The 56433-nt window shown below is 55.8% G+C and carries 56 protein-coding genes and 3 tRNA genes (2 of these 59 running past the window's edge); 24 read left to right on the top strand and 35 right to left on the bottom strand.

The genetic code is table 11. The features are described from left to right. The 5 genes from ACR0B3_RS02525 to purC all read right to left on the bottom strand — a co-directional run. Positions 1-172, bottom strand: the 5' portion of a protein-coding gene (locus tag ACR0B3_RS02525; RefSeq protein WP_480808015.1) for a sensor histidine kinase. Its footprint begins 1547 nt before the window's first position; the window shows 172 of its 1719 coding nt (coding positions 1-172); the start codon lies at positions 170-172; its stop codon lies beyond the left edge, outside the window. 96 nt (positions 173-268) lie between these two features. Then, a complete protein-coding gene (purQ, locus tag ACR0B3_RS02520) occupies positions 269-937 on the bottom strand; it encodes a phosphoribosylformylglycinamidine synthase subunit PurQ (RefSeq protein WP_480807709.1) in 669 nt (222 codons plus the stop codon). 11 nt (positions 938-948) lie between these two features. Next, positions 949-1992, bottom strand: coding sequence for a zinc-dependent alcohol dehydrogenase family protein (locus ACR0B3_RS02515; RefSeq protein ID WP_480807708.1), 1044 nt, complete (start codon positions 1990-1992; stop codon positions 949-951). A 5-nt stretch (positions 1993-1997) separates the two neighbouring features. Next, positions 1998-2228: a phosphoribosylformylglycinamidine synthase subunit PurS gene (gene purS, locus ACR0B3_RS02510; RefSeq protein ID WP_170683997.1), complete on the bottom strand. Its 231-nt coding sequence runs from the start codon at positions 2226-2228 to the stop codon at positions 1998-2000. A gap of 100 nt (positions 2229-2328) precedes the next feature. After that, entirely contained in the window at positions 2329-3084 is a 756-nt protein-coding gene (gene purC, locus ACR0B3_RS02505) for a phosphoribosylaminoimidazolesuccinocarboxamide synthase (RefSeq protein WP_170683999.1), read from the bottom strand. A gap of 188 nt (positions 3085-3272) precedes the next feature. Here purC and ACR0B3_RS02500 point away from each other — a divergent pair, with 188 nt between their 5' ends. Next, positions 3273-3593: a DUF1476 domain-containing protein gene (locus tag ACR0B3_RS02500; protein ID WP_170684001.1), complete on the top strand. Its 321-nt coding sequence runs from the start codon at positions 3273-3275 to the stop codon at positions 3591-3593. 121 nt (positions 3594-3714) lie between these two features. After that, positions 3715-4725, top strand: coding sequence for a betaine--homocysteine S-methyltransferase (gene bmt, locus ACR0B3_RS02495; protein ID WP_480807707.1), 1011 nt, complete (start codon positions 3715-3717; stop codon positions 4723-4725). An 8-nt stretch (positions 4726-4733) separates the two neighbouring features. Here the strand turns inward: bmt and ACR0B3_RS02490 are convergent, their stop codons facing one another. From ACR0B3_RS02490 to ACR0B3_RS02445, 10 genes are all read right to left on the bottom strand, one after another. Beyond that, positions 4734-5510, bottom strand: coding sequence for an enoyl-CoA hydratase-related protein (locus ACR0B3_RS02490; protein ID WP_480807706.1), 777 nt, complete (start codon positions 5508-5510; stop codon positions 4734-4736). Between the two features lie 73 nt (positions 5511-5583). Next, positions 5584-6039, bottom strand: a complete 456-nt coding sequence (locus tag ACR0B3_RS02485; RefSeq protein WP_170684006.1) for a cytochrome c-type biogenesis protein — start codon at positions 6037-6039, stop codon at positions 5584-5586. Further along, on the bottom strand, positions 6036-8000 hold the full coding sequence (locus tag ACR0B3_RS02480; protein ID WP_480808014.1) for a heme lyase CcmF/NrfE family subunit: 1965 nt from the start codon (positions 7998-8000) through the stop codon (positions 6036-6038). The genes ACR0B3_RS02485 and ACR0B3_RS02480 overlap by 4 nt, the downstream gene beginning before the upstream one ends. A 74-nt stretch (positions 8001-8074) precedes the next feature. Then, positions 8075-8653, bottom strand: coding sequence for a holin family protein (locus ACR0B3_RS02475; RefSeq protein ID WP_480807705.1), 579 nt, complete (start codon positions 8651-8653; stop codon positions 8075-8077). Further along, positions 8644-9255 (bottom strand): holin-associated N-acetylmuramidase, encoded by a 612-nt coding sequence (locus ACR0B3_RS02470; RefSeq protein WP_480807704.1) that lies wholly within the window; start codon positions 9253-9255, stop codon positions 8644-8646. The genes ACR0B3_RS02475 and ACR0B3_RS02470 overlap by 10 nt, the downstream gene beginning before the upstream one ends. A gap of 124 nt (positions 9256-9379) precedes the next feature. Continuing rightward, positions 9380-9826, bottom strand: coding sequence for a cytochrome c maturation protein CcmE (gene ccmE / locus ACR0B3_RS02465; protein ID WP_480807703.1), 447 nt, complete (start codon positions 9824-9826; stop codon positions 9380-9382). Positions 9827-9833: 7 nt separating this feature from the next. Then, positions 9834-10862 (bottom strand): N-acetyl-gamma-glutamyl-phosphate reductase, encoded by a 1029-nt coding sequence (argC, locus tag ACR0B3_RS02460; RefSeq protein WP_480807702.1) that lies wholly within the window; start codon positions 10860-10862, stop codon positions 9834-9836. Positions 10863-10955: 93 nt separating this feature from the next. Further along, on the bottom strand, positions 10956-11765 hold the full coding sequence (locus ACR0B3_RS02455; protein WP_480807701.1) for a glutamate racemase: 810 nt from the start codon (positions 11763-11765) through the stop codon (positions 10956-10958). An 8-nt stretch (positions 11766-11773) separates the two neighbouring features. Beyond that, the gene (locus ACR0B3_RS02450) at positions 11774-12652 is read right to left on the bottom strand and encodes a lysophospholipid acyltransferase family protein (protein WP_170684021.1); all 879 of its coding nucleotides are present in this window, start codon (positions 12650-12652) and stop codon (positions 11774-11776) included. Positions 12653-12730: 78 nt separating this feature from the next. Then, positions 12731-16150 (bottom strand): indolepyruvate ferredoxin oxidoreductase family protein, encoded by a 3420-nt coding sequence (locus ACR0B3_RS02445; protein ID WP_480807700.1) that lies wholly within the window; start codon positions 16148-16150, stop codon positions 12731-12733. A 169-nt stretch (positions 16151-16319) separates the two neighbouring features. Between ACR0B3_RS02445 and ACR0B3_RS02440 the strand changes: the two genes are divergently transcribed. The 5 genes from ACR0B3_RS02440 (at position 16320) to grxD (ending at position 23015) form a co-directional block, all read left to right on the top strand. After that, positions 16320-17228 (top strand): LysR family transcriptional regulator, encoded by a 909-nt coding sequence (locus ACR0B3_RS02440; RefSeq protein ID WP_170684024.1) that lies wholly within the window; start codon positions 16320-16322, stop codon positions 17226-17228. A gap of 267 nt (positions 17229-17495) precedes the next feature. Further along, entirely contained in the window at positions 17496-19742 is a 2247-nt protein-coding gene (locus ACR0B3_RS02435; protein ID WP_480807699.1) for a mechanosensitive ion channel family protein, read from the top strand. Positions 19743-19931: 189 nt separating this feature from the next. After that, entirely contained in the window at positions 19932-22091 is a 2160-nt protein-coding gene (gene purL / locus ACR0B3_RS02430; RefSeq protein WP_480807698.1) for a phosphoribosylformylglycinamidine synthase subunit PurL, read from the top strand. A 142-nt stretch (positions 22092-22233) separates the two neighbouring features. Beyond that, positions 22234-22470, top strand: a complete 237-nt coding sequence (locus ACR0B3_RS02425) for a BolA/IbaG family iron-sulfur metabolism protein (RefSeq protein ID WP_039530494.1) — start codon at positions 22234-22236, stop codon at positions 22468-22470. A 182-nt stretch (positions 22471-22652) separates the two neighbouring features. Further along, entirely contained in the window at positions 22653-23015 is a 363-nt protein-coding gene (grxD, locus tag ACR0B3_RS02420) for a Grx4 family monothiol glutaredoxin (protein ID WP_170684030.1), read from the top strand. 1 nt (position 23016) lies between these two features. Here grxD and ACR0B3_RS02415 read toward each other — a convergent pair whose 3' ends face one another. From ACR0B3_RS02415 to ACR0B3_RS02405, 3 genes are read right to left on the bottom strand one after another with little or no spacing between them, the layout of a single operon-like run. Beyond that, on the bottom strand, positions 23017-23370 hold the full coding sequence (locus tag ACR0B3_RS02415; protein ID WP_480807697.1) for an MliC family protein: 354 nt from the start codon (positions 23368-23370) through the stop codon (positions 23017-23019). Then, positions 23370-23762, bottom strand: coding sequence for a cell division protein ZapA (locus ACR0B3_RS02410; RefSeq protein ID WP_170719222.1), 393 nt, complete (start codon positions 23760-23762; stop codon positions 23370-23372). The genes ACR0B3_RS02415 and ACR0B3_RS02410 overlap by 1 nt, the downstream gene beginning before the upstream one ends. Next, positions 23762-24595: a hypothetical protein gene (locus ACR0B3_RS02405; RefSeq protein ID WP_480807696.1), complete on the bottom strand. Its 834-nt coding sequence runs from the start codon at positions 24593-24595 to the stop codon at positions 23762-23764. The genes ACR0B3_RS02410 and ACR0B3_RS02405 overlap by 1 nt, the downstream gene beginning before the upstream one ends. Positions 24596-24829: 234 nt before the next feature. Between ACR0B3_RS02405 and tkt the strand changes: the two genes are divergently transcribed. Then, the gene (gene tkt, locus ACR0B3_RS02400) at positions 24830-26851 is read left to right on the top strand and encodes a transketolase (RefSeq protein ID WP_480807695.1); all 2022 of its coding nucleotides are present in this window, start codon (positions 24830-24832) and stop codon (positions 26849-26851) included. 51 nt (positions 26852-26902) lie between these two features. On the opposite strand, the gene ACR0B3_RS02395 is transcribed toward tkt, so the two are convergent. Then, positions 26903-27703: an acyl-CoA thioesterase gene (locus tag ACR0B3_RS02395; protein ID WP_480807694.1), complete on the bottom strand. Its 801-nt coding sequence runs from the start codon at positions 27701-27703 to the stop codon at positions 26903-26905. Positions 27704-27790: 87 nt separating this feature from the next. Continuing rightward, the gene (locus tag ACR0B3_RS02390; protein WP_480807693.1) at positions 27791-28762 is read right to left on the bottom strand and encodes a DUF808 domain-containing protein; all 972 of its coding nucleotides are present in this window, start codon (positions 28760-28762) and stop codon (positions 27791-27793) included. 182 nt (positions 28763-28944) lie between these two features. Here ACR0B3_RS02390 and gap (ACR0B3_RS02385) point away from each other — a divergent pair, with 182 nt between their 5' ends. From gap (ACR0B3_RS02385) to gap (ACR0B3_RS02375), 3 genes are all read left to right on the top strand, one after another. Continuing rightward, positions 28945-29946, top strand: a complete 1002-nt coding sequence (gene gap / locus ACR0B3_RS02385; RefSeq protein WP_480807692.1) for a type I glyceraldehyde-3-phosphate dehydrogenase — start codon at positions 28945-28947, stop codon at positions 29944-29946. 73 nt (positions 29947-30019) lie between these two features. Next, the gene (locus ACR0B3_RS02380; protein ID WP_480807691.1) at positions 30020-30163 is read left to right on the top strand and encodes a hypothetical protein; all 144 of its coding nucleotides are present in this window, start codon (positions 30020-30022) and stop codon (positions 30161-30163) included. Positions 30164-30244: 81 nt separating this feature from the next. After that, on the top strand, positions 30245-31249 hold the full coding sequence (gene gap / locus ACR0B3_RS02375; protein WP_480807690.1) for a type I glyceraldehyde-3-phosphate dehydrogenase: 1005 nt from the start codon (positions 30245-30247) through the stop codon (positions 31247-31249). On the opposite strand, the gene coaD is transcribed toward gap (ACR0B3_RS02375), so the two are convergent. From coaD to ACR0B3_RS02360, 3 genes are all read right to left on the bottom strand, one after another. After that, a complete protein-coding gene (gene coaD, locus ACR0B3_RS02370) occupies positions 31241-31732 on the bottom strand; it encodes a pantetheine-phosphate adenylyltransferase (RefSeq protein ID WP_480807689.1) in 492 nt (163 codons plus the stop codon). The genes gap (ACR0B3_RS02375) and coaD overlap by 9 nt on opposite strands. A gap of 82 nt (positions 31733-31814) precedes the next feature. Then, the gene (locus ACR0B3_RS02365) at positions 31815-32252 is read right to left on the bottom strand and encodes a CBS domain-containing protein (RefSeq protein WP_480807688.1); all 438 of its coding nucleotides are present in this window, start codon (positions 32250-32252) and stop codon (positions 31815-31817) included. A gap of 61 nt (positions 32253-32313) precedes the next feature. Beyond that, entirely contained in the window at positions 32314-33216 is a 903-nt protein-coding gene (locus ACR0B3_RS02360; protein ID WP_480807687.1) for a LysR family transcriptional regulator, read from the bottom strand. A 104-nt stretch (positions 33217-33320) separates the two neighbouring features. On the opposite strand from ACR0B3_RS02360, the gene ACR0B3_RS02355 reads away from it, so the two are divergent. Together ACR0B3_RS02355 and ACR0B3_RS02350 are read left to right on the top strand one after the other, a co-directional pair. Further along, positions 33321-34820: a CoA-acylating methylmalonate-semialdehyde dehydrogenase gene (locus ACR0B3_RS02355; RefSeq protein WP_480807686.1), complete on the top strand. Its 1500-nt coding sequence runs from the start codon at positions 33321-33323 to the stop codon at positions 34818-34820. A 187-nt stretch (positions 34821-35007) separates the two neighbouring features. Continuing rightward, complete coding sequence (locus ACR0B3_RS02350) at positions 35008-35607, top strand: L,D-transpeptidase (RefSeq protein ID WP_170684058.1); 600 nt, start codon at positions 35008-35010, stop codon at positions 35605-35607. 68 nt (positions 35608-35675) lie between these two features. Here ACR0B3_RS02350 and ACR0B3_RS02345 read toward each other — a convergent pair whose 3' ends face one another. Both ACR0B3_RS02345 and ACR0B3_RS02340 read right to left on the bottom strand, forming a co-directional pair. After that, positions 35676-36152 (bottom strand): fasciclin domain-containing protein, encoded by a 477-nt coding sequence (locus tag ACR0B3_RS02345; protein WP_480807685.1) that lies wholly within the window; start codon positions 36150-36152, stop codon positions 35676-35678. A gap of 71 nt (positions 36153-36223) precedes the next feature. Next, positions 36224-37081 carry a class I SAM-dependent methyltransferase gene (locus tag ACR0B3_RS02340; RefSeq protein WP_480807684.1) on the bottom strand — a complete coding sequence of 286 codons (858 nt, stop codon included), beginning with the start codon at positions 37079-37081 and terminating at the stop codon, positions 36224-36226. Between the two features lie 129 nt (positions 37082-37210). Here ACR0B3_RS02340 and ACR0B3_RS02335 point away from each other — a divergent pair, with 129 nt between their 5' ends. Beyond that, complete coding sequence (locus ACR0B3_RS02335) at positions 37211-38326, top strand: carboxylate-amine ligase (RefSeq protein WP_170684064.1); 1116 nt, start codon at positions 37211-37213, stop codon at positions 38324-38326. Between the two features lie 2 nt (positions 38327-38328). Here the strand turns inward: ACR0B3_RS02335 and ACR0B3_RS02330 are convergent, their stop codons facing one another. Then, positions 38329-39189 (bottom strand): hypothetical protein, encoded by an 861-nt coding sequence (locus ACR0B3_RS02330; protein ID WP_480807683.1) that lies wholly within the window; start codon positions 39187-39189, stop codon positions 38329-38331. Between the two features lie 158 nt (positions 39190-39347). Between ACR0B3_RS02330 and ACR0B3_RS02325 the strand changes: the two genes are divergently transcribed. The 4 genes from ACR0B3_RS02325 (at position 39348) to ACR0B3_RS02310 (ending at position 42911) form a co-directional block, all read left to right on the top strand. Beyond that, positions 39348-40490: an acyl-CoA dehydrogenase family protein gene (locus ACR0B3_RS02325; RefSeq protein ID WP_480807682.1), complete on the top strand. Its 1143-nt coding sequence runs from the start codon at positions 39348-39350 to the stop codon at positions 40488-40490. A gap of 8 nt (positions 40491-40498) precedes the next feature. Continuing rightward, positions 40499-41539: an enoyl-CoA hydratase/isomerase family protein gene (locus ACR0B3_RS02320; RefSeq protein WP_480807681.1), complete on the top strand. Its 1041-nt coding sequence runs from the start codon at positions 40499-40501 to the stop codon at positions 41537-41539. 3 nt (positions 41540-41542) lie between these two features. Next, complete coding sequence (gene mmsB, locus ACR0B3_RS02315; RefSeq protein ID WP_480807680.1) at positions 41543-42415, top strand: 3-hydroxyisobutyrate dehydrogenase; 873 nt, start codon at positions 41543-41545, stop codon at positions 42413-42415. Between the two features lie 103 nt (positions 42416-42518). Continuing rightward, positions 42519-42911 (top strand): hypothetical protein, encoded by a 393-nt coding sequence (locus ACR0B3_RS02310; protein WP_480807679.1) that lies wholly within the window; start codon positions 42519-42521, stop codon positions 42909-42911. 5 nt (positions 42912-42916) lie between these two features. Here the strand turns inward: ACR0B3_RS02310 and uvrA are convergent, their stop codons facing one another. The 4 genes from uvrA to ACR0B3_RS02290 form a co-directional block, all read right to left on the bottom strand. Continuing rightward, positions 42917-45775, bottom strand: coding sequence for an excinuclease ABC subunit UvrA (gene uvrA, locus ACR0B3_RS02305; RefSeq protein ID WP_480807678.1), 2859 nt, complete (start codon positions 45773-45775; stop codon positions 42917-42919). 104 nt (positions 45776-45879) lie between these two features. Beyond that, positions 45880-46446 carry a class I SAM-dependent methyltransferase gene (locus ACR0B3_RS02300; RefSeq protein ID WP_480807677.1) on the bottom strand — a complete coding sequence of 189 codons (567 nt, stop codon included), beginning with the start codon at positions 46444-46446 and terminating at the stop codon, positions 45880-45882. Between the two features lie 95 nt (positions 46447-46541). Further along, positions 46542-46618 (bottom strand) — tRNA-Asp (locus ACR0B3_RS02295). A 45-nt stretch (positions 46619-46663) separates the two neighbouring features. After that, positions 46664-46740: transfer RNA gene (locus ACR0B3_RS02290), tRNA-Asp, on the bottom strand. Between the two features lie 214 nt (positions 46741-46954). Here ACR0B3_RS02290 and ACR0B3_RS02285 point away from each other — a divergent pair. Further along, positions 46955-47029, top strand: a tRNA-Val gene (locus ACR0B3_RS02285). Between the two features lie 77 nt (positions 47030-47106). Here the strand turns inward: ACR0B3_RS02285 and ACR0B3_RS02280 are convergent. Further along, positions 47107-47334 (bottom strand): hypothetical protein, encoded by a 228-nt coding sequence (locus tag ACR0B3_RS02280; RefSeq protein ID WP_480807676.1) that lies wholly within the window; start codon positions 47332-47334, stop codon positions 47107-47109. Positions 47335-47555: 221 nt separating this feature from the next. Here ACR0B3_RS02280 and ACR0B3_RS02275 point away from each other — a divergent pair, with 221 nt between their 5' ends. Then, positions 47556-49142: an APC family permease gene (locus ACR0B3_RS02275; protein ID WP_480807675.1), complete on the top strand. Its 1587-nt coding sequence runs from the start codon at positions 47556-47558 to the stop codon at positions 49140-49142. Positions 49143-49192: 50 nt separating this feature from the next. Here the strand turns inward: ACR0B3_RS02275 and lon are convergent, their stop codons facing one another. The 4 genes from lon to ACR0B3_RS02255 form a co-directional block, all read right to left on the bottom strand. After that, a complete protein-coding gene (lon, locus tag ACR0B3_RS02270; protein WP_480807674.1) occupies positions 49193-51601 on the bottom strand; it encodes an endopeptidase La in 2409 nt (802 codons plus the stop codon). A 223-nt stretch (positions 51602-51824) separates the two neighbouring features. After that, complete coding sequence (locus ACR0B3_RS02265) at positions 51825-52235, bottom strand: DUF6636 domain-containing protein (protein WP_480807673.1); 411 nt, start codon at positions 52233-52235, stop codon at positions 51825-51827. Positions 52236-52328: 93 nt separating this feature from the next. Continuing rightward, positions 52329-53459, bottom strand: coding sequence for a tRNA guanosine(34) transglycosylase Tgt (gene tgt, locus ACR0B3_RS02260; RefSeq protein WP_480807672.1), 1131 nt, complete (start codon positions 53457-53459; stop codon positions 52329-52331). 63 nt (positions 53460-53522) lie between these two features. Beyond that, complete coding sequence (locus ACR0B3_RS02255; RefSeq protein WP_480807671.1) at positions 53523-54434, bottom strand: nucleoside hydrolase; 912 nt, start codon at positions 54432-54434, stop codon at positions 53523-53525. Positions 54435-54610: 176 nt separating this feature from the next. Between ACR0B3_RS02255 and ACR0B3_RS02250 the strand changes: the two genes are divergently transcribed. The 4 genes from ACR0B3_RS02250 to ACR0B3_RS02235 all read left to right on the top strand — a co-directional run. Beyond that, positions 54611-55501, top strand: coding sequence for an SPFH domain-containing protein (locus tag ACR0B3_RS02250; protein ID WP_170684093.1), 891 nt, complete (start codon positions 54611-54613; stop codon positions 55499-55501). After that, on the top strand, positions 55501-55779 hold the full coding sequence (locus tag ACR0B3_RS02245; RefSeq protein ID WP_170719277.1) for an NfeD family protein: 279 nt from the start codon (positions 55501-55503) through the stop codon (positions 55777-55779). The genes ACR0B3_RS02250 and ACR0B3_RS02245 overlap by 1 nt, the downstream gene beginning before the upstream one ends. Before the next feature lie 95 nt (positions 55780-55874). After that, on the top strand, positions 55875-56237 hold the full coding sequence (locus ACR0B3_RS02240; protein ID WP_170684097.1) for an SUF system Fe-S cluster assembly protein: 363 nt from the start codon (positions 55875-55877) through the stop codon (positions 56235-56237). 125 nt (positions 56238-56362) lie between these two features. After that, positions 56363-56433, top strand: the 5' portion of a protein-coding gene (locus ACR0B3_RS02235) for a glycerophosphodiester phosphodiesterase family protein (RefSeq protein WP_480807670.1). 1138 nt of this gene lie beyond the right edge of the window; the window shows 71 of its 1209 coding nt (coding positions 1-71); its start codon is at positions 56363-56365; its stop codon lies off the right edge, out of view.

The following is a 56433-nucleotide window of genomic DNA, read 5'->3' as shown; positions in this document are numbered from 1 at the left end:
CATTGCGTCGCAACTCACTCAGCAAGTTGCCGGAATACAAGGCAAGGCGCAGCTCAGCACGGTTTCTGGTGGATTCGGTAAACCGGCTGGTCAGAAGACTGTTGGTAATCCAGACAGTGGCAATCGTGGCGAGCAACAAAAGAAACACAGCAAGCCGCAGCCGCCAACCCATTGGCGAGCCGCGCAAGCGGTTCAGAAACCTGTCGCTGCCTGATTGATCTTCCGCACTCATCCTCTGACGCTACGCGTCCCGACTGATGACCTCAAGTCACGCTGGCGCTAGCACCCCGGCCAATGCGCGGAAGAGCGCCGTCCCATCGGTGCCTCCGTGGCCTGAATCCGCCGCCCTTTCAGGGTGGGGCATCATGCCTAACACGCGGCGGTTGTGCGACAAAATACCAGCGATATCGTCACGCGAACCGTTGGGATTATCAGCATAAGTAAAGGCAATGCGATCCTGATCTCTCAACTCTGCCAGCGTCTTGTCATCAGCGAAATAGTTGCCATCATGATGCGCAATCGGGATATCGATCACATCCCCGGCATTATAGCCTTCGGTAAAGGCGCTATCGCTGGTTTCAACTTTCAGGCCGACAGTTTTGCAGATGTACTTCAGACCAGCATTGCGCAGCAATGCGCCGGGCAAAATTCCAGTTTCGGTCAGAACCTGAAATCCGTTGCAGATGCCTACGGCATAGCCGCCCCGCTCGGTATGCGCGGCAAGCGCTTTGCAAATCGGGGATTGCGCCGCAATCGCACCGCAGCGCAGATAGTCACCGTACGAGAACCCACCCGGCACCCCGACGATATCGATGCCGTCGGGCAGCGCCGCGTCCTTGTGCCAGACCATATCGACGGAGAAACCAGCTTGCTCGAATGCAACGGCAAGATCACGGTCACAGTTGGAACCGGGGAAAACGATGACAGCTGCGCGCATGGCGGACCCTTCTAAGAGCTAAAGTCGGTGATAACGGCAACGCCCGGAGGCGCCGGATTGTCAAAGGCAGCAAGCTCGGAGCTTGCCTGATTCAGTGTGATTTTTCGCGTCACAAGCGGGCTTAGATCGACGCCGCCACCCGCGATCAGCGACAGCAGCGACGGATAGCGCCAACTGGGCATTCCGCGCGTGCCAAAGAGGGAAAGTTGCCCGGAATACAGCGTATCCATCGGCAACGACATCGTTATGTGATCACCCGCGGGCATCCCGATCTGAACCATCCGGCCCAGCTTGCGCAGCGATTTCATGGCAGAGACCGTCGTGGCCTCGATCCCCAGCGCCTCAATCGCGACATGTGCCCCACCGCCGGTCAGGTCACGCACGGACTGCGGCGCATCGCAGGTGGCCGCATTGATCACGGCATCGGCCCCAAGGCTTTTGGAATAGGCCAGCTTGTCATCGGCGATATCTACAACGACAACCCGCGCGCCAAGCGCCTTGCCCAGCAGCAGGGTCGAGATGCCCACACCGCCACCACCGAAAACCGCCAGCCACTCACCACCTTGCACCTGCGCACGACCGACCAGAGCCTGCCAAGCCGTCGTCACCCGGCAGCCCAGTGCTGCAGCGATTTCCGGGGCCAGAGTATCGGGCAGAGCCGTAAGATTGGCATCAGCATGAGCCACAGCGATGAATTCGGCAAAAGCACCATCGCACGTGAAACCCGGCACCACCTGATCGGCGCAAATGGTCTGATGTCCCTGAGAACAGTCCTGACAATGGCCGCAGGCCAAGATGAATGGGGCGATCACCCGGTCCCCTACCCGCCATCGTCTGACCCGATTGCCAACTGCAACTACTTCGCCGCAATACTCATGGCCGGGCGTCATGGGCAGGACCACATCCGGGTCCGAGCCGGACCACGCGTGCCAGTCTGATCGGCATACCCCACAAGCCAGAACCCGGACGACAACGCCGTCCTCTGCCGGTTCCGGATCAGGAATAGTCGTCACCTCAAGCGGCTGACGATAGGTGATCAGACGTGCAGCCCGCATCAAACTTAGACCAGTTCGATCTCGTAGCGTTCTATGACGGTATTGGCCAACAGCTTTTCACACATCTGGGTAACGTCCGCTTCGGTCGCGCCCTCTGCCAGTTCAAGATCGATCACTTTACCCTGGCGCACGCCTTCGACCTGATCAAAGCCCATCGCACCCAATGCGTGACGCACGGCCTCACCCTGCGGGTCCAGAACCCCGTTCTTGAGCATCACATGCACACGTGCCTTCATTTTCGAAAACTCCACTGGTGGACCGAACCCCGATCCGTTTCGTTGCGCGCGGGATACCCCGCCTGAGCCTGTCGGACAACCCTGCCCTTCCCGGACAGGATCAGTTGATCAGAGTTGGCTTGGTCACGTTGCTTTTAGGCAGAACACCGAGGCGCCTGGCGACTTCCGAATACGCATCCGTCAGACTGCCCAAATCGCGGCGGAATACATCCTTGTCCAGCTTCTGACCAGTTTCGATATCCCACAGACGGCAACTGTCAGGACTGATCTCGTCCGCGATGATCAGGCGCTGGAAATCGCCTTCGAACACGCGCCCGATTTCAATCTTGAAATCGACCAGACGAATACCAACCGCCAGCATTATGCCACTCATGAAATCGTTCACGCGCAGCGCAAGGCTGAGGATATCGTCCATATCCTGTTGGCTGGCCCAACCAAAGGCAGCGATATGCTCTTCCGTGACCAGCGGATCGCCCAAGGCATCATCCTTGTAGCAATATTCTACAATCGGACGCGGCAGCTGAGTGCCCTCAGCGATGCCCAGTCGCTTCGACATCGACCCGGCGGCATAATTGCGAACAATCACTTCCAGTGGGATAATCTCGCAATTCCGAACCAACTGCTCACGCATGTTCAGGCGGCGAATAAAGTGCGTCGGCACCCCGATCTGCGACAGACCGTTCATGAAGAATTCGCTCAGACGGTTGTTCAGAACACCTTTGCCGTCGATCACGTCTTTCTTTTCGGCGTTGAACGCAGTGGCGTCATCCTTGAAGTACTGTACGATCGTTCCCGGCTCGGGACCTTCATACAAAATCTTCGCTTTACCTTCGTAAATCTTCTTGCGACGCGCCATGAGCGACCTTTCCAGGCTGGGGAAAGGGAATGAGTCCCTTCACGTTGGCGCTCTCATAGTGCAAGCCCCGCTTTCCCGCAAGTTCGCTGCCCCGAGGGTCTTTGACGCAGCGCAAATACCTTGCGCCCGAGGCATCGTATGGTCATATCATCAACGAAAGAACATTCAATCCAAGGGGTCCCCAACCAATGACCACATTCGACGAACGTGAAGCCGCGTTTGAAAGCAAATTCGCCCACGACGAAAAGATGCAGTTCATCGCTCGGATGCGCCGCAACCGGTTCATGGCCGTTTGGGCGTCGGCGCTGAAAGGCGAAACCGTAGAACAGGCGCGCAAATACGGGCAAGAGTTGGTTCATACTGATCTACAGAATGTCAACGAAGACGACGTTGTAGAAGCAGTCAAAAGCTATCTCGGCGATCTCGCGGACGAAACAAAAATACGCGAGAAAATGGTTGAGCTTCTGGTTGAAGCCAAAGAACAGGTAATGGCAGAATCCGACGCTTGACACGAAAATCGCAAAACTCATGATCTTCATGAGTTTTATGAATTTGATTTGACGCCCCGGTCGTGAGACACGGGGCGTCTCATATTTTCGGGCTATGGCCTCATTTTTTTGGAATACTCCCATGACCAATACGCTCAGCACCCTTCTGGACACTGTCGATGTCATTCTTGCCGATGGTGCAACAGGCACAAACCTGTTCAATATGGGCCTACAGTCCGGTGATGCACCAGAATTGTGGAATGTCGACGCACCAGACAAGATTCGCGCGCTGTATCAAGGCTCGGTCGATGCGGGAAGTGATCTGTTTCTGACCAATACCTTTGGCGGAACAGCCGCACGGCTTAAGCTGCATGATGCCCAGAACCGGGTGAGCGAACTGAACCGCATCGGCGCAGAGCTGGGTCGCGAAGTGGCTGACAAAGCGGGCAGACCGGTGGTTGTTGCAGGGTCTGTTGGCCCAACCGGAGAAATCATGGAGCCCGTCGGCAGCCTTTCCCACGCTGAAGCTGTCGAAATGTTTCACGAACAGGCTGACGCGCTGAAAGCCGGAGGAGCGGATGTTCTGTGGCTTGAAACCATCAGCGCCCCGGAAGAGTTCCGTGCAGCGGCCGAGGCCTTTGCGATGACTGATATGCCCTGGTGCGGCACCATGAGCTTTGACACAGCCGGACGTACCATGATGGGTGTCACCTCCTCGAATCTGGCGATGATCGTTGAAACGCTTCCCAATCCGCCCGTGGCCTTCGGCGCCAATTGCGGAACCGGAGCGTCGGACATTTTGCGAACCGTGCTTGGTTTCGCCGCCCAAGGGAACGAACGACCGCTGATCTCCAAAGGCAACGCAGGCATTCCGAAATATGTTGATGGCCATATCCACTATGACGGAACGCCCGAACTGATGGGGCAATACGCAGCGATGGCGCGTGATGCGGGGGCAACCATCATCGGCGGATGCTGCGGTACCATGCCCGCACATTTGCGCAAAATGCGTGAGGCACTGGACACGATTCCACGCGCAGCGCGCCCGACACTTGATCAGATCACATCGGCGCTTGGCCCCTTCACCTCAGCCTCGGATGGCACCGGCGATGAGGCGGCCCCTGAACGGCGCACCCGCCGCCGCCGGGCCTGATCGAGCGTTTAGCGCCCTTCGAATTTGGCGGGACGCTTTTCCAGAAACGCTACGACACCTTCGGCAAAGTCGCGCGAACGCCCGCATTCGCCCTGCAAATGAGCCTCTGCCGCCAATTGCTGGGGCAGCGTCTTTTCATAAGTCCCTCGAATTGCCTTCTTGATCGCCCCGAAGCCTGCAGTTGGACCTTTGGCCAGATAGGCTGCGCGTTTGCGCCAATGTGCATCAAACTGATCATCTGCGACCGCCTCCCAGATCAAACCCCATTCATCTGCCTGGCGTGCGCTGATCTTGTCTGCGAACAAGGCTGCGCCCATCGCTTTAGCAAATCCCATCTGGCGCGGCATAAACCATGTGCCACCTGCATCGGGCAACAGACCGATGCGTGCAAAAGCTTGCAGGAAATAGGCACTTTCAGTCGCTATCACTACGTCAGCACACAGCGCCAGATTGGCCCCTGCCCCAGCCGCTGGCCCATTCACAGCAGCGATAGTGGGAACCGGGCAGTCATAGACAGCCTCAAGCATCGGTTCGTATTCATCACGCAATGTACGTTCCAGATCGATCTTCCCAGTGCTCGACGCATCCCCAAGATCCTGCCCAGAACAAAACGCAGGCCCTGCTCCGGTCAGCACAATCGCGCGCGCATGGCGCGCAGCGTCTTTCATCGCATACGCAATCTCGGCCCGCATCTGCGTTGTCAGCGCATTCAATTTGTCTGGTCGATTCAGAGTCAGAATCGCCAAATCATCTTTGATATCAAGAAGGACCGCTTCGTATTCCATGTACAACCTCACCTGCGCAGCGTTAGGCGAGACAGTGACCCAAATGCGAAAAAAGGAAAAGCAGAACCGCGCGTCAGTCTTCTAGGATTTGCCGCAGTCGTTCCTGTTCTTCGCTACTCAGGGAATCAGAAGGTGCGCTATCGTGATGCTGTGATCGCTTACGTAAAAAGCTCCAGCCCACACCAGCCGCGATCAGCAACATGATTGGGCCTGCCAGCCAGAGCATCAGGTTTGCGCCCGTGACAGTAGGTTTCAACAGGACGTATTCGCCGTATCGATCAACGATGAAATCCACAGCTTCCTGATCCGTGTCCCCTGCTACAAGGCGTTCGCGCAGCAAAATGCGCAAATCGCGCGCAAGCTCGGCATTGCTTTCGTCAATGCTTTCGTTCCGGCAGACAAGGCAGCGCAAACCGGTGCTGAGGTCGCGCGCGCGCGCCTCAAGCGCTGGATCATCAAGCACCTCATCGGGTTGAACAGCCAACACTGGCGATGCGATCAACAGCAGTACCAAAAACAGGCGTTTCATTCAGCAGGAACCCCGCTTGCAGGTGTTTTGCGCGCGCCAGCCGCGACCCGGAACCGACGATCCGTCAGGCTGAGGACACCCCCCAGTGACATCAGGATACAACCACCCCAAATCCAGTTGGCCAGAGGCTTGATATAGGTTCGCATCACCCAACCGCCATCCGCTTGCTGATCCCCAATCACGATGTATAGATCGCGCAAGAAACGATAATCGATCGCTGCCTCGGTCGTGGGCATACGCGCCACGGGATAGTCGCGTTTTTCGGGGTTCAGCGTCGTGACATAACGGCCATCTTTTTCAACCAGCACATCGGCCATTGTCGAAAAATAGTTGGGGCCCTGAACACGTCGAACATCTTGCAGAGTCAGAGTGAACTGTCCGACCTCGAACGGCTGGCTCGGCTGAGCAACCCGAATATCCTCGATCTCCCACGCTGTCAGGCCAGCGATAGCGAACGTGGTGACACCAAGGCCTGTATGCGCAACAGCCTTCCCCCAGTCTGCCCCCGGCAGGCGGAACAGGCGCCCAAGGCTTCCCTTGCGACCAGTGCGACTCCAAAGATCGATGATCGCGCCGAATGTGATCCAAGCGCCAAGAAACAGGCCCACTGGCGCCAAAGCGCTGCGCCCGGTTTGCATCACCCAGATCAGTATTGCCAGTGCGACCGCCAGCACAAAGGCGTATCGCAAAGACCACGCCGCCCGGCCCAATTTACCCCGCTTCCACGGCAACATGGCGCCTATGGGCAAAACAATACCAAGCACGATCATGAAGGGCGTGAATGCTGCATTAAAAAATGGCGCTCCGACCGAGAGCTTTCGGTCAAACGCCATCTCGGCCACCATTGGCCACATCGTGCCGAAGAACACCACGAAACAGCTTACTGCCAACAGGATGTTGTTCAGAACCAGCGCACTTTCGCGGCTGACCATTCCAAACACCCCCTTCGCCTCCATCGCTTGCGCGCGTGCGGCGAACAGGGTCAGCGCCCCGCCGGTAAAGATGATCAGAATGAACAGGATAAACACACCGCGTTCGGGGTCGTTGGCAAAGGCGTGAACCGAGGTCAACAGACCGGATCGAACGATGAATGTTCCAATTAGCGAAAAGCCAAAGGCGATGATCGCCAACAAGATGGTCCAGCTCTTCAACGCTTCGCGTTTTTCCACCACAATCGCTGAATGCAACAGCGCCGCCGCCAAAAGCCATGGCATGAAGCTGGCATTCTCAACCGGATCCCAGAACCAGAACCCACCCCAGCCCAGTTCGTAATAGGCCCACCAGGACCCAAGCGCGATGCCAATGGTCAGAAAGATCCAAGCTGCCAATGTCCAAGGCCGCACCCAACGCCCCCACGCGGCATCAACACGCCCTTCAATAAGCGCAGCAACGGCAAAGCTGAACGCCATGCTCAGCCCCACATATCCCAGATACAGGAACGGCGGGTGGAAGGCCAAGCCGGGATCCTGCAACAGAGGGTTCAGGTCTCGCCCATCAAACGGTGGCACGGGAAGCCGATCAAACGGGTTCGAAGTGAACAGGATAAAGGCATAAAACGCTACCCCGATCGAGGCTTGAACGGCCAACACACGAGCCTTCAATGTTGGCGGCAAGCCGCCCCCAAAAATCGCGGCCATCGCACCGAATATCGCCACGATCAGAACCCATAACAGCATCGAACCTTCGTGGTTCCCCCAGGTTCCGCTGATCTTGTAGAGCATCGGTTTGGCCGAATGGCTGTTTTCGACCACAATCCGCAATGAGAAGTCTGAGGTCGTGAAGGCCCAGACCAGGGCACCAAATGAAAATGCCACCAGAATGAACTGTGTGATGGCCGCCGGTTCGGCGAAAACCATCCAACCGTTCCAGCGTTTTGCCGCCCCGACAAGTGGCACCACGGTTTGGACGATGGCGACAAGGAAGGCTAGGATCAGTGCGAAATGGCCGAGCTCTGTAATCATGGCCCGTATATACTGCGGAGCCGGGGCGAGTGCCATTCACATTCGCGCCGGATCACCGCACATAGTGTCGCGCCTTAAGCGTTGCTCAAGCGCCGCCAGTCTTCAAGAGCTGGGTTTGCGTCTGGTTGCATGACCACCTGCGCCAAAGTGGCATCCGTGCCAGTAACAGCGACCCCAGGACTATCATCGCGTAGCTCACGGAGTGCCTCAAGATTGGCAAGCACTTCTGGCGCCCGCAACATCGTAGCGCTGATTTCTCGTTGAAAATCCTGCGCTTTAATCTGATGGCGCGCGCCAAAATAGAACGAGACGATGACCCCCAGCAGCCACCATAGTGGTTCCGGCACCAGTGCAATGCCCTGCATCCGCGCCGCAAACCACAGCGGATCGATCATCGCCGCCAAGAACAGACCCAAGGTACCCAGAGCCAAGGCTGGGCGCGGTAGGCGATTCAGGCCGTCCATAAAACGATCAAAGCTACTTTTTTCGGGCGTTTTGAATTCACTTCCAAATTGCGCCAACGCCGCGCTGCGCAGGGCGACTGAGCGTTCAGCGCCGCTCTCGGCGTTTTCGTGAAAGACTTCGGCAGTTTCGCGTAACACATTGCGGCCTGAGCCAAACAACAGCGTGAAAAGTCCGGATATCAAGCCCATCCCGAAACCCTTCTTTGAAACTCAGCCACGCTCAGATGATATTTGGGCGAGACAAATTCTTCGGCACGCTTAATCCATCCACCCTTGCCGCCCGCTCGGGTTCTTGCGTATTTGCGAAGTGTGGTCCGCCGATCCGCCAAACGAAAGTAATAGTTCCGACGTGCCACGCCATAGGCATCTCGTAAGGCCAAGGCTTTGGGTTTGGCAGCGTCATGTGCCGCGCGGCTCGTCTGAGGGCCAACGACCCCATCAACCGCAACCTCATACCCCATTTGACGCAACAGATTTTGGAGAATCTTGACGGCTTGCGCCCCTGCATTCACGTACATATCGAATACAGACGCCTGAATTGCCTCGGGCAACACGCCAAGGCGTGGTTTCTCAAAATAATGCTTCAGGAATATGTCGGCCGCCTGTGCCTTACTGAGCGCCCTTACATCTTCTGGCGTAACTTGGCCATCTCGGTCCAGATCAAGGCCCAACCGGCGCATCGTGTGGATTGTCACCCCGTATTTCGTCGCCCCGCCGGGATCATCAGGGTCATCCACAAACCCTCCTTCCCGCGCCACGATACCGTTTGCAATCTGTCGCACCGTTTGCATTTCTGTCACCTTTGCGTTGGTTAGGCAAACGGTCCGGTAAAGATGTTAATCCCGCGATAGAACAAAGGGCGCTGCATGGTCTGTCCACGCAACGCCCTTGTTATCGATCGGATTTAGAAATCGTTCAGCTATCGCCGGCTTCTTTATAAACGCCTTGCTCTTTCAGCGCGTCCACAACCTCTTTCGGCATGTAAGTTTCATCATGTTTTGCCAGAATTTCAGTGGCTTCAAAGACGCCATTTATGTAACTTCCCGTGCCGACCATGCCTTGGTTTTCTGAGAACAGATCAGGCAACACGCCAGTAAACGCGACCTTAACGCTTTCGCCGCCATCGGTTACGACAAAGTGCACGGTTTCACCCTGCCCGCGAATGATCGAGCCCTCTTCGACCAAACCGCCGATACGGAACACCTCAGTCGGATTGGGTGGTTCAGCGATCACCTGACTCGGTGAACGGAAGAAATTGATGCCATCTTTCATGGCAACCCCAATCAACGCCGTAGACAAAGCCAACGCCACTGCAGCTAGCACAATGATCTGAACTCGACGACGTTTCTTGAGCGTTTTCATACCGTCCTCACGGGAACAAAGGGGCCATCATCAGGCCTTGGGTTTCGTCCTCACCTAACATCAGATTCGCGTTCTGCAAGGCTTGCCCACTGCTACCTTTTGTCAGGTTGTCCAATGCTGCCACAACGATTGCGCGACGTTCGATCCGGTCGCCGACTACGCCGATGTGGCAAAAGTTCGAACCACGTACATGATGGGTCGAAGGGGTCTCGCCAAAGGGCAACATCTCGATGAAGGGCTCGGTCTCATAAGCCGACTGAAGCGTCTCATAGACACTTTGCGGATCGCCTTTCACGTAAGTGGTGGCCAGAATGCCCCGGTTCGCGGGGATCAGGTGCGGTGTGAATTGCACGTGCACGGTGCGACCTGCGATTTCCGAGAACTCCTGATCGAACTCGCCCAAATGCCGGTGAGTTCCGCCCACCGCATAGGCGTTCGCACCTTCACTTAGCTCTGCGTGCAGCAGATTTTCCTTCAGCGCCCGACCCGCGCCTGAAACAGCACATTTCAGGTCCAGAATGATATCATCCAGATCGATGACCCCGGCTGAAATCAACGGCCGTAGCACATATTGACCGGTCGCCGCGTTACAGCCCGTTCCGGCAACCAGTCGTGCGGCCCTGATCTCGTCCCGGTAGAATTCGGTAAGTCCGTAGACGGCCTCTTCCTGATGCCCAAGCGCTGCATGCGGATTGCCGTACCACTTCTGGTACTCGTCACCATCGCGCAGCCGGAAATCTGCTGAAAGGTCGACGATTTTCAATGTGCTAGGCAACGCACGGATGACTTCCTGACTGGTCTTATGCGGCAACGCGCAGAAACACAGATCAATCTGGCTAAAGTCGATCTCGGAAATCTTGCACAGCACCGGCAAATCCAAATGGCGCAGATGCGGGAATACTTGCGCCATAGTCTGTCCAGCCTTGCGCTCGGCGGCCAGTGCTTTGATTTCTATATTCGGATGTCCGGCGATCAGCCGAACAAGCTCAGCTCCGGTATAGCCGGATGCACCTAGGATTGCGATTTTATGGGTCATGTCAGACCTCTTTCATTCATGTGTCACATGGGTGACCGCCACTGTGACGGTCAACGAATTACGAGATTGGAAAAGCGCCGTCCTTGACCTAGGTCAGGCGGCTTCAAAGGTGATTTGTCGTCGGAGGAACTGAGTCGCGCGATCCGTCACCACGCCAGGCTTGCCCGTGGTCAGGAATCCGGCCTCGCCCTCGCCCATCATATTCGGGTGGCGTTGCAGGTAATCCGCCAGGCTTTCCGCGACCAAGTCGCCCTGACTATAGACCTTCACGTCCGGGCCAAGCGCCTGCTGGAATGTTTCAGCCATCAACGGATAATGGGTGCAGCCCAGTATGGCCGCCTGCGGTTCCGGCATCTTACGCTTCAGGGCGTCGACATGGCTGCGCACCAAAGCTTCAGCCAGAATCATGTCGCCCTCTTCGATGGCATCTACCACGCCGCCGCAAGCCTGCGCCTCGACATCGACGCCGATCGCCCGGAATGCAAGCTCACGCTGAAATGCACGGCTAGACACCGTTGCAGGTGTCGCAAACAGCGCGACATGCTGCACCTCAACTTCGCGCGGTGGCGAGTTATCGCCCCATTGCCGCTCTGTCAGCGCCTCGATCAGAGGTACAAATACACCAAGAACCCGTTTGCCTTCGGGAACACCGGCTTCTTGCATCCGACGCAGGGCGGCAGCACTGGCGGTGTTGCACGCCAAGATCACCAGATTGCAGCCGCGATCCCACAGGTCCTGCACAGATGTTCGTGTAAGTTTATAGATATCTTCGGCATCCCGCACGCCATAGGGCGCATGTGAACTGTCCGCGAAATAAAGGAAATCGACGTCGGGCAGACGTTTCTGCGCGGCGTTCAGAACGGTAAGACCGCCCAATCCGGAATCAAAGATGCCTACTGCCATTTGCCCCTTCAGGCGCGATGCCGTTCCTCGAATTCATAGCCATAGTCATACGACTCTAGCGGCTCTGGAGACAGCTCATACGTGGCTTTGCGCAGGAAATCCATCATCTTGCGCGTATCCTTGCCCAGTGGGTCAAGAATGTCGCGCCCGATAGGGTCTCCAACTACAACGCGCACTGGTGTATCGACGCGTTTTTTGAACTCTTTTATCAGGAGACCCATTCGCAGAGTGTTGTGCAGATGGCTTGCGATCTGGAACAGCCGCGAGGTGTGTCCGTCAAAGAAAACGGGCACGACGGTTGCATTCGATTTCGCGACCATCCGAGCGGTAAATCCACGCCAGCCCGGGTCCATCGGGAAAGAAAAAGGCTTCGCAGCCGTGCTGACGGTGCCACCGGGAAAAATTCCTATTGCCCCACCATCGGCCAGATAATTCAGAGCAGCCTTTCTGGTCTCAAGATTCAGCTTCATCGCCTCTTTGGTGGCATCGAAGGAAATTGGCAGAACGATGCGGTTCAAATCCTCGGCTTTGCGAAAGACATGATTGGCGAGAATGCGAAAGTCTCTGCGCGTCTGCGACAGAATATGACCCATCATCAGGCCATCCATAATGCCGTATGGATGGTTCGCAATGAGAACTAGTGGCCCGTCTTCGGGGATATTCGACAAGGCCCCGCCGACCACATCCAGCGTCAACCCATAGCGATCAACCATCACCGACCAGAAATCGCGCCCTTGCGCGACCTCTTGCTCGTACCCGTCAGCACGACGGATTAGCCGCATGCGACCAGTGGTATTCTCCATCAGCTTGATCACCATACGCCCGCTCCGAGTTTCCGCGGAATGAGCGTAAGATATGTCACGGGCGACGTGATGGCGCGAAGGCATAGGTTACTCCGATTTTCTGGCGCATAGATAAGGCCGGGTAACCATTTTGCATAGATTTGATGACAGGCTTGTTAAGCTTTATTCTGCCGCAGCCTTCATTTGAGGCCCACCTGCACGGATGACGGCCAGCAACTCCTCTCGCCGCTTCGCAGCTTTGGCCTCATTCGCCACCAGAACCGGGCCAAACCCACGAATATCCAGAGGCAGAGCCGCAAGTGCAGCAATCGCATCGCGCGTTTCGGTCGTTAGCATGGGCAGAACCTCTTTCATGTCCTTTTCATACTGACGGATCAAAGCACGCTCCATCTTGCGCTCAGACGAATACCCAAAGACGTCCAGAGGCGTCCCGCGCAGGCCTTTCAACTTCGCAAGCACCTTCAAGGGTCCCAGGAACCATTCGCCAAAGGCTTTCTTGGTCGGACGACCATTCTCGCCCTTGGTCCCCAAGGTCGGCGGTGCAAGGTGGAAGGTCATCTTGAAATCACCATCAAACTCGGCCTCAGCCTTCTGACGGCTGTTGAGGAGCAATCGCGCAACTTCGTATTCGTCCTTGTACGACAAGAGTTTATGGTAGCCCTTAGCCATCGCTTCTCGGACCGTCTGATCCTCGGTGCTTTCGACAAGCTTACGATAGCGCTTCGCCAATCGCTTGCTCTGATAGTCGGTCAAATGTGCAGCGCGGAAGTCGATCATCTGATCGAGCGTTTTTGGCAGTTCGGCCACATTCGGGCTCAAGATTTTCAAAACCTCTTCAGGATGGGTCACCGCCCAACGACCAACTTCAAACGCGCGCTTGTTGCGTTCGATTGCAGCGCCATTCAATTCAATTGCCTGCATGATCGATTGATGGCTGAGCGGCAGCAACCCGCGCTGCCAAGCCGCGCCAAAGACCATCATGTTGGAATAGATCGAATCCCCCAGCACAGCGCGCGCCAGATCGGTGGCATCGAACAACGCGACGCCGTCCTTCAGTCGCGCTTGCAACGCAAGCTGCAACTGATCGCTCGGGATCGTGAATTCGGTGTCACGTGTGAAATCCCCGGTGATGATCTCATGATTGTTCACCACCGCTCCGGTCCGGCCGGTCTGCGTAAGACCCAGAGTCTTTGCCCCCGCCGAAACCACCAGATCACCACCGATCAGGGCATGCGCCTCGCCAGTCGCAACGCGGATTGCGCTGATGTCTTCGGGCCGATTGGCCAGACGGCAATGGATATGCACCGCACCGCCCTTCTGCGCGAGCCCGGCCATCTCCATCATACCTGCACCCTTGCCGTCAATCTGAGCCGCTTGCGCCAGAACAGCACCGATGGTCACGACTCCGGTGCCGCCAACACCCGTGATCACCACGTTATGAGTGCCGTGGATCTGCGGCAGAACAGGGTCTGGCAGGTCCGGCAGATCAAGATCTGTGGTTGCTTCCATGCGTGGCTTCGCGCCCTCAACAGTGACGAACGAAGGACAAAACCCGTTCAGGCAAGAGAAATCCTTGTTGCAGCTGGACTGGTCAATCGCACGTTTACGACCAAGCTCCGTTTCTTTTGGCACGATCGAGACGCAGTTCGACTGCACGCCACAATCTCCGCAGCCCTCACAGATATCTGTGTTAATGAACACCCGCTTATCTGGGTCCGGAAACGTGCCCCGCTTGCGCCGTCTGCGTTTTTCAGCGGCACAGGTCTGGACATAAACAATGACCGATACACCTTCGATTTCACGGAGTTTCTCTTGAACCTGCATCAACTTGGAACGTTCAAAGGTCTCGACACCCGAAGGCAAAACGTCGAAATTCACATCTTCCTTTTCGTCGTAAACAACGGCCACGTTGCTGACGCCCATCGCGCGAACCTCGGCCACGATGCGCTCGGCACTCAGCCCGCCTTCGTTTTCCTGCCCACCGGTCATCGCAACGGCGTCGTTATAGAGGATCTTGAAGGTTATGTTTGTACCCGCCGCCAACGCAGCCCGGATCGCCTGAACGCCCGAATGGTTATAAGTGCCGTCGCCCAAGTTCTGGAACACATGGTTGGTGGTAGAGAACGGAGCCTCTCCGATCCAGTTCGCCCCCTCGCCGCCCATCTGGGTAAAGCCGGTCGTCTCGCGATCCATCCACTGCACCATGTAGTGGCAGCCGATACCCGCATAGGCGCGACTGCCGTCGGGCAGCTTGGTCGAGCTATTATGCGGGCAACCGGAACAGAAATAGGGCAACCGTGCCGCTATTTCCTGAGCGTTATCCGCACGGCGCGCTTCGGATAGCGCCTCGAGACCCGCGCGAACACCATCTGTATCGCGACCCTCTTCTATCAGAATCTCGCCTAGTTTCTCGGCGATCATGATCGGATCAAGCGCGCCTCGGGTCGGGAATAGCTCTTCGCGGTGCAAAGTCCCTGCTCCGCCTTTGTACCAACCGTAAACGCGACGGCCACGACGGTCATCAAAGATCGCCTCTTTGACCTGCACCTCGATCAGCTTGCGTTTTTCCTCGACGATCACGATCAGGTCGAGCCCTTCCGCCCAATCGTGGAACCCTTTCATATCCAAAGGAAAAGTCTGACCGATCTTGTAAGTGGTGATCCCCAGCCGCTCGGCCTCATCCGCGTTGATGTTCAGCAACGACATGGCATGCGTTAGATCAAGCCAGTTTTTACCCGCAGCGACAAAGCCGATCTTGGCGCCCGGTTTGCCCCAAATACGTTTGTCTAATTTATTGGCGTGGGAAAAGGTCTCGGCTGCGAAGCGTTTATAGTCGATCACACGCGCTTCTTGCAGATGTGGCGTGTCGCCCAGCCTTATGTTTAAACCACCTTCAGGCATATCGAACGATGGTACCGTCACCATCATCCGGTTCGGATCACCATCCACAACCGATGTGACCTCGATCGTGTCTTTCATCGTTTTCAATCCGACCCAAACCCCGGCGAAGCGGCTGAGGGCAAAGCCGTATACGCCATAGTCCAGTATCTCCTGCACGCCTGCTGGGCTCACTACAGGCATATACATGTCCACCAGAGACCATTCCGATTGGTGCAAAACGGTCGAGCTTTCGCCTGTATGGTCATCCCCCATGGCCATTAGCACACCGCCATGTTGTGCAGTGCCCGCCATGTTGGCATGGCGCATCACATCACCGGACCGGTCCACTCCGGGGCCTTTGCCGTACCAGAGACCAAACACACCATCGAACTTGCCGTCCCCGCGCAGCCCGGCCTGCTGGCTACCCCAGAGCGCCGTCGCCGCGAGATCTTCGTTCAATCCGAACTGGAAAGTCACATCGCTTTCAGCCAACTGCTTTTCGGCACGCGACATCTGCTGGTCGACAGCCCCAAGGGGCGAGCCGCGATATCCCGTCACCAAACCAGCGGTATTCAGCCCTGCCGCGCGGTCGCGTTCCTTCTGCATCAACATCAATCGCACCAGGGCCTGCGTTCCGTTCAACAGGACCGGACTCTTGGTTAGATCGAACCGATCGTTCAGAGTGATTTTCGGCTGACTCATCTGACGTCTCCCCTCGTCGGATTAGTGTGCTGCATTTGTGTTCATTTTAGGTCACAAATACTGACCTGTATAGCAATTTTAGCCTTTATCGTAACGATTTCCCGGTTTGTTTGTGGAATTTGTTACCTGTTTCATATAGGGCTGCCCGAGGATAACGAAAGTTGCGGCGATGGATTGGGACAAGCTCAGAATATTTCACGCGGTTGCGGATGCGGGCAGCCTCACACATGCGGGGGACAAGCTCAATTTGTCTCAATCTGCAGTGAGCCGTCAAATCCGCGCGCTCGAAGAATCGCTGGATGCGACCCTTTTTCACCGCCATGCACGCGGGCTGATTCTCACCGAACAAGGTGAATTGCTGTTCGATGCGACATCAGCCATGTCGAAACGCCTAGACGCCGCAGCCGCCCGTATTCGAGATAGCGAAGATGAGGTCTTTGGCGTCCTTAGGGTGACCACGACCTTTGGCTTTGGCACACTCTGGCTCGCCCCGCGCCTGCCCAAGCTTTATGAACAGTATCCTGACCTCAATATCGACCTGATGCTGGAAGAACGGGTACTGGACCTGCCCATGCGCGAAGCCGATGTTGCGATCCGCATGAAGGAGCCCAGCCAGGCAGACCTGGTGCGCAAACGCTTGATGACGGTTCAAATGCTGCTCTATGCGACGCGAACCTATCTCGATACCCATGGTGGTGCGCCTGAATCTTTGGAAGATATCTCCAAGCACAGATTGATCTGCCAAACACCTTCGGCCCCTCAAGTCGGTGCAAGTGCATCTATGGTGCGGCATCTGATGACCTACAATCCAGGTTCGTTGCTAACGGTGAATAACTATTTCGGCGTTCTTCAAGGCGTGCTTCACGATCTGGGGATCGGAGTTCTGCCAGATTATGTGACAGAGGACTTCCCGGATCTGGTTCCCGTCATGTCAGATATCGAAAGCGCCGACGTTCCGGTGTACCTCGCCTACCCGGAAGAATTACGTCATTCCAAGCGGATAGCAGCGTTTCGAGATTTCGTTCAGGATGAGATCATCGCCCATCGCAAGCAGTTGAGGCAATTGGGCAAGCTCTAGCCATGCACTCAGAGCATAGCGGGCATGACGATCTCAATCCCTGTTAAACCTTGATCGTTCACAAACTGATCCCTAAATGAGCACTCGAAGGCGGTGATGCTGAAACGCTCATCATCTTCATACCTCCCTGTTGGACTATGGCCGAGCTTAGTGCTCGGCCTTTTTTTTGGCTGACGCACAGCAATTCTCAGGAAAGCACTGGGAAAATTGAATCCACAAGCCTATGATCCCGAAAAAACACTTAAAATCGTGTTCGAGGGCTAATTCATGTTCCACTCATTCCGCCTATTGTTGGCGATGGTTTCTGTCTTGTTTCTGGCGGTCCCGCTTCATGCGCAAAGCACAGGCTCAACTTCCACAGTCGCGATCCCCGAAGATCTGACACCTGAACAGGTCGATGATCTGGTCGCGCGCATGTCCGACGATCAGGTTCGGGCGATCTTACTGGAACGACTTGATGCGGTTGCGGAAAAGCACGCCGCAGAAAAGGAAGGGCACGAAGACCCGCTGACTGAACTTAACGAGATCTGGGCGGAAATGGTCACGTCTTGGACGCAAGTCCTGACGACAGTTCCCAATATCGTCAGCGCACAGATCGAAGCATTCAGCAATTTCGCTAACAGATTCAGCGAAACTGGTGTTTTGACGCTGATCGGGTTGGTACTTTCTGTCCTTATAGTTGGCTATATTGCAGAAAAGCTCTTTGGTCTTCTGACCCGTCGTTGGTCAAAAACATCCGAAGTCGGCGAGGAAGCGGACCTCTGGGGTGCTGTTCAATATCTTTTCAGGCGTTTCAGTCGCGAGATCGCCGGTCTTATTGTGTTCTACGTCGTAATCAGGGGGGTTGGTCGTGCACTACTGACTCCGGAACAGATTACATTTGCGGCCCCCTTTGTCTTTTTCCTGATCTGGATTCCGCGCCTTGGCGCTGCTGTATCACGCTTTGTGCTTGCACCACAAAAACCGCAATACCGATTGGTGAATATCGATGATCACTGGGCCAAATACCTTCACCGTAATCTGATCGGTCTGCTGATCCTGATCGGTCTTACGCTGTTCGTTGTCCGCTTTAATGGGCTGAATGGGATTACCGGCGCTGATACGCGCATCGGATTCTGGCTGAATGCTGCGATCCACATTTATATAGGCATCATCGCGTGGACGGCGCGCGAAGGTCTGTCGCAAATGATGCTGGGCACTGACCCCGATCACACCAAATTCGATGAAGAGGTCGCTCAGTATTACCCCTATTTCGCCATCGGCGTTTCTGTGGTGATCTGGTTTCTTGTTGAATTCCTGGTGGCACAGCGGAACCCGGCGATCATGCGGGTGATCGGAACCGGCGCGCATTTCAGCACGATGTTCTGGCTATTGATCGCACCAGCACTCGATACGTTGATCCGTGGCCTTGTACGCCATCTCCAACCACCAATGTCGGGTGAAGGTCCGCTGGCGGAACGCGCCTATCGCTCGGCCAAGCGCAGCTATATCCGGATTGGCCGGGTTATCGCAGGTCTGGTCGTTGTCTTCATGATCTCGCGCGCCTGGCAACTTGACCTGCGCAATGTCGCGTCTGCGGGAATTGGCACCGAAGTAGGCGGTGCAGTTATCCAGTTCCTGCTGATCATCGCCATTGGTTACATCTTGAACGAGGTCGTCTCGCTCTGGATCAATCGCCGATTGGCGAAAGAGCAGACCGCCGCCGAAGAACTGGATGAAGAGGCCGGCGGTGAAGGCGGCGGCGCAGGCGGGTCGCGTCTGGCGACTGTTCTGCCTCTGCTACGGATCACCGCGCAGGTGACCATCTCGGTCATATTTGGCTTGCTCGCGCTGGGAGCGTTGGGGATCAACATCACCCCGCTTTTGGCCGGTGCGGGTGTTCTGGGTCTGGCGATCGGCTTTGGTGCACAGAAACTGGTGGCCGATATCGTCGGCGGCATCTTCTTCCTGATCGATGACGCTTTCCGCGTTGGCGAATATGTCGATGTCGGCGGCACCATGGGTACGGTCGAAAAGATCTCAATCCGTTCGATGCAGCTACGCCACCACCGTGGTCCTGTCCACACGATCCCTTATGGCGAAATCCAGAAACTGACTAACTTCAGCCGTGACTGGGTGATCATGAAGTTGAAATTCACCGTGCCATTCGATACCGATCCAAATAAGGTCAAGAAGATCTTCAAAAAAATCGGTGCCGAGATGATGCAGGACGAAGTTCACAAAGATGGCTTCCTGCAGCCGTTCAAATCACAAGGCGTATTCGACTTTGACGATGTCGGCATGATCATCCGAGGCAAGTTCATGGCCAAACCCGGCAAGCAATTCACGCTGCGAAAGGAAATCTTCAACCGCGTGAAAGCCGAGTTCAACGCCAATGGCATCGACTTCGCACGCCGCGAGGTGCGCGTGGCAATTCCGGGGCTGGACGAGGCTGAGAACCTGACGGAAGAGCAAAAGGCAGCTGTTGGCGCTGCCGCTGCGGACTCGATCAACAAAGGTCAGGCTCCGGCTTAAAGCAGTTGGTTCGGTCTTCGGATCACCAAGGCGGAGCCAATAATCGATGATTAAAATGCGGAACCGGCCACGTTGTTGGTTCCGCATTTTCTTTACAGTTGGCTCCCTTCGCTCACTTGACCCTTCCCACCGGCGCGCCCTTGCCCTAAAAGGCGCGCAATCTCGGCCCACTTGGACACAGGACAGAAGATGCAAGAGCCCGCCATCACACCCGATCTGATTGCCGCACACGGGCTCAAGCCCGAGGAATACGAAATGATCCTCGAGATCATCGGGCGTGAACCGACCTTTACCGAGCTGGGCATCTTTTCGGCCATGTGGAATGAACATTGCTCGTACAAGTCGTCGAAAAAATGGTTACGTACCCTACCGACCTCGGGCCCTCAGGTGATCTGTGGCCCCGGTGAGAACGCAGGCGTGGTCGATATCGGTGACGGTCAGGCTGTGGTGTTCAAAATGGAAAGCCACAACCACCCATCGTATATCGAACCATATCAAGGTGCCGCGACTGGCGTTGGAGGTATCCTGCGCGACGTCTTCACCATGGGTGCGCGCCCTATCGCCTCGATGAACGCATTGTCCTTTGGTGAGCCTGGACACCACAAGACCCGTCAGTTGGTCAATGGCGTGGTTGAAGGCATCGGCGGCTATGGCAATTGCTTTGGCGTGCCCTGCGTTGGCGGAGAAGTTCGCTTTCACCCCGCATACAATGGCAACTGCCTCGTAAACGCCTTCGCGGCTGGTCTGGCCGACAGCGACAAAATTTTCTACTCGGCCGCATCGGGGGTCGGTATGCCCGTTGTGTATCTTGGCGCAAAAACTGGACGCGATGGCGTGGGCGGCGCAACCATGGCCTCTGCCGAGTTTGACGACACCATCGAAGAAAAACGCCCCACCGTTCAGGTCGGTGACCCCTTCACCGAAAAACGCCTGATGGAAGCGACGCTGGAGCTGATGCAGACCGGCGCTGTGATCTCGATACAGGATATGGGCGCGGCTGGCTTGACCTGCTCGGCGGTAGAGATGGGAGACAAGGGCGGGCTTGGCGTACGCCTTGATCTGGAAAACGTGCCGCAGCGCGAAGAGAACATGACGGCATACGAGATGATGCTGTCCGAATCTCAAGAGCGGATGTTGATGGTTCTCAAGCCCGAGCTTGAAGCCGAAGCCCGTGCCGTGTTCGAGAAATGGGATCTGGACTTTGCCATTGTCGGGGAAACGATCGAGGAAGACCGCTTCCTGATCATGCATAATGGTGAGGTCAAAGCTGATCTCGTCCTGTCGAAATTGTCTTCGACTGCGCCCGAGTACGATCGCCCATGGGAACCAACACCCGAGGCGGAAGCGCTGACGGACGTCCCTCAGATTGACCCAATCGACGGCCTGCGTGCCCTGCTCTCCTCGCCGAACTATGCGGGTAAGCAATGGGTGTACGAGCAATATGACACAATGGTCATGGCTGACAGCGCCCGTACCCCGGGACTGGGTGCAGGTATGGTTCGCGTGCATGGCACCGACAAGGTGCTAGCGTTTACCAGCGACGTAACCCCGCGCTATGTTCGCGCGAACCCTGTTGAGGGCGGCAAACAAGCGGTTGCCGAGGCTTATCGCAACCTCACCGCCGTCGGGGCCAAGCCGCTTGCCACGACTGACAACCTGAATTTCGGCAATCCCGAAAAACCCGAGATCATGGGCCAGTTTGTGGGCGCGATCCAAGGCATTGGCGCGGCAGTTGGTGCGCTGGATATGCCCATCGTTTCAGGCAACGTGTCGCTGTACAATGAGACGGATGGCCAAGCGATCCTGCCGACCCCCACCATCGGCGCCGTCGGTTTGCTGCAACATGCCGATGACATCATCGGTAACGAAGTGCGCGAAGGTCATGTTGCACTGGTCATCGGTGAAACCCAGGGTCATCTGGGGCAATCCGCCCTTCTGGCCGAAGTCTTCAACCGCGAAGATGGCGATGCGCCCCATGTCGATCTGGACGCTGAACAACGCAACGGTGAGTTCATTCGAACCAATCGCGAGATGATCAAAGCCTGCACCGATCTGGGCGACGGCGGCCTGGCCCTGGCCGCGTTCGAACTGGCCGAAGCCGCAGGCGTGGGCATTTGCCTTGACGATGCCTCGACCGAGTTCCTGTTCGGTGAAGATCAGGCCCGTTATCTGGTCGCTTGCAACTTTGATCAGGCCGAAGCTTTGATGATTGCAGCCGGTCAAGCCGGTGTTCCGCTGGTTTCGGTCGGTCGCTTCACCGGGGATGCCGTAAAAATCGGCAGCTCCGAATCCGCACTTACCGAATTGTCGGACACCTTCCGCAGCAGTTTCGCCGAAGCCGTCGTCTGATCGACACCCGATAGGTCGCAATCAATGGGAATTCCTGCGTGCGCCCACGCGCAGGAATTGTCATCGAACGGCACCCGCCCCATCTTGCACGCCCCGTCTCATCGCTCTACATCTTGGAAAAGACCTTCAGGAGTAAACCTACATGCCGATGAGCGCCCACGAGATTGAAACACTGCTACGCGAGAGCTTTCCCAACGCGGAAATCCAGGTTGGTGGCAGCGATGGCGTGCATATGTCCGCCATGGTCGTGGACGAAAGCTTTCGCGGCAAGAACCGCGTGCAACAACAGCGCGCGGTTTATGCGGCGTTGAAAGGCAAGATGGATGGCCCGGATGGAGAACTGCACGCGCTAGCGCTGACTACCAAAGTGCCGGAATGATCCAAAACTTCTGGGATTTACTCTCGGCGATTGTGAAATGACGCGTTCCTAGATCTGATGGAAAACCACCTTTAGGAATGGAAGCAACTGACATCGATTTGGTGAACAAGATCCAGGCCGAGAATGAACGACTAGAACAGATGAACGGGCGCAATTAGGCGTCAACCACAAGGAAACGCGAAATGACCGACGTGAAGACCCAGATCGACGAAACCGTCAAAGCCAATGACGTGGTGCTGTATATGAAAGGCACAAAAGAGATGCCGCAGTGCGGGTTTTCGTCCCGCGTGGCCGGAGTGCTGAATTACATGGGTGTCGACTATACCGACGTGAATGTTCTCGCCGACGAAGCCGTCCGTCAGGGCATCAAGGACTATTCAGACTGGCCGACCGTGCCTCAGCTTTTTGTTAAAGGTGAGTTTGTTGGTGGCTGCGACATCATCACCGAGATGACCCTTTCGGGCGAACTGGACACTCTGTTTGATGAAAACAGCGTCAGCTACGACAAAGACGCAGCTGACAAAATTCGCGAAGCGAACGCCTGATTTACCGACTTGTGCAGTCCCTGAACAAAACGCGTTCCGGGGCTGTACTGCCTTCAGCCTGATGGCTGATCGATGCCTCCCAACCTTTGGACCGCAGCGTATACGTGCCTGTCGACCCGACGGATTCATAGCGAATACCCGAGCCGCTCTGGACCTGCTGCATCGGGATCAATTGATCCTCAAGCAACATCGCGGCAGCCCCGTCCCCATTGGCGGCGTTAAAGTAAGACACCGGCACCCGTGTGTTGTTTTCGCAGTTAAAAGTTACCGACAGGATGTCGATATCCGCAAAAGCCATCGAGCCTGAGACAGTTACGATTGCTGCACAAACAGCAGCGCGGGTAAGTACAGCCATCAAGATGCCCTCTCTTCGATCACAGCAGCCAATGCCTCGGCTCGTGCTGCCATTTCTGCCAGCGTGTCTGTGACAGATGGCGGTACTACGGCGACTTCGATGCGTTCAGGCTCGGGCTGAGGCTGATTGCGCAGGCGCTTTACCTCGGCCTCAAGCTCAACCAACTTGGCCTCGGCCAGTTTCATTCGATCTTCATGTGCCGCCGCTTTGTCCGCCAACATTAGCCCAGCCATCAGCAGCATTCGCGATTCCGGCATGCGCCCGATCTGATCCGACAGCACCTGCGCCTCATCATCCAGCAGTTTGGCGGCTGCCTGCAGAAACGGTTCTTCACCCTCTTGGCACGAGACATCAAAACCACGGCCACCGATGTGAATGGTTACTTCGGGCATTATTCCACCTCTCCTTCTGCAAGGTTGGCATTGGTCAACAACGGCTCAAGCCGGGCCAAAACGGCATGGGCTTCGGCAGCATCCGATGCCCGTGCGGCGCGAATAGCCTCAAGCTCAGCGGTTGTGGCCCGGTTCAGCATATCAGCGTCCGTGACCCCTTCTTCCGCAGCCGCGCGCAATTCATCAACAGTACTGCGCAGCTGTTCATTCGCCTTGCGAAGCCGTTGCAGATCATCGTCTAGCCGCGACATTGCTGCACCGTGACTGCTTCGTTCCGCACGCAACATTTCCAGCTCGGCGCTGAGTTCGGTCAGTCGCTCGCTGTCGGCTAATTCGGCCCGTAGACGGGCCAGCTCAGCCTCCATCTCTTCCGCGCGATCCGCAATTGGGGTCAGCTGTTCGACTTCTGCGCGCAAGGACTCTGCTTCTTCTGCTGCACCCTGATTTGACCTCAGAGTCTCGATTTCCGCCTTCAGACCTTCGACTTCATCGGTATTCTCAAGCGCCGCCTTGGCCTCAGCCAATTCTGCCCGCGCAGCCTCAACAGTGGCAAGGCGCGAGGTTGCTTCGGCCAACTGCGCCCGCAGCGCATCAAGCTCACCATCTGGTGCAGATTGCGCTCGCAGAGCGTCAATCTCTTGCGCGTGTCTCTCTTTGATTGCCTTCAGCCGCTCCTCGAGCTGGGCATAAGCCACCCGCTCTTCTTCCAGGGTCGCGCGTAAATCCGAGTCGCCACCGCCTGCAGGTCCGGCAGCACCCAGCGCTTCGACGCCGCTGCCGATCCGCTCCATCGCGGTAATGATACGGCGTTGTAGTTCCTCGATCTGACTCATGCCTGTGTCACCTCTTTACCAAGGTTCGTTCTGCTATACGCCAATCCGAATCAAAAGCGGCGGCTCTCAAACCCAGTCTAACGGAATGCGACAGAAAATACCCACTGTTTGGTTTCAAACACTTGCACAACGCTCTTGAAGCGGCAACTCAGCATGAAACCCAGTTCTGCTTGCACTTTGGCAAGCGGATGGTATTCAGCGCCCATCTGCCTGTAATCCAAAGGAACAACGCCCGTGGACCTGACTGCGCTGCGCAATGCCAACCCCGAACACTGGGACAAAGCTGCGGCCATCCGCACTCTGACCCTCGACGCCGTCGCCGCCGCCAATTCCGGCCATTCCGGCATGCCAATGGGCATGGCCGATGTTGCGACCGTACTGTTCGAAAAACACTTGAAATTTGATGCCTCTGCCCCGAACTGGCCGGACCGCGACCGGTTCATCCTCTCGGCGGGCCACGGCTCGATGCTGGTCTATTCGCTGCTGTATCTCACCGGTCATGGCGACGTGACGCTTGAAGAGATCAAGAACTTCCGCCAACTTGGTGCTAAAACCGCTGGCCATCCTGAAAACTTCCTGATCGACGGTGTCGAAACCACCACTGGACCTCTGGGTCAAGGTATTTCCAACGCCGTTGGCTTTGCGATCGCAGAAGAGGTGCAGCGGGCGCATTACGGGAAGAAAATCGTTGATCACTATACCTATGTGATCGCTGGCGACGGCTGCCTGATGGAGGGCGTCAGCCAAGAGGCGATTACGCTGGCCGGTCGGCACGAGCTGAGCAAGCTGATCGTGTTCTGGGACAATAATAACATCACTATCGACGGAACCGTCGATATGGCTGACCGCACCGATCAGGTCAAACGCTTTGCCGCCTCAGGCTGGCAAGTGATCGAGATTGACGGCCATGATCCGCAAGCCATCGACGCCGCGATCGTTCAGGCGAAAAAGTCGAACAAGCCGACAATGATCGCGTGTGAAAGCCACATCGCCTTGGGTCACGCTGCACAGGATACTTCCAAAGGCCACGGTGCGCTGACGGATCAGGATCAGCTGAAAGCAGCGAAAGAGGCTTATGACTGGCCGCATGACGCATTTGTCATTCCAGCCGAAGTCAAAGCCGCTTGGGAAGCCATCGGTACGCGTGGCGCGGCAGAGCGCGCAGCCTGGGAAGAGCGGTTCGCACAAATCTCTGAGCGTAAGCAGGCGGAATTCAACCGCGCCTATGCGTTTGAAGCGCCGAAGAAACTGGCTGGTGCAATCCGGTCGTTCAAAAAACAGATCTCGGAAGATCAGCCCAAGCTGGCCACCCGCGCCTCGTCCGAGAAGGTTTTGAACGTTGTAAACCCGATCATGACCGAAACCGTTGGCGGCTCGGCAGACCTGACCGGTTCGAACAACACCAAATCGGCTGATATGGGTGTGTTCCTGCCAGAAAACCGCAAGGGGCGTTACATCCACTACGGTATTCGCGAGCATGGAATGGCCGCCGCAATGAACGGCATGGCGCTACATGGTGGCATCCGACCCTATGGCGGTACGTTCATGGCTTTCACCGACTATGCGCGCCCGTCCATGCGTTTGGCTGCGCTTATGAAAATCCCGTCGGTGTTTGTGATGACCCACGACTCGATTGGTCTGGGCGAAGACGGCCCGACCCACCAGCCGGTCGAACATCTGGCCATTTCGCGTGCGACGCCGAATACCTATGTGTTCCGCCCCGCCGACACCATCGAAACCGCTGAAGCGTGGGAACTGGCACTAACCTTCAAAGACAGCCCCTCGGTTCTGTCTCTGACACGTCAGGGGGTTCCGACCGTCCGAACACAGCATAAGGCAAAGAACCTGACCGCACAGGGTGCGTATGTGCTGGCAGATGCGGAAAGCAAACGTCAGGCGATCCTGATCGCAACCGGTTCCGAGGTTTCGCTGGCGATGGAAGCCAAAGCAATGCTTGAGGCCGAAGGCATTGGTACGCGCGTCGTCTCAATGCCCTGCATGGAACTGTTTGCCGAGCAAGATGAAGCCTATCGCAAGCGCGTACTGCCAGCAGGCGCTGTTCGTGTCGGCATCGAGGCCGCTGTCCGCGCCGGTGGTTGGGACCGTTGGTTGCTTGGCGAGCGTGGCCGCGAGGCGAAGGCCGGATTCATCGGTATGTCCAGCTTTGGCGCATCAGCACCTGCCGGTGAGCTTTACAAGCATTTCGGCATTACAGCCGAAGCGACAGTCGCAAAAGTCAAAGAATTACTGGGCTGATCCGGCAAATTGCAATCACAAGGCCCCGGTCAACACCGGGGCCTTTTTTTGTTAGACGAATATGATTACTGATTGCATGCCATCGACAACCAGCTCACCCTCGGTGTTCCACATCCGCATCACCTGAGAGCTGTAGCCGTCATGCCCTGCAGTAAGCTGATGTTCCATCAGCCACCAGCCATCGCGCGTTTCAAGGTCTTCGGATAAAACATTGAATATCCAATTCATTGACGAGTTGTTGCCCGGTTTCTTCAACGTCGGGAATATGGCAGGCGGCAATAGATCCGCAATCGCGATCAGCCCTTCCATCCTGCCGCGCATCTGCGCGTCGTTATGACGGGCCCAAACCTTCACATATCCTCGATCAGCGCCAGCAAATGGTCGTGCACCATTGATTAATCGGACATCAAAATTCTCGAGAAACGCGATGGGAAGTATTGGCATATCCGGTGGGAAGTAGTGTTCCGTGGCCTCTGGCTGGGTTGCTGCCTCTGCCGGGAACCCAAATGCCACGTGGCTGTCCTGTGATTGCCCGAAGGTGAATGTTCCCAGTGCCGCCGTCTTCCCGTCGATCCTCGCCCTTGCATTGATCGTCGTGACATTCCGCCCTTTGCGCAGCACCTCGGTTTCAATCAGCGGTGGTGAGCCGATAGGCGCGGTGAAGTTAATCAAAGCCGACCGTAATGGAGGCAAATCATCGACCGCACGCCTCGCTGCAGCCAGAAGCAAGGCGGATGAGAACCCACCATACGTCGTACGACCTTGCATCCAGTTTGACGGCACAGGAAATTGCAATTCCCCGTCGATACGTTCCGAACTGTCAAGAACCTGAAAAAGGCTGAGTTTTGTCATGGGCGTCACGATAGCTAAGGTATGGCTGGACCTTACCCCGCCCGAGCAGACGTGCTAGACGAAACCCCACGTCACATGAACTTGATGTCAGTGTTTTTTCTCAGATCCTGAAAACGCGCTGATTGCAGGGGTTAGCACCTTGGTCGCCACAGGTATCAGCACCAGCCCATAAGCCAGACCAAAGACACCATCCATAGTCGCCTTGGCGATCCACTCAACTGCGCCGGCCCATTGATCAGACACAGCATGGCCTGCGGCATATGCCCAGTCGTGTATGTGATGGCCTAACCAGCCAAAGCCCAGAACTTCCATTCCATGGATCATAATCGACCCGCCGACCCACAGCATCGCTGCGGTGCCAACAATTGACAGAACCTTCATGACGATCGGCATCGCCTTGACCAGCCCCCTGCCCGTTCCACGCCCAATCGGCGTCGGAGCATTTTGCGCCAGGAACAGGCCAACATCATCCATCTTCACAATCAAAGCGACCGAACCGTAAACGGCAACGGTTACACCGATGCCCACAACCGCCAGCGTTGCGGCTTGCATCCAAACATTAGGAGCCTCAATGGCCGCCAATGCGATGGTCATGATTTCAGCAGACAGGATGAAATCGGTCTTGATCGCGCCCTTCACCTTCTTCTCTTCCAGATGGCCGGGATCAGGGTTTTTCATATCCTCATCGATCGCATGGCTTCCATGCGGGAACAGGACGTGAAAAATCTTCTCCGCTCCTTCGAAACACAGGTATGAGCCTCCAAGCATCAGCAGTGGGGTAATCAGCCACGGTGCGAAATTGGCCAGCAACAAAGCCACCGGCAGCAGCAGGATGATCTTGTTGAATATGGACCCGCGCGCGATGCGCCAGATGATCGGCAATTCGCGCGCCGGAGCAAAACCCTGAACATATTTGGGCGTCACGGCCGCGTCGTCGATGATTACGCCTGCGGTTTTAGCACCCGCCTTACCGGCTGCGGCCACCACATCGTCAACCGAGGCCGCCGCGACCTTTGCAATGCCCGCCACATCGTCCAACAGCGCCAACAGACCACTCATCGCGCTTCCTTTCCATTCATCTGCCCCGATTGGACCCTACCTGATCTAACAGCTAGCGCAAGCGTTAGCGCAACCGGTGCAGGTTTGCGCTAACACCTTAAAAATATGCCATTTTTGCCCTTTTGAGATTCAATATTCGCGGCTATATGGCCTGCAACGCAAGCGCATTTTGGAGACGTCGGATGACCATCAAGGTCGGTATCAATGGTTTTGGCCGCATCGGCCGCTGTACCCTGTCGCACATCGCCGCTTCGGCACGCAACGACATCGAAGTGATCAAAGTCAACGCAACCGGCCCGCTGGAAACCTCGGCACATTTGCTGAAGTATGACAGCGTCCACGGGCGTTTCCCGCGCGAAGTCTCGGTCGAAGGCAACACCATGGACTTAGGCCGCGGCCCGATGGAGATGTTCTCAACCTACGATATGAACGAGCTTGACTGGGAAGGCTGCGATGTCGTCCTGGAATGCACCGGCAAGTTCAATGACGGGCTGAAAGCCAAGACCCACCTGGATCGCGGCGCTGGTAAGGTTTTGCTGTCTGCTCCGGGCAAGAATGTTGACAAAACCATTGTGTTTGGTGTGAACCACAACAGCCTATCCGCGAATGATAATATGGTGTCGAACGGCTCCTGCACCACCAACTGCCTTGCTCCGCTTGCCAAGGTGCTGGATGAAGGGATCGGAATCGAGCATGGCATCATGACCACGATCCATGCCTATACCGGCGACCAGCCGACGCTGGACCGTCGTCACAGCGATCTGTACCGCGCCCGCGCGGCTGCCATGTCGATGATCCCGACCACAACCGGCGCTGCAGCGGCTTTGGGCGAGGTGCTGCCAAACCTCAAAGGTCGTCTGGACGGTTCGGCCATCCGCGTACCAACTCCGAACGTATCGGCGGTTGACCTGTCATTCCGCGCTTCGCGTGATGTCTCGGTCGAAGAGGTGAACGCGATCGTCGAAGAGGCGGCCAAAGGCCCAATGCAGCGTGTGCTGGGTTATGAGCCCGCCCCGCTGGTTTCGACCGATTTCAACCACACCGAAGAAAGCTCGATCTTCGCACCGGATCAGACCCGCGTGGTCGACAACCGGATGGTTCGCGTGCTGGCATGGTATGATAACGAATGGGGATTCTCGGTGCGTATGGCGGATGTCGCCGTCGCGATGGGCCGCCTTAACTGACCCTTCGCACATCGCTTGTACCTTGATGCCCGCTCAGGTTATCTGAGCGGGCATTTTCGTTCAGGACGCAGCAATGACCAATCAAATCGCCATCTGGCTTGGAGTCCTGATCCTGGGTGGGCTGATGCTGGACGTTGCACTGTTCGGCACCGAACACCTGCTATTTCTGGGTAAGAAACTCTACTATTTCCTAGATTGGCTCGCCTTCTGGCGCTGACCGAGGTTTTGCTTGACTTTCCGACCAATCTGGCTTTGTTAGCGCTAACCATCTATCGACCGCATTCTGACGGAGCGTATCATGACACTCAAGCTGGCAATCAACGGATTTGGACGGATCGGACGCGGAGTTCTTCGCGCAGTTATGGAGTCGGGCCGCACCGACGTGGAAATCGTCGCCATCAACGATCTGGCAAAGCCCGATATGAACGCGCATCTGTTCGAGTTCGACAGTGTGCACGGCCGTTATCCCAACCCTGTTACCCTGACTGATGCCGGCCTGGATGTCGGCGCTGGACCGATCCGGTTGACCAGTGAACGCGATCCCGAGGCACTGGACTGGTCGGATGTTGATGTTGTTCTGGAATGCACCGGCGTTTTCCGGACCCGTGAAGCAGCCGAGCGGCATCTGAAAAACGGATCAAAGAAAGTTCTGATCTCGGCTCCTGCCCGCGGTGATGGCGGCGTAAAGACCGTCGTGTTTGGCGTGAATGATCATGAATTGACTGCAGACGACATCGTGGTCTCCAACGCGTCGTGCACTACGAACTGCCTGTCGCCCGTCGCCGCGGCCTTGGACGCAGGGCTGGGCATCAAGCACGGCAATATGACCACTGTCCACGCGTATACGGCAAGCCAACCGGTTCACGACACAGCGGGTAAAGACCCCTACCTCTCACGCGCTGCAGCATTATCGATGATCCCGACCACGACCGGTGCAGCATCCGCAGTTGGTCTGGTTCTGCCGCAACTGGCCGGTAAACTAACCGGGCAAGCCATTCGTGTACCCACTCCGAATGTTTCGGTCGTTGATCTGGTGGCCGAAGTTTTGCGCCCAACCACTGAAGAAGAGGTCAACGCTCTCTTTGTAGAAGCTGCCGCGAAGATCCCCGGTGTGCTTGCTGCAGAGAATCGCCCTCTGGTCTCGGTCGATTTCAACCACGACTCACACAGCTCGACTGTTTCGCTGGCCGAAACCAAAGTGACCGACGGCACATTGGTTCGCGTGCTGGCGTGGTATGACAATGAATGGGGCTTCTCGAACCGGATGCTGGACACAGCGGCAGCGATGGGAGCCCTAGCTTAAACGCTCGCGTAGCGCGTTATTGACACGGGGCGTGACGAATTTCGACACGTCCCCATTCAGCCTGGCGATTTCTTTGACCAGTTTCGAAGCAATCGCCTGATGCCGTGCTTCGGCCATCAGAAAGACCGTCTCAATCGAGTCGTCCAATGCCCGGTTCATGCCAACCATCTGGAATTCATACTCGAAATCAGCAACGGCGCGCAGTCCGCGAACGATGATCTGAGCGCCCACATCACGTGCGCAGTCGATCAGCAAGTTTTCAAACGGGTGCGCCACGATTTCTGTTCCGGTTTGCTCGGTCAGATGAGCGCACTCGGCCTCAATCATCGCGACACGCTCTTCCAACGAAAACAGAGGCCCCTTGTCGCGGTTAATTGCAACACCGATCACAAGCTTATCGACCAGCGCGGCTGCGCGACGAATGATGTCGATATGACCCAAGGTGATAGGATCAAAAGTTCCGGGATATAATCCGACCCTCATTGGGCTCTCCAGCGCAACAATGTTTCTGCGCAAGCAAACATAACTTTGCCGCAGGTGCAAGAGGCTGCAACAGCCCCCGCGTTCAGTGGCCCATGATCATGCCTTCAAGCGCGTCTTTTTCCATGGCAAGTTCTGCAAGTTGCGCCTTGACTGCATCGCCAAGCGTGACAATCCCGACCAGTTTTCCGTCTTCCAGAACCGGCATGTGTCGAAACCGTCCCTCAGTCATCTGAGAAAGGATAGCCTCAACCGTATCCTGCTGGCTGGCTGTAACAAGCTGCTTGGTCATGTAGCTGCTGACGGGTTTATCCAGGCACCCACTACCGCTGGCGGCAAGCTCACGAACGATGTCGCGTTCTGACAAGATGCCAGATGCGGTCTGTCCTCCATCTTCCGAAATCACAACAGTACCGATCCGCTTTTCTGCAAGAATTTCGGCCGCCTGCGAGACCGATGCTGTTGGTTCGACCGTCACGACGCCGCTACCGGCTTTGGACTTGAGAATGGCCTGAACGAGCATATGCAAAAACCTCCGGAATTACGTACTGTTTTCCAAAGCGTTGCCGGAATGTCTGAATGTGTCAAGGTGAAGCTTCCGCTTCCAGCCGCGCTACTTCGTCCCGCAAGCCACGAGTCAGTGCTTCGGCAAATCGATTCAGTCGTTCATTGCGTTGATCACCTTGATGGCGGACAAGATAGAACCCCCGGGTCAAACTTATCTGATCCGTCAGTATTTTCCGCAATTCTCGATGAAACGGCAGAGTGAAATCATGCGCCACACAGACCCCTGTCCCCAATGAGACCTGCCGCAGCTGGACGGAAACCGAGTTTGATGCAAGAGCGACACGCTCAACCCCAATATCATTGAGATAATCCAACTCCCGATCAAAGATCATGTCAGGAATGTACCCGATCATCCGATGACCGCGCAGGTCATCTGTGGATCGGATGGCGGAATGGCGACTCAGATATTCCTGCGTTGCAACCATATGCAGTTGGTAATCGGTAATTTTTTGAACCAGCAACTGCCCAGCGGTCGGCGCACTGACTGTGATTGCCATATCAGCCTCTCGCCGCGACAGGTTGATGATGCGCGGCAAGGCCAGAATCTGAATGTCGAGGTCAGGATTTGCATCGCTGATCTTTGCGCATACCTGCGGCAAAAGATAATTCGCACAGCCGTCCGGCGCACCGATCCGAATCTGGCCGCTTAGAGATTTGGTTGAGCCTGACGTTACGCCGGTTGCTGCACGCATCGCCTCTTCGGCTTGAAGTCCATGCTCCATCAGACGCTGGCCCGCGGTCGTCAACACATAGCCCTGCTGCGACTTAGTAAACAATACTGCGTCCAAAGCCGCTTCTAGCCGTGCGATCCGGCGCCCAACGGTTGCTGGATCGATCTTAAGCACCCGACCTGCCGCCGAAAGGCTTTCGTCGCGCGCAACCGCCAGAAAGACCCGTAAATCATCCCAATTCGGCGTCATGAACAATCCTTTGCATTTTTGCAAAACCAGTTTGAAATATTGCCTCTGTTCAGGTGATTTTCGCAAGCCTATTCTGCGCGCAGCTTTATTTGGAGGAGTTTGCGATGAACGACCTGACTCATTTCATCAATGGTGAAAACGTCGCCGGCACATCGGGCCGTTTCGACGAAGTCTTCAACCCCGCCACCGGCGAAGCGCAGTATAAATGCCCGATGGCCAGCGCGGCTGAGACCACCGCAGCCATCGAAGACGCCGCTGCGGCTCAAGTCGCGTGGGGCGCAACCAACCCGCAGAAACGCGCGCGCGTGATGATGGCGATGGTTGGCCTGATGAACCGCGAAATGGATAGACTGGCCGAAGCGCTCAGCCGAGAGCACGGCAAAACCCTGCCAGACGCCAAAGGCGATCTGCAGCGTGGTCTGGAGGTGATCGAATACTGCATCGGTGCACCCCAAATGCTGAAGGGCGAATTCACCGACAGCGCGGGTCCGGGCATCGACATGTATTCGATGCGTCAGCCTTTGGGCGTTGTTGCTTCGATCATGCCCTTTAACTTCCCCGCGATGATGCCATTGTGGCACGTTGGCCCGGCACTGGCTTGCGGTAATGCAGTGGTTCTGAAGCCGTCCGAGCGCGACCCTTCGGTGCCCTTGATGCTGGCGGAGCTGTTCATCGAAGCCGGTCTGCCCAAAGGTGTGTTCCAGGTCGTAAATGGCGACAAAGAGGCCGTTGACACCCTGCTGGACAGCGAGATCATTCAGGGCGTGAGTTTCGTGGGCTCAACCCCGATCGCACAATATATCTATGCCCGCGCGACCGCGAACGGCAAACGCGCGCAGTGCTTTGGCGGCGCCAAAAACCATATGATCGTCATGCCCGACGCTGATCTGGATCAGGCCGCCGACGCTCTGGTTGGGGCTGGCTATGGCGCGGCGGGTGAACGCTGCATGGCAATCTCAGTCGCGGTACCGGTAGGCGAAGAAACCGCCGACGCATTGATCGAAAAACTGATCCCGCGCGTCGAAAAGCTGAAGGTAGGTCCCTACACCGCTGGTGATGATGTTGACATGGGACCGGTCGTGACCGGTGCCGCGAAAGAACGTATTTTGGGCCTGATCAATTCGGGGGTCGAACAAGGTGCGAAGCTGGTTGTCGACAACCGTGATTTCAGCCTGCAGGGATACGAAGACGGCTTCTTTGTTGGCCCTCATCTGTTTGATTATGTCACGCCCGATATGGACATTTACAAGCAGGAAATCTTTGGGCCGGTTCTCTCAACCGTACGTGCTGGCTCGTATGAAGAGGCGCTGAAGCTGGCAATGGATCATGAATACGGCAACGGCACCGCGATTTTCACCCGCGACGGAGATACAGCGCGTGATTTTGCCAACCGCGTGAATATCGGCATGGTCGGCATCAATGTCCCGATCCCTGTTCCGCTGGCCTACCACACATTTGGCGGCTGGAAGAAATCCATGTTCGGAGATCTGAACCAACACGGGCCTGATAGCTTCAAGTTCTATACTCGCACCAAAACTATCACCTCACGCTGGCCGTCGGGGATCAAGGAAGGCGGCGAGTTCAATTTCAAGGCTATGGACTAATCAATCCGAGCCTTCTTCATAAAACCCGGCCGCACAGGCCGGGTTTTTCGTTTTTCAAAGCTGGTTCTCGCTGGTTTGGACACCTCACAAGAAATTCAGAGGCCAACCACTGGAAATTTACATCAATCGCCAATATTTTATCGGCAAATCAGCCAGACGAGCAGTTCGTATCTTTCCGGAGGCAACATTGTCCCAAAATCGTTTTACCCGTCGTCATGCCCTGTTGGGCGCCGCATCTCTGATCGCGACCCCCGCCCTTGTACGCGCTCAAAGCAGCGATGCTTTCCCGCAGGATGAAGAAGCCATCAGCACGCAGTTGCCGGTACGCCGAAACGTATCCTCGTTCTCGCAACAGAACTGGCAGGATCATTTTGACGAGTTGGGTGTTGGCGCGCTGTTGGCCGACATCACCAGCCGCGCAGTGCACTATTGGGGGCCAGACGGAACCTATAAGCTTTATCCAAGCTCGGTTCCCATGAGCGAAGAACTGACTAAGCGTGGATATACCAAGGTCACGCGCAAAGCGGAAAACCCAAGCTGGACACCAACAGCTTCGATGCGCGAGCGCGACCCTTCACTGCCGGTTCGCATGGAAGGTGGCGATCCGGGCAACCCGCTGGGTACGCGTGCCATGTATCTGGGCTGGCCTGCCTATCTGGTTCACGGCACCCACGACACTCGCAAGATCGGACGGCAGAGCTCATCTGGATGCATCGGCCTCTACAACCAGCACGTGGAAGAGCTGTATCCGCTCGTACAAGTCGGCACTCAAGTCCGCCTTCTGTAAGAAGCTTCGTATCAACGCAAAAGCCCCGGCCATCTGGACCGGGGCTTTTCAGTTTGGGGGTGGTAGTATTATTCGGGGATTATCACTTCGTCGATCACATGGATCACACCATTGCTGGCCTCGATATCGGCCTGGATGACTTCGGCACCGTTCACCTTGACGCCGTTCCTGGCGTTTACGCTCAGACGGTCACCTTGAACAGTCAGAACCTTCGCGCGCTTGCCAGCAATATCACCCGACATCACTTTGGCTGGGACCACATGATAGGTCAGGATCGATACTAGCTGATCCTTGTTTTCCGGCAGAAGAAGGGTTTCGACCGTTCCCTCGGGAAGCGCAGCAAATGCTTCATCCGTAGGGGCAAATACTGTAAACGGACCTTTGTCCTTCAGTGTGTCAACCAAACCTGCGGCCTGAACAGCGGCGACCAGAGTGTTGAACGACCCAGCAGAGACTGCGGTGTCTACAATATCTGCGGCCTGCGCCTTGACGGGCAGTGCAAGTGCGAGTGCGGCGGCGGCGCCCATGAATGTGCGGCGGAACATGGCTGTTTACTCCTCTCCAGCTTGTTATGGAAAGGAGTACGGACCTTTTGCCGCGCCGGATCACATTGCGATCATTTTTCTTTGAACTGCACCCAGATGCTTTGCGCCCTGCCGTCTTTCAGAAATGGTAACACCTCGGTCGCATCGGGGCGTTCCTGCTGCAGGTAGTATCCCGGCCAAAGCATTGAAAAGGAACCTGATTGCAGCAGGGCGTGCAGCATATATTGCTCACCCCAACCCGGGCAGTCATAGAAAAACCGTTTCGGATATTCATAGGGCAGAAAAACATCATGCACATGAATGACAACGCCCGGTTTCAGCGCCGGAATGATACGGCAGAACAGGTGGGCGACATCGTTGCTCATCCGAACGACATGGCTTGAATCGATGAACAACACGTCGCCGGCTTCAAGCTGATCGAATATTGCAGGATCCACTTCTTCCAGCCGCTTCTGTTCGAACCGGTCTACGACCTGAGCGATATCGGCACGTGGATATGGGTCAATTGCTGTTATGGTCGTCTCCAACCCACCATCAATGATCGCTTGCCGCGTCACGCGGGTCGAGTTTCCACAACCTACTTCGATCACGCGCTTGGGCTGAAAACGGCGGATCATTAGGTACAACGCGTCCGCATCCGGGCTGTCATAATAGCCATTTTCTGGTGCGTAACCCGTCTGGTTCCGCGCCGGATCTTTCAGCGCTGCAAGCGCATCTGCGTGGCGCGCATACTCTTCCGCCAACTGCGTTACATCAAAACCATCCATCCCCGGTGACAGGGCATAGGTCGGACGGGTCAGCCCCCCTGCCCGTTCAAACGCTTCAAGCCGCGCTCGTTCGTCCTGTTCCGTGACCTTATCAATCAGCTTCACGCCGAGCTCATCTAGGGCGGCATTGATCTGCGGAAATTTTCTGGGTTTCACGAGCATTGCTCCAAACTGCTTTGCGTCTGTTCCTTACCTGTGCACGCAAGCTCTCTGCAAGAACCGTTGCGGCAAACCCTTGGCAAAAGTGCAAATTCCGTATTCACTGAATGGAATTCAACGATGAGGACCGCAATGCAGCAGGAATTCACGTTAGGGATCGAGGAAGAGTATCTGCTGGTTGATCGTGACAGCCTGCAGCTTGCGCATGCTCCAACCGCCTTGATCGAGGCCTGCCAGAATGACTTTGAAGGTCAGGTTAGCCCCGAATTCCTGCAATGTCAGATTGAAGTAGGCACCCGGCCCCACGCAACCATCAAGTCGGCGCGCGAGGACCTCAAGCGGCTTAGGTCCTGTGTGTCAGAACGCGCGGCGGAGTATAATTTGTCGCCGATTGCAGTATCGTGCCATCCGTTTGCGAATTGGAAGGATCAGCACCACACCCGGAAAGAGCGTTATGATGCCCTTCAACATGCCTTGGGCGGTGTAGCGCGGCGCATGTTGATTTGCGGTATGCATGTTCATGTCGGCGTCGAAGATCAAGCATTGCGCGCAGATCTGATGCCGCAGCTTTCCTACTTCCTACCTCATCTATTGGCGCTGTCCACATCCTCACCTTATTGGAACGGAGAGGACACCGGCCTGTCTTCATACAGGTTGACCGTTTTCGACAACCTGCCCCGGACCGGCCTGCCCCCGGTGTTCAACAGTTGGGGAGAATATGAGCGCACCACCGGCGTACTGGTCGAACTCGGCGTGATCGAGGACACCTCAAAAATCTGGTGGGATCTGCGCCCCTCTCACCGTTTTCCCACGTTGGAAACGCGCATCATGGACGTGCAGCCTCGCTTGGAGCATACGCTGTCTCTGGCCGCAATGGTGCAGGCACTAACGCGGATGCTGTGCCGCCTGAAGGCCCGGAACCTGCGGTGGCGGCAGTATGACAAATTCCTGATCGGCGAAAACCGCTGGCGTGCGCAGCGTTATGGAGTCGGCGAAGGTTTGATCGATTTTGGCGATCGCTCGATCAAGCCAATGGCCGAGTTGATCGGAGAGCTGATGGGTATGCTTGCTGAAGACACCGAAGCCTTGGGCACCATGACCGAACTCGCCCGTCTCAGGCAGATCGCCGAAACCGGCACATCCGCCACACGTCAGCGCCGCGTCCATGCCGAAGCAGTTGCGCGTGGGGACGATCCCGGCATGGCCGTCGTCAAACATCTGATCGAAGAATTTCATGCCGACCTATAGGCCTAGACTGCTGCCAAAATCTCTTTGATCCGATCAGCGACAGGTTCGTACAGATCGCGATCCGTCCAATATCCGTTGTGCGACAATGGGTTCCAGGACGTAAAGATTTTGCCCGCGTTGATCGCCTTGTCTTTCAGGGCCCCACTTTGCGCAAGCTGCGCATAGCTCGGGGCGCTCTTACCCAAAGGAAAACCCAGTACGTCGTGTTTGTCATAATAATTTCGCCACCAGGTCGAGAATTGCAACGCGGGAGCCAACGCACGATTGGGGGCCATGATCGGGAAGATTTCATTCTCTGGATATGCGAATAGAAAAATCGGGATGTTGCATCCGAAAGTCACGATGCCGGCGACGGTTTTCATGTTCTCAACATCCGTCGGATGTACAGGTGAGCCACCTTGCCGCAGATGTCGCTGCATATCGTAAATATAGTTTGACATGATGTGCCCGCCCAGCGAATGGGCCAATACAAGAACGGGCCCCTGTGGTCCGACCTGATGCTTTACAACGCCCATTACGTTCTCGATCTTCTTGTGAATCGCCTCATAAATCTTGTCACCATCATCGGGCGTGGGACGGTAAGATGCAGCATCTGACAGATTGCAAACAACAAACTCGCGCAGCTTGTCATATCCAAGGCTTCGATTGACCTTGCGCAAGTATTCCTTTTGCCGTCCCTGCAAGATCTGTGCCCAAACCACCTCGTGCCAGATCACATCGTCCATATCCGCGCCCACTCGGTTCGACACGCGCCGTTTCAGCCCCTTGGAAAAGGTCGGTGTAGTCGAAGGCGGCTGGCCCTGAGGATTGTGCTGGCTACCCATGCCATGGATCACGACCACGGCGAGTTTGTGCGAAGGCATAAGAATACTCCTTAATGACCAAAATTCTCAATTCGCGCAGTATACTCCATCGCCTCGATATCACCTAAATCACTGCGTTTGCCGTCGCTGAAAAATTTCTGTAAGGATTGAAGAATAAAACGCTCGTTCAATTCTACAGCCAACAGGAAATACACGTTATGGATTTCGCGCTGACCGAGGAACAAACGGCCATCTTCGACATGGCGCACGCTTTTGGCCAAGACCACATCGCCCCTTTCGCGCGTCAGTGGGAAGCTGAGGGCACCATCCCCAAAGATCTTTGGCCCAAAATCGGCGAGCTTGGCTTTGGTGGCCTCTATGTCTCGGAAGAGGCTGGCGGGTCAGGCCTGAGCCGGCTGGATGCAACTCTGGTTTTCGAGGCTCTATCGATGGCCTGTCCCTCGGTTGCGGCGTTTCTTTCGATCCACAACATGTGCGCCAAAATGCTGGACAGTTTTGGCAGCGACGATCTGAAATCCCGCATCATGCCAGACGTTCTTAGCTTGGAAATCGTGCTCAGCTATTGCCTAACTGAACCCGGATCGGGATCGGATGCAGCCGCCTTGAAAACCCGCGCCGAACGCACCAACGAGGGTTACACGCTCAACGGCACCAAGGCCTTTATCTCTGGCGGAGGTTACTCGGACGCCTATGTTTGCATGGTCCGAACAGGTGCGGATGGCCCCAAGGGAATCTCTACAGTCTATGTCGAAGATGGCACACCGGGCTTAAGCTTTGGTGCGTTGGAACAGAAAATGGGCTGGAAAAGTCAACCAACCACTCAGGTCCAGTTTGATGATTGCAAAATTCCATCCGGCAATCTGGTCGGAACTGAAGGCGATGGATTCAAATACGCGATGATGGGATTGGACGGCGGCCGTTTGAATATCGCCTCCTGCTCGCTGGGAGCCGCCCAGAACGGCCTGAACATGACCATGCAGTACATGTCCGAGCGCAAGGCCTTTGGGCAATCGATCGATCAGTTTCAAGCGCTGCAGTTTAGACTGGCCGATATGGAGATCGAATTGCAGGCGGCACGCACCTTCTTACGACAGGCGGCGTGGAAGCTGGATCAGGGTGCACCGGATGCGACCAAGTTTTGCGCGATGGCCAAGAAATTCGTGACCGAGACCGGATCGAAGGTCGTGGACCAATGCCTGCAATTGCACGGCGGATATGGTTATCTGGCTGACTATGGCATCGAGAAACTCGTGCGGGATTTGCGCGTTCATCAGATACTGGAAGGCACGAATGAGATCATGCGCGTGATCGTCGCGCGCCAGATGCTCTCAAACCGTTGAGGTCTTTAATGTCCGACATTGACATTCGCACAACGGGCCGCGCCGGGCGCATCACCCTGACGCGGCCGCAGGCTTTGAATGCACTCAGCTATGAAATGTGCATGGCCATCGATACTGCCCTGCGCGACTGGCGCGAGGATGATGAGGTTGATCTGATCATCCTCGACGCTGAAGGTGAGAAAGCCTTTTGTGCGGGTGGAGATATCGCTGAACTCTATGAGACCGGCACCGCGGGAAACTATGCATATGGTCGGAAATTCTGGCGGGACGAATACCGACTAAACGCCTTGATTTTTGAGTACCCAAAACCAGTCGTCAGCTTCCTGCAAGGTTTTACCATGGGCGGCGGCGTTGGAATTGGTTGCCATGGAAGCCATCGGGTCGTTGGAGAAAGCTCAAAGATTGCGATGCCGGAATGCTCAATCGGGCTTGTCCCTGATGTGGGCGGATCGCTGATGTTGGCGCTGGCACCGGGACGTTTGGGAGAATACCTGGGCACGACCGGATATCGCATGGGACCTGCAGACGCGATACTTGCCGGGTTTGCCGATCACTTTGTTCCGCAAGAGAAATGGCCGGAACTGGTCGACCTTCTGGAAGCGTCGGGACGCGCCGAACTGGTCCATGAACATTCAGTCCCCGCCCCCGAAAGCGCCTTGGCTAACATTCAAGATCGCATCGACAAATTCTTCGATGGAAAAGGGCTGGATGAGGTTCTGGACAGCCTGCGCAACGATAGCACAGAATTTTCGACGAAAATTCTCGATACGCTGTCGAAGAATTCTCCGATCTCAATGGCATGTTCGCTCGAGATTGTGCATCGTCTGCGAAGCACAGGCCCGACGTTGCAAAATGCGTTAGAATTGGAATACCGCTTTACCTATCGCGCGATGGAACATGGGGATTTTCTGGAAGGCATACGAGCCCAGATCATTGATAAAGACCGCAATCCCAAATGGCAGTTTGCTGATCTAAAGGTTCCAACGGAAGCGGTTTCCAAAATGCTACATCCGCTTGGAGCGGACGCTCTAAGTTTTTCAGAGGAGTAAGGGATGAGAATCGCATTCATAGGTCTGGGCAATATGGGCGCGCCGATGGCAGCCAATCTGGCACGCGCAGGTCACGAGGTTATCGGCTTCGACCAGGCAGATGTCGCGGTTGATGGCGTTGCTATGGCTGCCTCAAGTGCAGAAGCAGTTGCAAGCGCTGACGCTGTCATCACCATGCTTCCAAACGGCCAGATCCTGCGTGCCGTTGCTGACGAAGTCATACCGGCGATGCAAGATGGCGCCGTCCTCATCGATTGTTCCACGGTAGATGTCGACAGCGCGCGCATGGTGGCGAAACAAGCGTCGCAGGCCGGTTTGCTCTCGGTGGATGCTCCGGTCTCTGGCGGAATTGGCGGTGCGGCGGCAGGCACCTTGACGTTCATGGCTGGTGGCTCTGATACCGCCTTTGCCAAAGCCGCTCCGCTATTTGAAATCATGGGCCAGAAAGCCGTACATTGCGGTGAAGCCGGCGCTGGTCAGGCTGCCAAGATCTGCAACAACATGATCCTTGGTGTCACCATGATCGCCACCTGCGAAGCGTTTGCCCTTGCCGACAAACTGGGATTGGACCGTCAAAAGATGTTCGATGTAGTCAGCACCTCATCTGGATATAGCTGGACAATGAATGCCTATTGCCCTGCCCCCGGTGTTGGCCCCGAAAGCCCATCTGACAACGACTATAACCCTGGCTTTGCTTCTGAACTCATGCTCAAAGACCTGCGCCTTAGCCAACAGGCCGCAGAAAGCGCGGACGCCGATACCCCGATGGGGCAGATCGCGACGATGCTTTATGAGCAATTTGTGGAAAAAGAGAATGGATTGGGCCGAGACTTCAGCGCCATGCTGCCGCGGTTTGAGAAACGCAGCCGCAGCTGACAGTTCGGTGGCGGAAAACCGCACAGGGATGGAATTCCGTAAGGCGCGTACTTAGGTGTTTGGGTAATGTGTAAGTACACAACCTTTGCCGGAGCGCGCCTTAATGAACACCCTGACCCGTTCTTTCATGATCGCCCTTATTGCGCTGAGCCCTGCTGCCGCATTGGCAGGTAATGGAAATGGCAAAGGTAAAGGCAAGTCCAAGCTGCAGGTCGAGCGGATTGCGCCGCAATCTGGCGTCGTTCGTGGCAGTGTTGGTCATTGTCCTCCGGGCCTTGCCAAAAAGGCTGTGCCCTGTGTACCGCCCGGGCAAGCCAAAAAGCTATATCGCACCGGCGACCGGATTGGTGACTACGTTTGGATCGACGATCCCTATCGGTATGGCTTGCGACGCGGCGGCAATTATGTGCGCGCGGGGGATTACGTGTATTCAATCGATCCCGACACGCACAAAGTTCTGAATCTGATCGGTGCCGTCGCTGACATACTGTACTGATCGCGCTACTCGGCGGCTACGCGTTCGTTACTCAGCATTGGTTTCAGATACCGCCCAGTGTGGCTACGCTCGCATTCTGCAACGTCTTCCGGCGTACCGACTGCAACGATCTGACCTCCTCCATCGCCGCCTTCAGGACCGATATCAATGATCCAGTCAGCGGTTTTAACGACGTCCAGATTATGCTCGATCACGACCACTGTGTTGCCCTGATCAACAAGTTCATGCAGCACTTCCAATAGCTTACGCACGTCTTCGAAATGAAGCCCTGTCGTGGGCTCATCAAGAATGTACAGCGTCCGCCCGGTCGAACGTTTGCTCAACTCTTTCGACAGCTTCACCCGTTGCGCCTCACCGCCCGACAAGGTCGTCGCCTGTTGACCAACCTTGATATAACCAAGCCCAACGCGTGCCAGGGCGTCCATCTTATCCCGAATGGACGGCACCGCCTTGAAGAACTCCTGAGCGTCTTCAACCGTCATATCAAGCACATCCGCGATGGATTTACCCTTGAACTTGATCTCGAGCGTCTCGCGGTTATAACGCGCGCCCTTGCAGGTCTCGCAAGTCACATAGACATCAGGCAGAAAGTGCATCTCGATCTTGATGACACCATCCCCCTGACAGGCTTCGCAACGTCCACCCTTGACGTTAAAGCTGAAACGACCGGGTTTATACCCACGCGCCTTGGCCTCGGGCAACCCGGCGAACCAGTCGCGGATCGGGGTGAAGGCCCCGGTGTAAGTCGCTGGATTCGAACGCGGAGTCCGCCCGATGGGACGCTGATCGATGTCGATCACCTTGTCGAGGTGTTCAAGCCCTTTGATCGTTTCGCAAGGTGCCGGAGTCTGGCGGGCTCCATTCAACCGCATCGAAGCCGTTTTGAACAATGTCTCGATTGTCAGCGTCGATTTCCCACCACCGGACACACCGGTTACACAGACAAATTTGCCCAGCGGGAAGTCGGCTGTGACGTTCTTAAGATTGTTCCCGGTGGCCTTGACCACGCTTACTTTCTGCTTCTTTCCCTTCCGCCGCTCGGTCGGTACGGCGATCTCACGGGTTCCAGAAAGATATTGGCCAGTTATTGAGGCTGTATCGCTTGCAATATGCTCGGGCGTACCGTGACTGACCACCTGCCCGCCATGTACACCAGCTCCAGGACCGATATCGAAGACGTAATCCGCCTCTCGAATAGCCTCTTCGTCATGTTCAACAACGATCACCGTGTTTCCTTGGTCGCGCAGGTTCTTGAGCGTATCCAACAGGCGGTCATTGTCGCGCTGGTGAAGGCCAATCGAGGGCTCATCCAACACATACAATACCCCGGTCAGGCCCGATCCGATCTGGCTGGCCAAACGAATACGCTGACTTTCACCACCCGACAGGGTGCCACTTGAACGAGACAGTGTAAGATATTCCAATCCAACGTTATTCAGAAATCCCAGCCGCTCGCGAATCTCTTTCAGTATAGCGCGTGCAATCTCGTTGTTCTGCGCACTCAGATGGTTCGGGGCGTCTTCAATCCAAGCCAGCGCCTCGCGGATCGACATTTCGACGACCTGTCCAACATGCAAACCCGCGATCTTGACGGCCAGCGCTTCGGCACGCAGACGGTAGCCTTCGCATGTGCCGCAGGGTCGGTTGTTTTGATAACGCTCGAACTCTTCACGAATCCAAGCGCTGTCCGTCTCGCGATAACGGCGTTCCATATTTGGGATGACGCCCTCAAAGCTTCGGGTAACCTGATAAACACGTCCACCTTCGTCATAGCGGAACTGGATTTCCTCATCACCAGAGCCACGCAGAAACACCTGCTGAACCTTCTTGGGCAAATCCTTCCAAGGCGTGTTCTTGTCGAACTCGTAATGCCGCGCGATGGCTTCGATCGTTTGCAGAAAATAGGGCGATTTGCCCTTCCGCCACGGGGCCAGCGCCCCGTCATACAACTTCAACGTCTGGTCGGGCACGACGAGACGTTCATCAAAGAACAGTTCAACACCCAGACCGTCGCAATCCGGACAAGCCCCAAAGGGTGCGTTGAACGAAAATAGACGCGGCTCGATCTCGGGGATGGTAAATCCGCTGACCGGGCAGGCAAAGTTTTCGCTGAACGTTATCCGTTCAGGATCACCCTCTTTCGGTGCGGTTTCAAGGATTGCGATCCCATCCGCTAAATCCAATGCTGTCCGCAAACTGTCGGCTAGCCGGGTTTCCATGCCTTCACGCACGACCAGACGATCAACAACAACGTCGATATCGTGGCGGAATTTCTTGTCCAGCGTCGGCGGCTCATCCAGTTCGTAGAATTCTCCATCCACCTTGACGCGCTGGAAGCCCTGCTTGCGAAGTTCAAGGAACTCTTTCTTGTACTCACCTTTCCGGTCGCGCACGATTGGGGCCAGCAGGTAGCCGCGGGTGCCCTCCTCCATCGTCATGATCCGATCGACCATATCCTGCACTTGCTGTGCCTCAATTGGCAGCCCAGTGGCCGGGCTATAGGGCGTACCCGCACGGGCAAAGAGCAGGCGAAGATAGTCATATATCTCGGTCACGGTACCCACGGTCGAACGCGGGTTTTTCGAGGTTGTCTTCTGCTCAATCGAAATTGCCGGAGAGAGGCCGCTGATGTGGTCGACATCAGGCTTTTCCATCATATCAAGGAACTGACGCGCATAGGCAGACAAGCTTTCGACATAGCGGCGCTGTCCTTCAGCATAGATCGTATCAAACGCCAGTGAGGACTTGCCCGAGCCGGACAGACCGGTGATCACCACCAACTGATCGCGCGGAATGTCGACATCAATGCTCTTGAGGTTATGTTCGCGCGCGCCGCGCACCTCGATATTCTTCAGCTCAGCCATTCTGGCCCCCAACAAACAACGCTTTAGAGATAGGCGAGCAGCGCTGAGTCTCCAACCAAAAAATTAGAACAAATGAAGAACGAGCGGATTTTCGACAAATACGTCTAGTCGTGAGACTTCTGGGCAAGCGCCCATGCACAGATCGGAAAATCTGGATCATTTTCCAGATTGTCTGTTTCAGGGTCATAGACCGGTGGCCACTCGGGTTCGAGATTGCGTAAAGCGGCCTCACGGTTGCCCCATTGCTCAGCACGGATCAGTGCAGGATCAAACCCGCATTCGGCCAAAAGGTTCTTCAATCCGCGTGCGGACCAGCGCGAACAATCGTGTGGCGCGGCATGGTATGGGATGAAGAACGGAACGGCCAACCAGAAATACCCACCGGGTCGCAGCATCTCTAACACGTTCAGAGTGGCCTCTACCGGACGGTCCAAATGCTCCCACACTTGGTTGGCTAATATCAGATCAGACTTGCGGACCTGGTGTTGTGCATCCAACAAAGGGCCGGTGCAGATGTCATGCTGCCGATGCCATACCTGCAAATAGCTTTTGAAACCGAATTGTTTGCCCCACGAGCCCGAAATCTCAACAGCATCAAGCGCTTCCGGCTTCAACCCTCGCACCCATTTCCGGCTGCGCCGCGCCATGATGACTCGATTTAGACTGGTCACTATTTGCCCCTGATATTTTGCAGGCAATAAACCACATGACCGGCCCGATGTCGGTACCAAAAAGACGATTTGATCAACAATTTTGGGCAGGAAAATGGCGCGGTTGACGGGGCTCGAACCCGCGACCCCCGGCGTGACAGGCCGGTACTCTAACCAACTGAGCTACAACCGCGCATCTATTTTCGTGGCCTTTACCCTGGACCAAGGAGTGCAGCGATGGCGCGGTTGACGGGGCTCGAACCCGCGACCCCCGGCGTGACAGGCCGGTACTCTAACCAACTGAGCTACAACCGCCCGCTGCCCGTTCATCCCTGAACGTTTGGGTGTATTATGGCTACGCCCCGGCATCGTCAAGCGGCGTTTTGAAGTTTTTTAACCGAACCGGATTTTTTCCCATCTATTCGACTTGGCACACAACACCCGCAATCCGCGTATCTGTCGGCGAACCCGATAATAGCGCGCTTTGAACTTGCAGAGAACCGCAAGCCGCTGTATCGAGCGCCGCTATGGGTGATTAGCTCAGTGGTAGAGCGCTTCGTTCACATCGAAGATGTCAGGAGTTCAAATCTCTTATCACCCACCATATTTTCAATGGCTTACCGACAGTAGATAAAGTGACGCAAAGCCCGTTCTTTCAACACGCTAAGCGTGGCTTTTGTCCTATCCGCCAACGTAAACACCAGATTTCGGTCGATAGAATATCTTCTGGTCATGCAGCCGACCAAGCAGCTCATGGGCCCTGCGCACAAAGTCTTCGCGGGTCTGTCTGTCCTCGTTGCCTTCGTCAACCAGCGCGGCAGACCGTGCTGCGATGGCATGGCGCATGGCCTCTTCGATCAGATCCATATCTTCCACCGAAAGCTCGAACAAATCATTGTACTGAGGCATCCTGAGGTCTCCTAGCTTCGCGCAGGCTAATAGATTGCCCGAAGTTCCGGTTCATTTCCACCTCTATGGACTGCGGTTGATGGCTCCAATCCGACCCAAATGTTCGGTGATAAACGTATTGAGCCCAAGATTTCAGCACATTCTTAAAGACTTGCCACATTTCCGATCACCCGCTTATCCTACGGTCATTGATCTGGCGCATTTCCTGGGTGAATTTACAAATGGCAAATCTGAAGCGGGAAATTGGCCTGGTTGGTCTGACCTTCATTTCAGTTGGTGGCATTATCGGATCTGGCTGGCTGTTCGGTCCGCTTCTCGCTGTCCAACACGCAGGTCCAGCTGCCATCTTGTCCTGGATCATCGGTGCCGTTGCGATGTTCATTCTGGCGATCACGTTTGCCGAAATCTCGGCCATGCTGCCGATCCCCGGCGGGATCGCGCGGGTTCCGCAATTTTCTCACGGCAATATCGTGTCGATGGCAATGGGATGGACGGCTTGGATCGGCTACAACACCACCGCACCGATCGAGGTAGAGGCAATGCTCAAATACCTCGCCCCTTATGCGTCTTGGCTACATGCAGCAGATACAGGCGAATTGACCGGGGCTGGAGTGTCAGTAGCCTTGCTCTTCATGTTGTTATTCGTCGCTGTAAATGCGCTAGGTGTTAAATTCTTTGCACAGGTGAATGCGACCCTGACGTGGGCCAAGATCGGGATCCCAATCGTCCTGTCCGTCCTATTGATCGCGACTCGATTTGATGCGCAGAACTTCTCAACGCCTGATGGCTTCGCTCCTTACGGCCTCAAAGGGATCATGGCCGCGGTTTCTACCGGAGGCGTGATTTTCTCTTTCATAGGGTTCCGGCATGTCGTTGATATGGCTGGGGAAGTTCGCAACCCAAAGTTTGCCATCCCAGCCGCTCTGGTTCTGTCGATTGTGCTGTGCGCCTTGATATATCTGGGATTACAGGTCGCCTTTATTGGGGCACTTGACCCTGCAATGATCAGCAAAGGCTGGGCGAGCCTAAACTTTGGCGGTCAAGGACCACTGGACGGCGTCATCATGTCGGTCGGTCTGCTGTGGTTTCTCAGCCTGCTGAACATCGGATCGATTATCGGCCCATTTGGAAACGGTTTGGTTTCGACAGGTTCAAATGCGCGCATTGCAATGGCGCTGTCTCAGAACGGGTTCCTGCCAAAACGCCTGCAGAGGCTTTCTACCTTCGGTGTCCCTTGGTGGGCGCTGGCGCTGAACTTTCTGATAGGAACGCTCTTTCTGGTGACCGTACCGTTCACCACTGTCATCGCCTTGAACGGAGCAGCGATTGTGCTTTCATTCGCAGTAGGACCCATCGCCGTAGTATGCCTGCGGGACCTACTGCCAGATCAACCACGCTCGATCCGAATCCCAGCCGTCAAGCTCGTCGCGGTGACAGCCTTCGCCATTTCAACGCTGATCGTCTATTGGAGCGGTTGGGACACGGTTTGGAGGTTGGGTATCGCACTACTGGTTGGCATGGCACTGCTATTGATCCGTTTTCACAACCGACTGGACGAGATGGACGCCACCGAGGCGCTTTGGCTGATGCCTTATTTCTGTGGCTTGGGGCTGATTTCCTTCATGGGTCAGTTTGGTGACGGCGCACAGAAACAAATTCCGTTCGGCTGGGATATCCTGATTTGCGTCGCGTTTTCAGTGGTGGTCTTCGTACTTGCCGTGCGCTCGTCGCTTTCTGACAAGAAGTTTCAGGCCTACATCGCAAACGAGGAAGTGCTGGATCCAGCGAAACCTGTCATTGGTCTCTGAACCGAAAAAGGCGGGGAATAACCCCGCCTTTCTGACTTATCTGTAGGGCTTTAGTGAGCCGTCGCAGACGGTCCGGCGCCTTCCGCGGCTTTGGCCGCTGCAGCAGCAGCTTCTTCCGCAGCTTCGTCCCATTCAATAGACTCGGGCGTACGGACAAGCGCCTGCTCCAACACTTCCGAGACGTGTTTGACAGGAATGATCTCCAGCCCCTCTTTCACGTTGTCGGGGATATCCGCCAGATCCTTCTCATTCTCTTCGGGAATGAGAACGGTCTTGATCCCGCCACGCAGGGCCGCCAGCAGCTTTTCTTTCAGCCCGCCAATCGGCATGGCATTTCCGCGCAGCGAAACCTCGCCCGTCATGGCGATATCCTTGCGCACCGGAATGCCGGTTAGAACCGATACGATCGAGGTCACCATCGCCAAGCCCGCTGACGGCCCATCCTTGGGCGTCGCGCCATCGGGCACGTGCACGTGGATGTCGATCTTGTCGAACTGCGGCGGCTTCACCCCGATCTGGGGCGAAATCGAACGTACATAAGACGAGGCCGCGTCGATGGATTCTTTCATCACATCGCCCAGCTTACCGGTGGTCTTCATCCGCCCTTTACCGGGCAGTTTCAACGCCTCGATATGCAGAAGATCCCCACCAACCGATGTCCAGGCCAGACCGGTGACAACCCCGACCTGATCGTCCTGTTCGGCCAGGCCATAGCGGAATTTCGGCACCCCAAGGAAATCATCCAGATTTTCGGGCGTTACCGTTACGGTCTCAGCCTCTTTCTTGATGATCTTGGTCAGTGATTTACGCGCCACCTTTGCAATCTCGCGTTCGAGGTTCCTTACGCCCGCTTCGCGCGTGTAAGTGCGGATGATCGCCTGTAGTGCCTCATCGGTCAGCTCAAACTCCTTGGCTTTGAGGCCATGGTTCTTGATCTGCTTGCTGATCAGGTGTTGCTTGGCAATCTCGCTCTTTTCCTCTTCGGTGTAACCGGCCAGCGGGATGATCTCCATCCGGTCCAGCAGAGGCCCAGGCATGTTGTAGCTATTTGACGTGGTCAGGAACATCACGTTGGATAGGTCGTATTCGACCTCCAAGTAGTGGTCCATGAACGTGTTGTTCTGTTCCGGGTCCAACACTTCCAGCATCGCCGAAGCCGGATCGCCACGGAAATCCTGACCCATCTTGTCGATTTCATCCAACAAGATCAGCGGGTTCGTGGTTTTCGCTTTTTTCAGCGCCTGGATGATCTTACCCGGCATCGAACCGATATAGGTCCGACGGTGACCGCGAATCTCGGATTCATCGCGTACACCACCCAGCGAGATGCGAATAAATTCGCGCCCCGTGGCTTTGGCGACGGACTTTCCCAGCGAGGTTTTACCGACGCCCGGAGGGCCAACAAGGCACAGGATCGGGCCTTTCAGCTTTTTCGAACGCTGCTGAACCGCAAGATATTCGACGATCCGTTCCTTGACCTTTTCAAGCCCATAGTGATCGGCATCCAGAATATCCTGCGCCCGGCCCAGATCCTTTTTGACGCGGGATTTGGTGCCCCACGGCAGTGACAGAATCCAGTCCAGATAGTTGCGCACGACAGTGGCCTCGGCCGACATGGGCGACATGTTCTTGAGCTTTTTCAGCTCGCCCTCAGCCTTCTCACGCGCTTCTTTCGACAGCTTGGTCTCGGCGATCTTTTCTTCCAGCTCAGCAACTTCGTTGCTGCCATCCTCGCCATCACCCAGTTCTTTCTGAATGGCCTTCATCTGCTCATTCAGATAGTACTCGCGCTGCGTCTTCTCCATCTGGGATTTGACGCGGGTCTTGATCTTTTTCTCGACCTGCAGCACCGACATTTCGCCCTGCATCAGGCCATAGACCTTCTCAAGACGCTCGCTGACGCTGAGGGTTTCCAGAAGTTCCTGCTTTTGCTCGACCTCAATGCCCAGATGACCCGACACAAGATCGGCCAACTTGGCGGGCTCGGTGGTCTCACCGACCGCAGCCAGTGCTTCCTCGGGGATGTTCTTGCGCACCTTGGCATAACGTTCGAATTCGTCCGCAACGGTACGCAGCAGAGCTTCGGTCGTGGTGACATCGCCAGGGATCTCGGTCAGATACTCGGCGCGGGCTTCGAAAAATTGATCGTTTTCAAGAAATTCTGTGATCTGTACGCGCGCCTGCCCTTCGACCAGCACCTTGACGGTGCCGTCAGGCAGTTTCAGCAGTTGCAACACGTTGGCCAGTACGCCTGAACGGTAGATACCGTCAATTTCGGGATCATCTTCGCCGGGATCAACCTGGCTGGACAACAGAATTTGCTTGTCATCCTGCATCACCTCTTCCAGCGCGCGGACCGATTTATCTCGGCCCACGAACAGCGGCACGATCATATGTGGGAACACCACAATATCGCGCAACGGCAGGACGGGGTATGAGGAATTCAGAGGCTCTTGCATGCTCTATCCTTATCATTGGCAAGACGGCACCGGTCCCTCGTTCAGGCAACCTTCGGCCGTCTCCTGTCTTGGACGATAAAGGTGGGGCACCTGTTCCCCCATTTCAACCTCATCGCCGTTTGTCGTGATGCAGAATGACCCGTTGATTTGGGGACTTCAAGGCATCCAGCCGACATATCCACCGTTTTTAGCGGTATGCGCCAAGAATAGAGGCACGTACCGGTCAGAATATCTTTTGAACGGCCCGAGACAAAAAGAAGCCGTGGCCGACCTCATTCTTACACTCCAACCCCTTCTTCGACGAATGACAGACGAACCCACCGAACCGGCCCGTAACCCCATAATCTGCGCGATCAAATCCGTCACGATTTCGGTTGAGCGGCTGGCACAGCATCCTGACCGCGCCCTGATTGGTCATGAAAAAGTCATGGCCCCAATCCGATTGGCAATCTGCGGGGCGCGGTAAGGCTGGCGCGCCCCTGCGCTCGATAATGGTACATGACAGGTCCGACGCACCAGGTTCCTGCCCGACAACACACTGGATGTTTTCGGATGGTGTTTCAAAGGTCCAGACGTCTGCGTTTGATACCGATGCGAATAATGTAAATACGATGGGAATAAGAACTCGAGGCATGGAATACTCCTGCTCAAAACAAAATGAAATTCGTAAATCTTATGCAGACAGTATAGCGGAAAACGTGCCATTTGTCATCGAAAGGGCGACAACCTAAAGCGGCTCGATATCGCCCTGCGCACGCTGCGCATGGAACTGCGCTTGCCATTCGGCAAATGTGCCTGCGGAAATTGCGTCTCTCATGCCCTGCATAATCTCTTGAAAGTAATGCAGGTTGTGCCAAGTCAACAGCATACCCGAGATCATCTCGTTCGAGCGGAAGACGTGGTGCAGATAGGCGCGCGAGTAATTCGAGCAGGCCGGGCAGCTGCACTGTTCGTCCAGGGGGCGCGGATCGACGGCGTGGCGGGCGTTCTTGATGTTGACCACACCATGGCGTGTAAACACCTGCCCCGTACGGCCCGAGCGCGAAGGAAGTACGCAATCCATCATGTCGATGCCACGCGCCACGGCACCAACGATGTCATCCGGTTTGCCGACTCCCATCAGGTATCGCGGCTTGTCCTCGGGCAGATAACCGGGGGCATAGTCAAGGCAGTCGAACATAGCCTCCTGCCCTTCGCCAACCGCGAGGCCGCCAACGGCATAGCCCTCAAACCCGATCTGTTTCAGCGCCTCGGCGCTTTCCTCGCGCAGGTCCTGTTCAAGCCCGCCCTGCATGATGCCAAACAGCGCGTGACCGGGGCGATCCCCGAACGTCTCGCGGGACCGTTCGGCCCATCGCATCGACAGGCGCATTGACTCGGCAATCCGATCCCGATCCGCTGGCAGCGCGGGGCACTCGTCAAAGCACATGACGATGTCGGACCCCAACAGGCGCTGGATTTCCATCGAGCGTTCCGGCGTCAGCTCATGTTTTGAGCCGTCAACGTGCGATTTGAAGGTCACACCCTTCTCGGTGAGCTTGCGCAAACCGGCCAGCGACATCACCTGAAAGCCACCCGAGTCGGTCAGGATCGGACGATCCCAATTCATGAACTTGTGCAACCCACCCAAACGATCGATCCGTTCAGCCGTTGGGCGCAGCATCAGATGGTAGGTATTCCCCAATAGAATATCAGCCCCGGTCGCGCGCACGCTTTCTGGCATCATCGCTTTCACAGTCGCAGCCGTACCCACCGGCATGAACGCGGGCGTCCGCACCTCACCCCTGGGCGTATTGATCACACCGGTACGGGCTTTGCCGTCAGTTGCTTTCAGGTCAAAAGAGAAACGATCAGTCATCAAAGGGCCTCGGGTCGCGGAACCGGGCAGGCTTTGCCCGATCTGTCTGTGCAATGCAACCCGTCAGGGCAGCGATGCAACGCGTTCGGTAAACAGGCGTACAACCCCTGCCCCGTCGACGTCCTTGCATACCCGTACCGGAGGTCGCTTGGAATCAATGCGCGTCGCTCCGTGTTCGGCACCACCAGAGATCACCCGCAGGCCTGTTTCTACGATCTCGAACATCGGATCATGGGTGCAGGCGATGACGGCTGTTGAATCGTGCAGACCACAGCCTTCCAGCCCGCCGACCTCTTTGTAGAACTTCAGATAGAACCGCGAGATATCACGCAGAAAACCTCCCATATCAGGGGAATTCTGGGCCAGCCCTTCAAAATCCGCAGTCTCATACAGCGTTTTAAGCGTCACATCCAAACCAACAAGCACGGTTGGTAAGGGTGCGGCAAATACTTCGTCCGCGGCTTTCACATCATGATAGATGTTGGCCTCGGCATGTTCCGTGATGTTTCCCCGGCAATAAACTGCGCCCCCCATAATCACCAGCTTGGCAAGATTGTCGGCAAACTCTGGGTCCAGTCTGATCGCATCCGCAATGTTGGTCAGTGGCCCGACGGCACAAACGACCAACTCACCGCGATGGGTCCGCGCCATCTCAACCAGAAACTCTGCCGCGGTCAACTCGTGGTTTGTTCCGATTTGAGGAATTTCCGTGATATCCCCAAACCCTTCTGGCCCGTGTACATGCTCGGACGGGGCATGACCGTCTTCGCCTCGCGCAAAGGGTGCCCCTTCAGCAACTGGGATACCCAACCCCAATTTATCAACCAGATAGCGTGCATTGCGGCTGGATTGATGCACGTGGGTGTTGCCGAACACGGTCGTCAGGCCCATTAGCTCAATTTCGGGTGCGGCGGCTGCATAAGCGATCGCCATTGCATCATCGATGCCGGGATCTGTATCAATTATCAGTTTCATCTCTGCCCGATACCGCAAACGCCAACAGGATGCAAAGCAGCCACAGCATGCGAATTCCGTATCAAATAATCAGTTTCAGAGATTTGCATTCAGGCCTGCTCAATCCATACCAGAGTTGAAAACGGGCGACTCAATCCCCAAATGTATACTATAGTACACAATAAATGAGGACAGATATGACGGAAGACCAGATTATCGGACTGCTTACATCAAACGTTATCTATCTCCTGGCGGCGGCGCTGATTGCGCTCGTCATCTTCAAAGGCGTCAAGATTGTACCTCAATCCGAAAAATTTGTGGTTGAAAGGTTTGGCAGATTGCGCTCAGTCCTTGGGCCCGGAATCAACTTTATCGTTCCTTTTCTTGATGTTGCACGCCACAAGATATCCATCCTTGAGCGTCAGTTGCCAAATGCAACTCAGGACGCGATCACCAAAGACAACGTATTGGTGCAGATCGATACTTCGGTTTTCTACCGCATTCTTGAGCCTGAAAAGACGGTTTATCGTATTCGCGACGTGGACGGAGCGATTGCCACAACAGTTGCTGGTATTGTCCGTGCCGAGATTGGTAAGATGGACCTAGATGAGGTCCAATCGAACCGCGCGCAACTGATTGAACGTATTCAGGAAAGTGTCGAAACTGCCGTTGACGATTGGGGCATCGAAGTCACGCGTGCCGAGATTTTGGACGTGAATCTGGATCAGGCCACACGTGACGCCATGCTGCAGCAATTGAACGCCGAACGTGCGCGCCGCGCTCAGGTCACCGAGGCAGAAGGCCAGAAACGCGCCGTGGAACTGCAAGCCGACGCCGAGCTTTATGCGGCAGAGCAAACTGCCAAAGCCCGCCGTATCTCGGCTGAGGCCGAAGCGTACGCAACGCAGGTTGTTGCAAAGGCCATTCAAGACAACGGGCTAGAAGCAGCGCAATATCAAGTTGCGCTGAAACAGGTGGAATCGCTTAACGCTTTGGGCAATGGCACCGGCTCGCAGACCATCGTCGTGCCTGCAAATGCACTTGAAGCCTTCGGTAATGCATTTAACATGCTGAAAGGAGGCAAATGATGGCTGATCCTTTCTGGCTGACATGGTGGGTCTGGCTGGCCGGGGCGCTTGCTCTGGCCATCCTCGAAGTCGCCTTGCCAGGGTTTATCTTCCTGGGTTTCGCCATCGGTGCCGCCATTACCGGGTTTCTATTGTTGGTTCCCGGCATGGCTCCATCCCTGCCCGTTCTGCTGCTGATCTTTGCGGTTTTGTCGTTGGCTGCCTGGCTGGTTCTGCGCCGCATGTTCGCTTTACCGCATGGGCAAGTTAAAACCTTCAACCACGATATAAATGAGTGATCTGATCTGGCGCCCATAACGGGCGCCACAGCACCTCTGGACGCTGCACAGTGGTTTCCCTATATAATCTCTCAGGTAACAGACCCGAGGCATCAATGACCCACCCCAGCGAACAGTTCGAAGGCAGCCCGCTCATTGCACCTTCGACCATCGAACACCCTTTGTACGAACCCGTGGTGGAAGCGTGCCGGACGGTTTTTGATCCCGAAATTCCGGTTAACATCTATGATCTGGGTCTGATCTATACCATCGACATCACCGGCGAGAATGCCGTCAAGATCATCATGACCCTGACCGCGCCGGGCTGCCCGGTCGCAGGTGAAATGCCCGGTTGGATCGTGGAAGCCATCGAACCTGTTGCGGGTGTCAAAGAGGTGGACGTTGAACTGACATGGGAGCCCCCCTGGGGCATGGAAATGATGTCAGACGAAGCCCGGCTTGAGCTGGGTTTCATGTAACCCAAAACTTACCCACAGAAAATTCAGACCTGTTACAAAACAGTGTGCTGCGTGTTACTTAACCGTTTTCGGGTTGTCACAATGTTGGGCCACAACGCCCGCATCTGATGACCCGGAGATCAAGAATGCGCATCACAACTCTTTGTGCCACCCTATTGTTGCCAACACTGGCTGCCGCCAACGGCATCACGCCACA

The organism is Ruegeria sp. CE9 (assembly GCF_056537425.1).
Note: the sequence above shows the minus strand (reverse complement) of the source record. Positions and strands in the feature narration are given on the sequence as shown.

Bases quoted from the DNA above. Each gene is read 5' to 3' on its own strand.
- purC (WP_170683999.1), bottom strand. From the start codon at position 3,084: ATGGCGCGTCGCAAGAAGATTTACGAAGGTAAAGCGAAGATTTTGTAT.
- gap (WP_480807690.1), top strand. From the start codon at position 30,245: ATGACACTCAAGCTGGCAATCAACGGATTTGGACGGATCGGACGCGGA.
- ACR0B3_RS02365 (WP_480807688.1), bottom strand. From the start codon at position 32,252: ATGCTCGTTCAGGCCATTCTCAAGTCCAAAGCCGGTAGCGGCGTCGTG.
- coaD (WP_480807689.1), bottom strand. From the start codon at position 31,732: ATGAGGGTCGGATTATATCCCGGAACTTTTGATCCTATCACCTTGGGT.
- ACR0B3_RS02360 (WP_480807687.1), bottom strand. From the start codon at position 33,216: ATGACGCCGAATTGGGATGATTTACGGGTCTTTCTGGCGGTTGCGCGC.
- ACR0B3_RS02405 (WP_480807696.1), bottom strand. From the start codon at position 24,595: ATGAGTCAGATCGAGGAACTACAACGCCGTATCATTACCGCGATGGAG.
- ACR0B3_RS02330 (WP_480807683.1), bottom strand. From the start codon at position 39,189: ATGCCTTCGCACAAACTCGCCGTGGTCGTGATCCATGGCATGGGTAGC.
- lon (WP_480807674.1), bottom strand. From the start codon at position 51,601: ATGCAAGAGCCTCTGAATTCCTCATACCCCGTCCTGCCGTTGCGCGAT.
- ACR0B3_RS02255 (WP_480807671.1), bottom strand. From the start codon at position 54,434: ATGAAACTGATAATTGATACAGATCCCGGCATCGATGATGCAATGGCG.
- ACR0B3_RS02275 (WP_480807675.1), top strand. From the start codon at position 47,556: ATGGCAAATCTGAAGCGGGAAATTGGCCTGGTTGGTCTGACCTTCATT.
- ACR0B3_RS02340 (WP_480807684.1), bottom strand. From the start codon at position 37,081: ATGCTCGTGAAACCCAGAAAATTTCCGCAGATCAATGCCGCCCTAGAT.
- ACR0B3_RS02335 (WP_170684064.1), top strand. From the start codon at position 37,211: ATGCAGCAGGAATTCACGTTAGGGATCGAGGAAGAGTATCTGCTGGTT.
- ACR0B3_RS02490 (WP_480807706.1), bottom strand. From the start codon at position 5,510: ATGGAATACGAAGCGGTCCTTCTTGATATCAAAGATGATTTGGCGATT.
- ACR0B3_RS02355 (WP_480807686.1), top strand. From the start codon at position 33,321: ATGAACGACCTGACTCATTTCATCAATGGTGAAAACGTCGCCGGCACA.
- purS (WP_170683997.1), bottom strand. From the start codon at position 2,228: ATGAAGGCACGTGTGCATGTGATGCTCAAGAACGGGGTTCTGGACCCG.
- ACR0B3_RS02445 (WP_480807700.1), bottom strand. From the start codon at position 16,150: ATGAGTCAGCCGAAAATCACTCTGAACGATCGGTTCGATCTAACCAAG.
- argC (WP_480807702.1), bottom strand. From the start codon at position 10,862: ATGACCCATAAAATCGCAATCCTAGGTGCATCCGGCTATACCGGAGCT.
- ACR0B3_RS02390 (WP_480807693.1), bottom strand. From the start codon at position 28,762: ATGAGTGGTCTGTTGGCGCTGTTGGACGATGTGGCGGGCATTGCAAAG.
- ACR0B3_RS02485 (WP_170684006.1), bottom strand. From the start codon at position 6,039: ATGAAACGCCTGTTTTTGGTACTGCTGTTGATCGCATCGCCAGTGTTG.
- ACR0B3_RS02415 (WP_480807697.1), bottom strand. From the start codon at position 23,370: ATGGCTGTACTTACCCGCGCTGCTGTTTGTGCAGCAATCGTAACTGTC.
- bmt (WP_480807707.1), top strand. From the start codon at position 3,715: ATGACCAATACGCTCAGCACCCTTCTGGACACTGTCGATGTCATTCTT.
- tgt (WP_480807672.1), bottom strand. From the start codon at position 53,459: ATGACTGATCGTTTCTCTTTTGACCTGAAAGCAACTGACGGCAAAGCC.
- grxD (WP_170684030.1), top strand. From the start codon at position 22,653: ATGACCGACGTGAAGACCCAGATCGACGAAACCGTCAAAGCCAATGAC.
- ACR0B3_RS02395 (WP_480807694.1), bottom strand. From the start codon at position 27,703: ATGACAAAACTCAGCCTTTTTCAGGTTCTTGACAGTTCGGAACGTATC.
- ACR0B3_RS02320 (WP_480807681.1), top strand. From the start codon at position 40,499: ATGTCCGACATTGACATTCGCACAACGGGCCGCGCCGGGCGCATCACC.
- ACR0B3_RS02480 (WP_480808014.1), bottom strand. From the start codon at position 8,000: ATGATTACAGAGCTCGGCCATTTCGCACTGATCCTAGCCTTCCTTGTC.
- ACR0B3_RS02515 (WP_480807708.1), bottom strand. From the start codon at position 1,992: ATGCGGGCTGCACGTCTGATCACCTATCGTCAGCCGCTTGAGGTGACG.
- ACR0B3_RS02475 (WP_480807705.1), bottom strand. From the start codon at position 8,653: ATGGGCTTGATATCCGGACTTTTCACGCTGTTGTTTGGCTCAGGCCGC.
- ACR0B3_RS02345 (WP_480807685.1), bottom strand. From the start codon at position 36,152: ATGTTCCGCCGCACATTCATGGGCGCCGCCGCCGCACTCGCACTTGCA.
- mmsB (WP_480807680.1), top strand. From the start codon at position 41,543: ATGAGAATCGCATTCATAGGTCTGGGCAATATGGGCGCGCCGATGGCA.
- ACR0B3_RS02310 (WP_480807679.1), top strand. From the start codon at position 42,519: ATGAACACCCTGACCCGTTCTTTCATGATCGCCCTTATTGCGCTGAGC.
- ACR0B3_RS02240 (WP_170684097.1), top strand. From the start codon at position 55,875: ATGACCCACCCCAGCGAACAGTTCGAAGGCAGCCCGCTCATTGCACCT.
- ACR0B3_RS02325 (WP_480807682.1), top strand. From the start codon at position 39,348: ATGGATTTCGCGCTGACCGAGGAACAAACGGCCATCTTCGACATGGCG.
- ACR0B3_RS02245 (WP_170719277.1), top strand. From the start codon at position 55,501: ATGGCTGATCCTTTCTGGCTGACATGGTGGGTCTGGCTGGCCGGGGCG.
- ACR0B3_RS02450 (WP_170684021.1), bottom strand. From the start codon at position 12,652: ATGCCTTCGCGCCATCACGTCGCCCGTGACATATCTTACGCTCATTCC.
- ccmE (WP_480807703.1), bottom strand. From the start codon at position 9,826: ATGAAAACGCTCAAGAAACGTCGTCGAGTTCAGATCATTGTGCTAGCT.
- ACR0B3_RS02470 (WP_480807704.1), bottom strand. From the start codon at position 9,255: ATGCAAACGGTGCGACAGATTGCAAACGGTATCGTGGCGCGGGAAGGA.
- ACR0B3_RS02500 (WP_170684001.1), top strand. From the start codon at position 3,273: ATGACCACATTCGACGAACGTGAAGCCGCGTTTGAAAGCAAATTCGCC.
- ACR0B3_RS02250 (WP_170684093.1), top strand. From the start codon at position 54,611: ATGACGGAAGACCAGATTATCGGACTGCTTACATCAAACGTTATCTAT.
- ACR0B3_RS02280 (WP_480807676.1), bottom strand. From the start codon at position 47,334: ATGCCTCAGTACAATGATTTGTTCGAGCTTTCGGTGGAAGATATGGAT.
- ACR0B3_RS02455 (WP_480807701.1), bottom strand. From the start codon at position 11,765: ATGGCAGTAGGCATCTTTGATTCCGGATTGGGCGGTCTTACCGTTCTG.
- ACR0B3_RS02425 (WP_039530494.1), top strand. From the start codon at position 22,234: ATGCCGATGAGCGCCCACGAGATTGAAACACTGCTACGCGAGAGCTTT.
- ACR0B3_RS02435 (WP_480807699.1), top strand. From the start codon at position 17,496: ATGTTCCACTCATTCCGCCTATTGTTGGCGATGGTTTCTGTCTTGTTT.
- ACR0B3_RS02265 (WP_480807673.1), bottom strand. From the start codon at position 52,235: ATGCCTCGAGTTCTTATTCCCATCGTATTTACATTATTCGCATCGGTA.
- purL (WP_480807698.1), top strand. From the start codon at position 19,932: ATGCAAGAGCCCGCCATCACACCCGATCTGATTGCCGCACACGGGCTC.
- gap (WP_480807692.1), top strand. From the start codon at position 28,945: ATGACCATCAAGGTCGGTATCAATGGTTTTGGCCGCATCGGCCGCTGT.
- ACR0B3_RS02440 (WP_170684024.1), top strand. From the start codon at position 16,320: ATGGATTGGGACAAGCTCAGAATATTTCACGCGGTTGCGGATGCGGGC.
- purQ (WP_480807709.1), bottom strand. From the start codon at position 937: ATGCGCGCAGCTGTCATCGTTTTCCCCGGTTCCAACTGTGACCGTGAT.
- uvrA (WP_480807678.1), bottom strand. From the start codon at position 45,775: ATGGCTGAGCTGAAGAATATCGAGGTGCGCGGCGCGCGCGAACATAAC.
- ACR0B3_RS02380 (WP_480807691.1), top strand. From the start codon at position 30,020: ATGACCAATCAAATCGCCATCTGGCTTGGAGTCCTGATCCTGGGTGGG.
- ACR0B3_RS02410 (WP_170719222.1), bottom strand. From the start codon at position 23,762: ATGCCCGAAGTAACCATTCACATCGGTGGCCGTGGTTTTGATGTCTCG.